At 73.3% G+C, this 57073-nt stretch carries 53 protein-coding genes and 1 tRNA gene (3 of these 54 cut by a window edge); 33 read left to right on the forward strand and 21 right to left on the reverse strand.

From position 1 onward, the window contains the following. Positions 1 to 3, forward strand: the end of a protein-coding gene (locus tag NMK34_RS05125; protein ID WP_013731632.1) for a ribbon-helix-helix domain-containing protein. It extends 201 nt beyond the left edge of the window; 3 of the gene's 204 nt are visible here — the last part of the coding sequence; its start codon lies off the left edge, out of view; its stop codon occupies positions 1 to 3. Then, positions 1 to 377, forward strand: the 3' portion of a protein-coding gene (locus NMK34_RS05130) for a type II toxin-antitoxin system death-on-curing family toxin (RefSeq protein WP_318332417.1). 1 nt of this gene lie to the left of the window's left edge; the window shows 377 of its 378 coding nt (coding positions 2-378); only part of the start codon is in view: it crosses the left edge, with 2 bases visible at positions 1 to 2; its stop codon occupies positions 375 to 377. The genes NMK34_RS05125 and NMK34_RS05130 overlap by 4 nt, the downstream gene beginning before the upstream one ends. A gap of 114 nt (positions 378 to 491) precedes the next feature. Here NMK34_RS05130 and NMK34_RS05135 read toward each other — a convergent pair whose 3' ends face one another. Continuing rightward, positions 492 to 680 (reverse strand): hypothetical protein, encoded by a 189-nt coding sequence (locus tag NMK34_RS05135; RefSeq protein ID WP_176921700.1) that lies wholly within the window; start codon positions 678 to 680, stop codon positions 492 to 494. A gap of 178 nt (positions 681 to 858) precedes the next feature. On the opposite strand from NMK34_RS05135, the gene NMK34_RS05140 reads away from it, so the two are divergent. The 3 genes from NMK34_RS05140 to NMK34_RS05150 are packed head-to-tail and all read left to right on the forward strand — an operon-like array spanning position 859 to position 2390. Beyond that, positions 859 to 1047 (forward strand): hypothetical protein, encoded by a 189-nt coding sequence (locus tag NMK34_RS05140; protein ID WP_318332418.1) that lies wholly within the window; start codon positions 859 to 861, stop codon positions 1045 to 1047. 48 nt (positions 1048 to 1095) lie between these two features. After that, complete coding sequence (locus NMK34_RS05145; protein WP_030271259.1) at positions 1096 to 1428, forward strand: PadR family transcriptional regulator; 333 nt, start codon at positions 1096 to 1098, stop codon at positions 1426 to 1428. Continuing rightward, the gene (locus tag NMK34_RS05150; protein WP_318332419.1) at positions 1425 to 2390 is read left to right on the forward strand and encodes an HAAS signaling domain-containing protein; all 966 of its coding nucleotides are present in this window, start codon (positions 1425 to 1427) and stop codon (positions 2388 to 2390) included. Before NMK34_RS05145 ends, NMK34_RS05150 begins: the two co-directional genes overlap by 4 nt. A gap of 78 nt (positions 2391 to 2468) precedes the next feature. Here the strand turns inward: NMK34_RS05150 and NMK34_RS05155 are convergent, their stop codons facing one another. Then, positions 2469 to 2786 (reverse strand): helix-turn-helix transcriptional regulator, encoded by a 318-nt coding sequence (locus NMK34_RS05155; RefSeq protein WP_318332420.1) that lies wholly within the window; start codon positions 2784 to 2786, stop codon positions 2469 to 2471. 309 nt (positions 2787 to 3095) lie between these two features. Between NMK34_RS05155 and NMK34_RS05160 the strand changes: the two genes are divergently transcribed. The 8 genes from NMK34_RS05160 (at position 3096) to NMK34_RS05195 (ending at position 10261) form a co-directional block, all read left to right on the forward strand. After that, positions 3096 to 3782 (forward strand): dienelactone hydrolase family protein, encoded by a 687-nt coding sequence (locus tag NMK34_RS05160; protein ID WP_318332421.1) that lies wholly within the window; start codon positions 3096 to 3098, stop codon positions 3780 to 3782. Positions 3783 to 3801: 19 nt separating this feature from the next. Beyond that, positions 3802 to 4515, forward strand: a complete 714-nt coding sequence (locus NMK34_RS05165) for a uracil-DNA glycosylase (protein WP_318336276.1) — start codon at positions 3802 to 3804, stop codon at positions 4513 to 4515. Positions 4516 to 4535: 20 nt separating this feature from the next. Further along, entirely contained in the window at positions 4536 to 5267 is a 732-nt protein-coding gene (locus tag NMK34_RS05170) for a DUF4129 domain-containing protein (protein ID WP_318332422.1), read from the forward strand. Beyond that, entirely contained in the window at positions 5264 to 5848 is a 585-nt protein-coding gene (locus tag NMK34_RS05175; RefSeq protein ID WP_318332423.1) for a hypothetical protein, read from the forward strand. Before NMK34_RS05170 ends, NMK34_RS05175 begins: the two co-directional genes overlap by 4 nt. Beyond that, positions 5848 to 6846 (forward strand): AAA family ATPase, encoded by a 999-nt coding sequence (locus NMK34_RS05180; protein WP_194798551.1) that lies wholly within the window; start codon positions 5848 to 5850, stop codon positions 6844 to 6846. Before NMK34_RS05175 ends, NMK34_RS05180 begins: the two co-directional genes overlap by 1 nt. Beyond that, on the forward strand, positions 6846 to 8207 hold the full coding sequence (locus NMK34_RS05185; protein WP_318332424.1) for a DUF58 domain-containing protein: 1362 nt from the start codon (positions 6846 to 6848) through the stop codon (positions 8205 to 8207). Before NMK34_RS05180 ends, NMK34_RS05185 begins: the two co-directional genes overlap by 1 nt. 55 nt (positions 8208 to 8262) lie before the next feature. Beyond that, positions 8263 to 8826 carry a hypothetical protein gene (locus tag NMK34_RS05190; protein WP_318332425.1) on the forward strand — a complete coding sequence of 188 codons (564 nt, stop codon included), beginning with the start codon at positions 8263 to 8265 and terminating at the stop codon, positions 8824 to 8826. A 103-nt stretch (positions 8827 to 8929) separates the two neighbouring features. Then, complete coding sequence (locus NMK34_RS05195; protein WP_013284111.1) at positions 8930 to 10261, forward strand: NAD(P)/FAD-dependent oxidoreductase; 1332 nt, start codon at positions 8930 to 8932, stop codon at positions 10259 to 10261. A gap of 56 nt (positions 10262 to 10317) precedes the next feature. Here the strand turns inward: NMK34_RS05195 and NMK34_RS05200 are convergent, their stop codons facing one another. Further along, positions 10318 to 12147 (reverse strand): hypothetical protein, encoded by a 1830-nt coding sequence (locus tag NMK34_RS05200; protein WP_318332426.1) that lies wholly within the window; start codon positions 12145 to 12147, stop codon positions 10318 to 10320. A gap of 90 nt (positions 12148 to 12237) precedes the next feature. Between NMK34_RS05200 and NMK34_RS05205 the strand changes: the two genes are divergently transcribed. The 4 genes from NMK34_RS05205 (at position 12238) to NMK34_RS05220 (ending at position 14494) form a co-directional block, all read left to right on the forward strand. Beyond that, positions 12238 to 12318 (forward strand) — tRNA-Leu (locus NMK34_RS05205). Between the two features lie 111 nt (positions 12319 to 12429). Beyond that, entirely contained in the window at positions 12430 to 13272 is an 843-nt protein-coding gene (locus tag NMK34_RS05210; protein ID WP_318332427.1) for a Bax inhibitor-1/YccA family protein, read from the forward strand. A 125-nt stretch (positions 13273 to 13397) separates the two neighbouring features. Beyond that, positions 13398 to 14156 (forward strand): Bax inhibitor-1/YccA family protein, encoded by a 759-nt coding sequence (locus tag NMK34_RS05215; RefSeq protein WP_318332428.1) that lies wholly within the window; start codon positions 13398 to 13400, stop codon positions 14154 to 14156. Positions 14157 to 14173: 17 nt separating this feature from the next. Next, positions 14174 to 14494, forward strand: coding sequence for a hypothetical protein (locus NMK34_RS05220; RefSeq protein WP_318332429.1), 321 nt, complete (start codon positions 14174 to 14176; stop codon positions 14492 to 14494). 107 nt (positions 14495 to 14601) lie between these two features. Here NMK34_RS05220 and NMK34_RS05225 read toward each other — a convergent pair whose 3' ends face one another. From NMK34_RS05225 to NMK34_RS05240, 4 genes are read right to left on the reverse strand one after another with little or no spacing between them, the layout of a single operon-like run. Further along, positions 14602 to 16077, reverse strand: a complete 1476-nt coding sequence (locus tag NMK34_RS05225; RefSeq protein ID WP_318332430.1) for a CYTH and CHAD domain-containing protein — start codon at positions 16075 to 16077, stop codon at positions 14602 to 14604. Positions 16078 to 16117: 40 nt separating this feature from the next. Beyond that, positions 16118 to 17380 (reverse strand): acetyl-CoA C-acetyltransferase, encoded by a 1263-nt coding sequence (locus NMK34_RS05230; protein ID WP_318332431.1) that lies wholly within the window; start codon positions 17378 to 17380, stop codon positions 16118 to 16120. A 58-nt stretch (positions 17381 to 17438) separates the two neighbouring features. Further along, the gene (locus NMK34_RS05235; protein WP_318332432.1) at positions 17439 to 18251 is read right to left on the reverse strand and encodes an SGNH/GDSL hydrolase family protein; all 813 of its coding nucleotides are present in this window, start codon (positions 18249 to 18251) and stop codon (positions 17439 to 17441) included. 37 nt (positions 18252 to 18288) lie between these two features. Beyond that, complete coding sequence (locus NMK34_RS05240) at positions 18289 to 19335, reverse strand: SGNH/GDSL hydrolase family protein (RefSeq protein WP_318332433.1); 1047 nt, start codon at positions 19333 to 19335, stop codon at positions 18289 to 18291. A 141-nt stretch (positions 19336 to 19476) separates the two neighbouring features. On the opposite strand from NMK34_RS05240, the gene NMK34_RS05245 reads away from it, so the two are divergent. Next, a complete protein-coding gene (locus NMK34_RS05245) occupies positions 19477 to 19833 on the forward strand; it encodes a YkvA family protein (RefSeq protein ID WP_318332434.1) in 357 nt (118 codons plus the stop codon). Between the two features lie 76 nt (positions 19834 to 19909). Further along, positions 19910 to 21280, forward strand: coding sequence for a cystathionine beta-synthase (locus tag NMK34_RS05250; protein ID WP_318332435.1), 1371 nt, complete (start codon positions 19910 to 19912; stop codon positions 21278 to 21280). A gap of 95 nt (positions 21281 to 21375) precedes the next feature. Here the strand turns inward: NMK34_RS05250 and NMK34_RS05255 are convergent, their stop codons facing one another. From NMK34_RS05255 to NMK34_RS05295, 9 genes are all read right to left on the reverse strand, one after another. Continuing rightward, positions 21376 to 21888: a GNAT family N-acetyltransferase gene (locus NMK34_RS05255; RefSeq protein ID WP_318332436.1), complete on the reverse strand. Its 513-nt coding sequence runs from the start codon at positions 21886 to 21888 to the stop codon at positions 21376 to 21378. Then, a complete protein-coding gene (locus tag NMK34_RS05260; protein WP_091330183.1) occupies positions 21885 to 22814 on the reverse strand; it encodes a ribonuclease Z in 930 nt (309 codons plus the stop codon). Before NMK34_RS05260 ends, NMK34_RS05255 begins: the two co-directional genes overlap by 4 nt. Before the next feature lie 306 nt (positions 22815 to 23120). Beyond that, a complete protein-coding gene (locus NMK34_RS05265; protein WP_318332437.1) occupies positions 23121 to 24305 on the reverse strand; it encodes an osmoprotectant NAGGN system M42 family peptidase in 1185 nt (394 codons plus the stop codon). Beyond that, positions 24302 to 26140 carry an N-acetylglutaminylglutamine synthetase gene (ngg, locus tag NMK34_RS05270; protein ID WP_318332438.1) on the reverse strand — a complete coding sequence of 613 codons (1839 nt, stop codon included), beginning with the start codon at positions 26138 to 26140 and terminating at the stop codon, positions 24302 to 24304. The genes NMK34_RS05265 and ngg overlap by 4 nt, the downstream gene beginning before the upstream one ends. Positions 26141 to 26142: 2 nt before the next feature. Then, complete coding sequence (locus NMK34_RS05275; RefSeq protein ID WP_318332439.1) at positions 26143 to 27933, reverse strand: N-acetylglutaminylglutamine amidotransferase; 1791 nt, start codon at positions 27931 to 27933, stop codon at positions 26143 to 26145. 313 nt (positions 27934 to 28246) lie between these two features. Then, positions 28247 to 28909, reverse strand: coding sequence for a peptide-methionine (S)-S-oxide reductase MsrA (msrA, locus tag NMK34_RS05280; RefSeq protein ID WP_318332440.1), 663 nt, complete (start codon positions 28907 to 28909; stop codon positions 28247 to 28249). Positions 28910 to 28985: 76 nt separating this feature from the next. Beyond that, the gene (locus NMK34_RS05285) at positions 28986 to 29399 is read right to left on the reverse strand and encodes an HIT family protein (RefSeq protein ID WP_318332441.1); all 414 of its coding nucleotides are present in this window, start codon (positions 29397 to 29399) and stop codon (positions 28986 to 28988) included. Positions 29400 to 29521: 122 nt separating this feature from the next. Then, positions 29522 to 30214, reverse strand: a complete 693-nt coding sequence (locus NMK34_RS05290) for a nucleotidyl transferase AbiEii/AbiGii toxin family protein (RefSeq protein ID WP_318332442.1) — start codon at positions 30212 to 30214, stop codon at positions 29522 to 29524. Between the two features lie 2 nt (positions 30215 to 30216). Continuing rightward, positions 30217 to 30543 (reverse strand): hypothetical protein, encoded by a 327-nt coding sequence (locus NMK34_RS05295; protein ID WP_318332443.1) that lies wholly within the window; start codon positions 30541 to 30543, stop codon positions 30217 to 30219. A gap of 95 nt (positions 30544 to 30638) precedes the next feature. Here NMK34_RS05295 and NMK34_RS05300 point away from each other — a divergent pair, with 95 nt between their 5' ends. From NMK34_RS05300 to ilvA, 4 genes are all read left to right on the forward strand, one after another. After that, on the forward strand, positions 30639 to 31781 hold the full coding sequence (locus NMK34_RS05300) for a cystathionine gamma-synthase (RefSeq protein ID WP_318332444.1): 1143 nt from the start codon (positions 30639 to 30641) through the stop codon (positions 31779 to 31781). 16 nt (positions 31782 to 31797) lie between these two features. Further along, on the forward strand, positions 31798 to 33210 hold the full coding sequence (locus NMK34_RS05305; protein ID WP_318332445.1) for an amidase: 1413 nt from the start codon (positions 31798 to 31800) through the stop codon (positions 33208 to 33210). A gap of 147 nt (positions 33211 to 33357) precedes the next feature. Continuing rightward, positions 33358 to 34164 (forward strand): DUF4328 domain-containing protein, encoded by an 807-nt coding sequence (locus NMK34_RS05310; RefSeq protein WP_318332446.1) that lies wholly within the window; start codon positions 33358 to 33360, stop codon positions 34162 to 34164. Next, positions 34161 to 35381 (forward strand): threonine ammonia-lyase, encoded by a 1221-nt coding sequence (gene ilvA, locus NMK34_RS05315; RefSeq protein WP_194798525.1) that lies wholly within the window; start codon positions 34161 to 34163, stop codon positions 35379 to 35381. The genes NMK34_RS05310 and ilvA overlap by 4 nt, the downstream gene beginning before the upstream one ends. Before the next feature lie 134 nt (positions 35382 to 35515). On the opposite strand, the gene greA is transcribed toward ilvA, so the two are convergent. Both greA and NMK34_RS05325 read right to left on the reverse strand, forming a co-directional pair. Continuing rightward, entirely contained in the window at positions 35516 to 36016 is a 501-nt protein-coding gene (greA, locus tag NMK34_RS05320; protein WP_013284133.1) for a transcription elongation factor GreA, read from the reverse strand. Positions 36017 to 36161: 145 nt separating this feature from the next. Further along, a complete protein-coding gene (locus NMK34_RS05325; RefSeq protein ID WP_318332447.1) occupies positions 36162 to 36596 on the reverse strand; it encodes a DUF4307 domain-containing protein in 435 nt (144 codons plus the stop codon). A 265-nt stretch (positions 36597 to 36861) separates the two neighbouring features. Here NMK34_RS05325 and mca point away from each other — a divergent pair, with 265 nt between their 5' ends. The 7 genes from mca to purE all read left to right on the forward strand — a co-directional run bounded on the left by mca (position 36862) and on the right by purE (position 45610). Next, positions 36862 to 37722 (forward strand): mycothiol conjugate amidase Mca, encoded by an 861-nt coding sequence (mca, locus tag NMK34_RS05330; protein WP_318336277.1) that lies wholly within the window; start codon positions 36862 to 36864, stop codon positions 37720 to 37722. 48 nt (positions 37723 to 37770) lie between these two features. Further along, positions 37771 to 38055, forward strand: coding sequence for a hypothetical protein (locus tag NMK34_RS05335; RefSeq protein WP_194798523.1), 285 nt, complete (start codon positions 37771 to 37773; stop codon positions 38053 to 38055). 216 nt (positions 38056 to 38271) lie between these two features. Next, positions 38272 to 40767, forward strand: a complete 2496-nt coding sequence (locus NMK34_RS05340) for a bifunctional diguanylate cyclase/phosphodiesterase (RefSeq protein WP_318336278.1) — start codon at positions 38272 to 38274, stop codon at positions 40765 to 40767. Positions 40768 to 40877: 110 nt separating this feature from the next. Continuing rightward, positions 40878 to 41774: a hypothetical protein gene (locus NMK34_RS05345; protein ID WP_318332448.1), complete on the forward strand. Its 897-nt coding sequence runs from the start codon at positions 40878 to 40880 to the stop codon at positions 41772 to 41774. 85 nt (positions 41775 to 41859) lie between these two features. After that, positions 41860 to 43896, forward strand: coding sequence for a thioredoxin domain-containing protein (locus NMK34_RS05350; RefSeq protein ID WP_318332449.1), 2037 nt, complete (start codon positions 41860 to 41862; stop codon positions 43894 to 43896). A gap of 65 nt (positions 43897 to 43961) precedes the next feature. Continuing rightward, the gene (locus NMK34_RS05355; protein ID WP_318332450.1) at positions 43962 to 45122 is read left to right on the forward strand and encodes a 5-(carboxyamino)imidazole ribonucleotide synthase; all 1161 of its coding nucleotides are present in this window, start codon (positions 43962 to 43964) and stop codon (positions 45120 to 45122) included. Next, positions 45119 to 45610 carry a 5-(carboxyamino)imidazole ribonucleotide mutase gene (gene purE, locus NMK34_RS05360; RefSeq protein ID WP_318332451.1) on the forward strand — a complete coding sequence of 164 codons (492 nt, stop codon included), beginning with the start codon at positions 45119 to 45121 and terminating at the stop codon, positions 45608 to 45610. Before NMK34_RS05355 ends, purE begins: the two co-directional genes overlap by 4 nt. Positions 45611 to 45752: 142 nt before the next feature. On the opposite strand, the gene NMK34_RS05365 is transcribed toward purE, so the two are convergent. Together NMK34_RS05365 and NMK34_RS05370 are read right to left on the reverse strand one after the other, a co-directional pair. Next, positions 45753 to 50651, reverse strand: a complete 4899-nt coding sequence (locus tag NMK34_RS05365) for an SCO7613 C-terminal domain-containing membrane protein (RefSeq protein WP_318332452.1) — start codon at positions 50649 to 50651, stop codon at positions 45753 to 45755. Positions 50652 to 50812: 161 nt separating this feature from the next. After that, positions 50813 to 52240, reverse strand: coding sequence for a UDP-glucose dehydrogenase family protein (locus NMK34_RS05370; protein WP_013284143.1), 1428 nt, complete (start codon positions 52238 to 52240; stop codon positions 50813 to 50815). 247 nt (positions 52241 to 52487) lie between these two features. Between NMK34_RS05370 and NMK34_RS05375 the strand changes: the two genes are divergently transcribed. After that, positions 52488 to 53651, forward strand: a complete 1164-nt coding sequence (locus NMK34_RS05375; protein ID WP_318332453.1) for an acyl-CoA dehydrogenase family protein — start codon at positions 52488 to 52490, stop codon at positions 53649 to 53651. A 53-nt stretch (positions 53652 to 53704) separates the two neighbouring features. Here NMK34_RS05375 and NMK34_RS05380 read toward each other — a convergent pair whose 3' ends face one another. Beyond that, positions 53705 to 54358, reverse strand: a complete 654-nt coding sequence (locus NMK34_RS05380; protein WP_318332454.1) for a hypothetical protein — start codon at positions 54356 to 54358, stop codon at positions 53705 to 53707. A 23-nt stretch (positions 54359 to 54381) separates the two neighbouring features. Here NMK34_RS05380 and NMK34_RS05385 point away from each other — a divergent pair, with 23 nt between their 5' ends. After that, a complete protein-coding gene (locus NMK34_RS05385; protein ID WP_262012480.1) occupies positions 54382 to 54897 on the forward strand; it encodes an acyl-CoA thioesterase in 516 nt (171 codons plus the stop codon). A gap of 317 nt (positions 54898 to 55214) precedes the next feature. Beyond that, on the forward strand, positions 55215 to 57073 hold the 5' portion of the coding sequence (locus tag NMK34_RS05390; protein WP_318332455.1) for an acetoacetate--CoA ligase. The gene runs 133 nt beyond the window's last position; 1859 of the gene's 1992 nt are visible here — the first part of the coding sequence; the start codon lies at positions 55215 to 55217; its stop codon lies beyond the right edge, outside the window.

The following is a 57073-nucleotide window of genomic DNA, read 5'->3' on the forward strand; positions in this document are numbered from 1 at the left end:
TGATCAACTACCTCGAGGTCGACGACCTCGTGGAGATCGCCTCGATCGTGTTGGGTGAGACGCCGCAGGTCCGTGATTTCGGTCTGCTCTCTTCGGCGGTGGTCCGCCCGGCCACCGTGGCGTTCGGCCAGGAGGCTTACCCCGATCTCTGGACCAAGGCCGCCGCGCTGCTGCACTCGGTCTGCATGAACCATGCGCTGATCGATGGGAACAAGCGTCTCGCCTGGGCGGCGGCGCGCGTGTTTCTGGCCCTCAACGAGGTGCCGATCCAGGACGTCGATGTCGATCAGGCCGAGGCTCTCGTGATGTCGGTGGCCAGCGGCACCCTGACCGAGGTCTCGGACATCGCCCGCGAACTCCGCAAGCTCTATCTCTGAGCCATCAAGTCTCGCCTAGCCCTCGTCCGCGTTTCCGTGGCGGTGATCAAGGAGCTGTGTCTGGTCGGGGCGCCGGTGAGAACACGAACTCCTTGGTCAACGGGACGGGCGGGGTTAGTCCGTCGCCAGGTCGGGGCGGTGTTCCCTGATCCACTTCTCGACGTCGGACTTCCGCCAGACCTTGCCCATCGCCAGCACGGCGATCGGCTCCGGGAAGTTGCGTTGGTTGGCGATCACGGATGCGCGCTGACGCGACACGTTGCCGAGCATCGCCCGGATCTCCGACACGCCCACCAGCTCCACACGTTGACGATGGCAGCGTCGGCGTCGCCGAACAGCGACAACTACGGAGGCTATTGACGTTGACAACAGGGCGCGACACGATCGGGGGATGACCGTGAGGAACTGTTCTCCCGTACCCGATCGCAGTCGCCGTGCGGTGCGGCCGCACGTACCGATGCGGCCCCTGTGGTTGTGCCGGGTGTGCGCGGCCCCCTGGCCGTGTCAGCCGGCCCGCCTGTTGCTGCTGCTGGACTACCGGCGCGACCGCGTCGCCCTGTCGATCCACATGGCGGGCTGCCTGTTCGACGCCACCGCCGACCTGATGGCCGCCAACCCGAACCCGGCCGACCTGTTCGACCGTTTCATCGGGTGGACCGCCCACCCGTAGGTGCTGTGTCGTTGACGGTAGTGCGCAATGCGCACTAGTGTGCGGAGCGTGGATACCACGCAGCTCCTCAAGGGCGTGCTCGACCTGGCGGTGCTCGCCGTGCTCAAGGACGAGGACGGATACGGCTACGACATCCTGCGGCGGCTGCGCGAAGCCGGTCTGACCGAGGTCGGCGACGCCTCGGTCTACGGCACGCTGCGCCGGCTGTTCGCGGCCGGTCTGCTCACCACGTACGTGGTGCCGAGCGAATCCGGGCCGCACCGCAAGTACTACTCGCTCAACGCCGCCGGGCGTGACCAGCTCACCCGCTCCGGCAAGACCTGGCGCTCGTTCGCCACCACCATGGACGCACTGCTCGACGATCGGGGGATGGCGGCATGACCGTCACTGGGCAGGAGATCACGGACTACGTCGACCGGGTACGCGCGGCGCTCGCCGACCTGCCGCCGGCGGTCCGCGACGAGCTGACCGAGGACCTTCCGGAACACCTCGCCGAGGTGGCCGCCGAGGGCGAGGGCGCGCTCGTGGACCGGCTGGGCACCCCCGAGGCGTACGCGGCCGAGCTGCGTGCCGCCGCCGGCGCCGGGGAGGGGCGGCGACCGGCGCGCTTCCACCGGCTGGCCGAGGCGCGGGAGCGGGCGGCCACGCAGACCCGTCTGCTCGACCGTCAGCTCGGCCCGGTGCTCGGGCACGAGACGGTGAGCGACTTCCTGCGTCCGCTGCGCCCGGCCTGGTGGCTGGTGCGTGGCTGGCTGGCCGCGTTGCTGATCAGCGTGATGGTGGACGGTGGCCGGCCCGGTCTGCTGCCCCGGCCGGACGACAACGCGTCGGCCGGCCTGCTGCTGCTCATCGGCGCGGTGGTCGCGTCACTGTGGCTCGGCCGCCGTTCCGCGGGCTTCACCGGCTGGCCGCGCCGCCTGCACCGGCTGGGTACGGCCGGGCTGCTGCTCTTCGGCTCCGCGGTGCTCGTCGATGTGGACCGGAACGCCAGTTCCGACGTCTACAGCGGCTACGAGCAGACGTCTGTCGACCGGCGGTACGACCGGATCGAGGACGTCTTCGTCTACGACCAGCAGGGGCGGCTGATCCGCGACGCGCAGCTGTTCGACCAGAACGGCGTGCCGATCCGGCTCGGCTGGCCGAACTGCCTGGACTCGTCCGGCGCCGTGCCCGCACCCCGCAACGCCTACCCGTACTGTCCGGAGCTGGCACCGTTCGGCGCACCGGCCTCGCCGTCGATCGCCCCGCCCGCACCCGCACCCACAGGCAGCGCCACTCCGACCGCGCCCACCCCGACCGCGCCCAGCACCAGCGCTTCCCCGGAACCCACGTCAACACGCTAGAGCGCGTGATCCCGCGAGATCTTGGTACGAAACGGCCCTCATAGGCCGGAATCCTCCAAGATCTCGCGGGATCCGCTGTCAGGCGATGGCGGCGATGTCACCGTCGTCGAAGTAGATCGCCTGGTGGAGCCGGCCACCCAGCGCTGCGGCGAATCGGGCCACCACCTCCTGGCCGGAGATCTTTCCCTGCTCGATCTGGGAGACCCGTCCCTTGGTGACGCCCATCCGGTCGGCGACCTGCTGCTGGGTCAAGCCGCGCGCTCGCCGTACCTCCGCGAGGCGATGGCCGACGACCTCGGCGAGGAGTTCCTGCTTACCCGTATCGACCGCCTCTTCCCCGCCGGCCCGGGCGACGTGGTCGGCGCGGATGTCCTGCCACCGGGAGTAGTCGCTCATGCCTTCCCCTCCTCTCGTGCCCGGTCCTTGAGGTAGAGCTCGTAGCGGTGCTCGGCGACGGGAACGGCCTCCTGATACACGTCTTCCACCGGCCGGACTTGTCGCCGGCGACCAGGTGGATGCTCGGGCGCCACGGGTGGTATAGCAATCGCTATACCCGGCGTGTGTACCTGTCCGGCGGTTCAACAGGAGGTGAATGCCACTGTTGTTCCGTCTTCCCCGCGCCGGTGACGGCGTGGCACGCTACCGGCACGTATCAGCCAACTGGGCGACCAGCCAATGATGACTGACCGCTAGGAGGACGGGCCCATGGGCGAGATGGTGAGCTTCACCGGCAACGGGGGGACGAGCGAGGGGTATCTCGCGATACCCTCCGGCGGTGCGGCCAGCCCGGCGGTCATCGTCATCCAGGACTGGTGGGGACTGGTGCCCCACGTCCGGGCCGTGGTGGACCGCTTCGCCGAGGCCGGCTTCGTCGCCCTCGCGCCCGACTTCCGGCACGGCGGACCGGCCGTGAAGCCGACCGAGCCGCGGCTGATGCTGAACAGCTCCCAGATGGACGAGGCGGCCAGCGACATCGCCGCCGCCGCCGAATACCTGGTGAGCCGCCCCGAGGTCGCCGGCAAGGTGGGCTGCGCCGGGTTCTGCGCGGGCGCCAGCCTGGCCCTGTGGTCCGGCACGTTCTCCGAGCGCATCGTCGCGACCGCCGGGTTCTACCCGCGCCTGCCGTGGGAGGGCATGGCCACCGACTGGGCCGACTACGCCGGGAAGGCAGCGCTCATCCACTGCTCCGAGGCGGACGGCCTGTCCGCCGCCGACGGGGTGCAGAGCGTACGCCGGTCCATCGAGTCCGCCGGCGGCACCTGCCAGACGTTCGACTACCCGGGCACCTCGCACGCGTTCTTCAACGAGGACCGGCCCGAGCACTACGACCAGCGGGCGGCCGCCACCGCCTGGGCCCGCACGCTGGAGCTGTTCCGGGCGAAGCTTGGCTGAGTCGCGTACCCCGCAGGACGTGGTCGCCCGCGCCGCGCGGGCGGCCGACCTGGCCGACCTCGACGGCGCGGTCAGCGACTGCTTCGCCTGCCCGCGCCTGGTGGCGTGGCGGGAGGAGGTCGCCCGGGTCAAGCGGGCGGCCTTCCGCGACCAGGACTACTGGGGACGGCCGGTGCCCGGCCTCGGGCCGTCGGACGCCCGGATCGCGATCCTCGGTCTGGCACCGGCCGCGCACGGCGGCAACCGCACCGGCCGGATCTTCACCGGGGACCGGTCCGGTGACGTGCTGTTCGCCGCGTTGCACCGCGCCGGGCTGGCCAACCAGCCGACGAGCGTGTCCGCGGACGACGGCCTGACGCTGCGCGACACCCGCATCTTCGCCGCCGTGCGATGCGCGCCGCCGGACAACAAGCCCACCCCGGACGAGCGGGACACCTGCGCGCCGTGGCTGCACCGCGAGGTCGAGTTGATCCGGCCCACGCTGCGCGTCGTGGTCGCGCTCGGCGCGTTCGCGTGGGCCGCGTGGTGGCCGGTGCTACGCCAGGTGTACGGGCAGCGACCGCCCACTCCGCGACCGGTGTTCGGTCATGGGGCACACTGGTCCGGCGAGTCGGTGCCGGCGTTGCTGGGCTGCTATCACGTCAGCCAGCAGAACACGTTCACCGGCCGGCTCACACCGGCGATGCTCGACGACGTGTTCACCCGGGCGAAGGACCTGGCCGGGGTGGACTGAGGAACACCTGAGGCGGTGGGATGGATTTCGGCGTACTGCGCAGGTGGTGGCCGGTCGCCGCGGTGACGGTGCTGCTCGCGCTCGCCGCGTTCGCCGCCGGGCACTCCGCCATCGGGGCCAGCCGGATCCCGCCCGTCGCCGACACCATCCCGTACGTGCCGGAGTACCCGTCGCCCGAGGCGGTGCCGTCGATCCCCGTCGAACCCCGCGACGTCGGTGAGTCCACAGCGGGCGGTGTGCCGGGCTGGCTGGCCACCGCCGCCGTGGTGTTGCTGTCCGCGGTGGTGCTGGGCGCCGTCGGGTACGTCCTGTGGACCGTATTCCGGGGCGCGCTGCGGCGCACTACTCGCGCGGTTCCGGTGCGGCGCACCAGGCGTACCGCTGAGGGGACCGCCCGCGAGGTGGTGGCCGCGCTCGACGCCGGACTCGTCGAACTGGACGACCGATCCACCGACCCGCGGACCGCCGTCATCGCCTGCTGGGTACGCCTGGAGGAGGCCGCCGAGGACGCGGGAGTGCCCCGGCACACCGGTGACACCCCGACCGACCTGGTCGGCCGGCTGCTGCGCGGCGACGCGTCGGCCGGTATCCCGGCGATCGCCAGCGCCGACGTGCTCGACGGGTTCGCGCACGTCTACCGGGAGGCCCGGTACGCCACGCACCCGGTCGACGAGCACACCCGGGACCAGGCCCGCGCCGCGCTGCGCCGGCTGCGCGGCGAGCTGACCAGCCTGGCGGGGGAGGCGTCGTGAGCACCAGCATCGACGACCTGCTCTCGTTCGGCGAGGAGCCCGCCGGGGAGGACGTCCGGCCCTCGGGCGGCGGGCGGGCGCGCCTGCTGGTGCGGAGTGCCGCGGTCACCGCAGCCGTCGTCGTCGTGGTCGTGGTCGGGCTGCGCGCGGTCGGCCTGAAGGTACCGATCTGGATCATCGTGGCCGGGGTGCTCGCCGTGCTCGCCGTACGCCGGGTCACCGCCGCGCTCTCGCCTCCGCCGCCGCCCCGCGCGGGCGCCCGGGCACCCGCCGGCGAGGAGCCCGGCACCTGGAACTGGTCCGCCCGGGACGCGCTGCGTGCCGCGATCAACGGCTGGGAGCGCCCGCTGGACTGGTGCGGTGGCGATCAGGGGCGGTTCAACGAGCGCATCCTGCCCCGCCTCGGCGAGCTGGCCGACGAACGGCTGCGCCAGCGCCACGGCGTCACCCGTGAGTCCGACCCGGCCCGCGCCCGGGCGGTGCTCGGCGAGCCACTGTGGACGTTCCTCGCCACCCCCGTCCGCCGCCCCCCGTCGCCGCACGACCTCGCGGCGATCGTCGCCGAACTGGAGAAGATCTGATGAACGACGTGGACCGGAGCATGGCCCCCGCCGAGGTGGGCCGGCTCGCCCGGGCCGTCCTGGAGGCGGTCGGCACCGTCGTGGTCGGCAAGCGGGACGCGCTGGAGCTGGTGCTGGCCGGCATCCTCGCCGGTGGTCACGTGCTGCTGGAGGATCTGCCCGGCCTGGGCAAGACGCTCACCGCGCGCTGCTTCGCGCAGGCGCTCGGGCTGGACTTCCGGCGGCTCCAGTTCACCCCGGACCTGCTGCCCGCCGACGTGACCGGCTCGTTCCTCTACGACCAGAGCAGCGGCGACTTCGCCTTCCGCGCCGGGCCGGTGTTCACCAACCTGCTGCTCGCCGACGAGATCAACCGGACGCCGCCGAAGACGCAGTCGGCGCTGCTGGAGGCGATGCAGGAGAAGCAGGTCTCGGTGGAGGGCGTGACCTACCGCCTGGACGAGCCGTTCCACGTGCTCGCCACCGCGAACCCCATCGAGTACGAGGGCACGTACCCGTTGCCGGAGGCGCAGCTCGACCGGTTCCTGCTGCGGGTCTCGTTCGGCTACCCCAGCCACGACGAGGAGTGGGACGTGCTGCGCCGCCGGATCGCCCGCCGCCGCGAGGAGGCGGAGATCAAGCCGGTGGTGGACGCCGCCACGCTGCGCGCCATGCAGGCCGCGCTGGAGGACGTGGTGGTCGAGGACTCGGTCGGCCGTTACATCGTGGCGCTCACCGCCGCCACCCGGGAGCATCCGTCGGTGCTCGTCGGCGCGTCCCCGCGCGGCTCGCTGGCGCTGCTGCTGCTGTCCCGGGTCCGGGCGGTGCTCGCCAACCGGGACTACGTGGTGCCGGAGGACGTCAAGGCGGTGGCGGCGCCCGCGCTGGCGCACCGGATCACGCTGCGGCCGGAGATGTGGCTGCGCCGCGTCGACCCGTCGTTCGTGGTCGGCGAGGTGCTGGAGTCGACGCCCGCCCCGGCCAGCGGCGCGCTGCCCAGCTACGCCGCCGGACGCTGATGGACCGGGCCGACGCGGCGAGCGGCTGGGCGCCCACCTGGGCGCTCGGCCGGGCCGTGCTGCTCACCGGCGTGCTGCTCGTCGCGGCCGTCCTGCTCGGCCGCATCGACCTGGTGGTGCTCGCCACGCCGTTCGCGCTCGGGACCGCGTACGCGCTGCGCCGCCGCCCCGCCGGGCTGCCCGAGCTGGAACTGGGCGTGGGGGACACCCACCTGGTCGAGGGCGCGCCGCTGGCCGCCAGCGTCGCCGTGGCCAATCCCGACCTGATCGGGTACGACCTGGCGGTGGTCCGGACCCGGATGTCGCGCTGGCTGCGGGTGGAGCAGGTCGGCTTCGGCGGCACCGGGCTGGACGTGAGCCGCTCCGGCGGGGCGGACCGCCCGTTCGTCACCTCCGTACCCCCGGGCAGCGCCGTCGACCTGGAACTGACCGGCACCGCCCTGCGGTGGGGACGGCACCCGATCGGCCCGGCCGGGGTGCGGGTAGCCGCCGCCGACGGGCTGCTGGTCTCCCGCGCGGTGATCACCGACCCGATCCGGGCCCGGGTCTATCCGCGTACCGAACCGTTCGATGCGGTCGAGGCGATGCCCCGGGCCGCCGGGCTGGTCGGTGCGCACCGGTCGCGGCGGCCGGGCGAGGGCGGTGAACTGGCCGGGGTACGCGTGTTCGCACCCGGCGACCGGCTGCGCCGGATCGACTGGCGGGTGTCGCTGCGGGCCCGCCAACTGCACGTCGCCGCCACGCTCTCGGACCGGGACGCCGAGGTGGTGGTGCTGCTGGACGTGCTGGCCGAGGCCGGGCGCTCCGGTGGCGTGAACGGCACCGCGTCGGTGCTGGACACCACCGTGCGGGCCGCCGCCGCGATCGCCGAGCACTACCTGCACCGCGGTGACCGGGTGTCGATGCTGGAGTACGGCCCGGCCGCCCGCCGGTTGCGTCCGGCCACCGGTCGGCGGCAGTACCTCACAGTGCTGGAGTGGCTGCTCGACGTGCAGGCCACGACGTCCCCGCACGAGCCGTACGACCAGGTGTTCGGCCCGCAGGTGCTCTCCTCGGACGCGCTCGTGGTGGTGCTCACCCCGCTGCTCGACGAGCGGTCCGCGCAGATGCTGGCCCGGCTGGCCCGGGGCGGGCGGTTCGTGGTGGCGGTGGACACGCTGCCGGCCGAGCTGCCGGTGCCGAAGGAGCGCGGCTGGGCCGAGGTGGCGTACCGGCTGTGGCGGCTCGACCGGGACACGATGATCGGCCAGCTCCGCGAGCACGGCGTGCCGGTGGTGCGCTGGGCGGGCGCGGGCAGCCTGGACGAGGTGCTGCGCGACGTGGCCCGCCTGGCGACCGCCCCGAAGGCAGGACTGCGGTGAGCGCGAGGAACGCAGCGAAGCGGAGTCCCGCAGTCGCGAACGAAAGGCCGGCTCAGTGACGGACGCCCTGGTCGAGCGGGTGCGGGCGCTGCGGTACGCGGCCGCCCGGGTCAGCCCGCTGCCGCTGCTCGTCCGCGGCGGCATCTTCCTCACCGTGCTGGCCGGCTTCCTGCTCGCGTACCCGGTGCAGGCCCTCACCCCGCGCTCGCTGCTGGCCATGACGGTGGCCGCGGTGCTCCCGGCGGCCGGGCCGCGCCGGATCTGGCCGACGTTCACCTCGCTGGTGACAGTCGGCGGCTGGCTGCTGGCCACGCTCGGCTTCGACCGGCCACCGGCGCTGTGGCGGCTGCTCGCCGTGGCGACGCTTCTCTACCTGGCGCACTCGCTGTGCGCGCTGGCCGCGCTGCTGCCCTACGACGGGCTGATCGATCCGGACGTGGTGCTGCGGTGGCTGGGCCGGGCGGGCGGCGTGGTGCTCGCCAGCGCCGTGCTCGGCGTGGTGCTGGCGTGGCTCGGGGGAGTGGGCGGCACCGACGGCTCCCAGGCCGCGACAGTGGCGGGACTGCTGGTGGCGGTGGGGCTGAGCGGCTTGCTGGGCTGGCTGCTCCGGCGCAGGTGACCCAGCGTTCCAGGGACGTTGCGCAGGTCACACCGGTTGTGCTCCGTCACAGAAGGGGGTCTCGCGCGGGATTACCCGAAGCACCCGGGGAAAGATAGATGACGTGAACCCGAAGCGGATCCTTGTCGTGGGTGCCGGTCACGTGGGCCTGTACGCCGCTCTGCGCCTGTCCAAGAAGCTGAGCAGGCGTGAGGCGGAGGTCATCGTCGTCGACCCGCAGCCGCACATGACGTACCAGCCGTTCCTCCCGGAGGCATCGGCGGGCAACATCTCCCCTCGGCACGCCGTGGTGCCGCTGCGGCGGGAGTTGCGCAAGTGCACCGTGGTGGCGGGCACCGTCACCCGGATCGACCACGACCGCATGACCGCCGTGGTGCAGCCGATCAGCGGCCCGGCCCGGGAGATCCAGTACGACCACGTGGTGGTCGCCCCCGGCTCGGTCTCCCGCACCCTGCCGATCCCCGGCCTGCACGAGAACGGCATCGGGTTCAAGACCATCGGCGAGGCCATCTTCCTGCGCAACCACGTGCTGGACCGGCTCGACGTGGCGGCCTCCACCACCGACCCGGCGGTCCGCAGCCGTGCGCTGACGTTCGTCTTCGTGGGCGGCGGCTACGCCGGCATCGAGGCGCTCGCCGAGATGGAGGACATGGCCCGGGACGCGCTGCGCTACTACCCGGAGCTGAAGCCGGAGGACATGCGCTGGGTGCTCGTCGAGGCCACCCAGCGGGTGCTGCCCGAGGTCGACCGGGACATGGGCGCCTACACGGTGCAGCAGCTGATGAAGCGGGACATGGACATCCGCCTGGACACCCGGCTGGAGTCCTGCGTCGACGGTGTGGTGAAGCTCTCCGACGGCGACAGCTTCCCGTCCGACACCATCGTCTGGACCGCCGGCGTGAAGCCGTCGCCGATGCTCGACGCGACGGACTTCCCGCGTGACGAGCGCCGCCGGGTCACCTGCCGGCCGACGCTGCAGATCGTGGACGGCGACCGGGTGGTCGAGGGCGCGTGGAGCGCCGGTGACTGCGCCGCCGTACCGGACCTGACCAAGGAGCCGGGTAACTTCTGCTCGCCGAGCGCCCAGCACGCGGTGCGGCAGGCGGCGCGGATGGCCGACAACATCGCGAACGTGATCCGCGGGCGCGAGCCGGTCGACTACAAGCACAAGCACGCCGGCAGCGTGGCGAGCCTCGGCCTGCACAAGGGCGTGGCGCAGGTCTACGGCATCAAGATGACCGGCTGGCCGGCGTGGTTCATGCACCGGACGTACCACATGTCGCGGATCCCCTCGTTCAACCGCAAGGTGCGCGTGGTGGTCGACTGGACGCTGGCGTTCTTCCTCAAGCGTGAGGTGGTCGCGCTGGGCCAGCTGCACGACCCGCGCGAGGAGTTCGCCGAGGCGTCCGCCCCGCCGGTCGCCGCGCGCGTCTGACGCGTTTCGCGTAAGGGCCCTTCCCGTACGGGAGGGGCCCTTCGCCGTGTCCGGACTCAGAAGCGCCAGGTCCAGGCGTCGGCGAGCCGCGTACCCGGCCGCCCGAACAGCTGCTCCACGGTGCGGCGCAGCATCTCCGCGTGCGGCGTGTCGTCTGTCACCGCGACGCACGAGGCGTGCCAGAACTCGACGTCCCGGGCGGCCTGGCGGCGTTGCCGGTCACCGATCGCGGGCGCCACGCCCCGGCGGGCCACGTCGGCGAGCAGCGCCGAGGTGGGACGCTGCCAGGTGCCCATGGTGGCCGTGCCGTGCGGGCCGTACGGGCCGATGAAGAAGCCCTCCGGCATGGCGAACGCGACGCCGGTGGCGGTGGCCCAGCGCATCGGCCAGGGATCCTGCGGGGTGGCGGTGGGCACCGGCACCAGCACCCCGCCGGGGCGTACGCACTTCTGCCAGTGGCCGCCGGTGACGAACTCGGGCAGTGACGGCCGGTCCATCGTGGGCAGCGGCGTGGGGAAGACGCTGAGCAGCGCCGCGCCGGCCGCGAACGGGACGAGCCGGCGGGCCCGGCCGGGTTCGGCGAGCGCCCGGTGCACGGCGAGGGTGAGCACGGTGCCGACGAGCGGCAGCACCGCCAGCGCGAAACGCATCGGCAGCGCGCCGTCCACCACCGGCAGCCCGGCCAGCAGCGCGTACGGGCCGGGGATTCCGGTCCGCTCACCGCCCGCCACCACCTGCGGGCCGAGAGCCAGCGCGGCCATCGTCAGCGCCCCGGCCACGAGCGCCACCACCGGGGCCCGCCGCCCCAGCCAGACCACGCAGGCGGCGGCGACCAGCAGCAGCGGCCAGCCCAGGAACGTGGTGAACTCGGCCGGACCGGTGGTGAGCCGTACCGCCTCCGGGCTGCCGAACACCGTCAGCGCGGACAGGCGGGTCCAGCCGATCAGGTCGGCGGAGAAGTAGGCGGGTGGGAACATGCCGTCCGCGACGCCCTGCGGGCCGGCGAACTGCACCCACAGCGGGTACGCCAGCACCGGCAGCGCCAGCCCGGCGGCGACGAGCAGGCCACCGGCGAACCCGGAACCGGCCCGGCGCAGCAGGTCCCGGTCGGCCAGCCCGTACGCGACGGCGGTCACCGCCAGGGTGAGCGCGGCGAAGAACAGCACCTCCTCGCCGACGAAGACCTGCACGGTGACGACAGCGGCGAGCCCGGCCGCGGAGGAGGCCGTCCGGCGGCGGTCCCGGCCGTCCGGGCGACCGGCCGGGTCGGCGGCGCGCAGCAGCCGGACCACGAGCCACACCAGCACCGGGACCAGCCACTGCGCGGTCATGTGCAGGTGGCCGTTGCTCTGCGAGACCATGCCCGGCCCGAAACCGCAGAGCGCCGCGCCGAGTACGGCAGCGAGCCGGCGGGCCCGCAGCACGCGGGTGAACAGCAGGTACCAGGCGAGCGCCGTACCGGCCATGTTCGCGGCGACGAGCAGCGCGAACGTGACGGGCGCCCCGAACGCCAGCGTGACCGGGGCGAGCAGCACGCCGAGCGCCACGACCGAGGTGTTCGCCATCAGGTTGACCCCGTCCGGCGCGTTCAACCGGCCGGTGACCAGGCTCAGCTCGCCGCGCAGGGCACGCGCGTCCAGCGCCAGGAACCACTCGTAAAGCGTCTGGTCCGCCGGGTTGAGGGCGAGTGCGCGCGTGCCCGGCGCCGGCCAGAGGCCGTGGGTGAGCCAGGCGGCGAGCGCGACGAACGCCAGCGCCACGAGCAGGTCCGCGCGGTGCCGCCGGACGGCGGCCGTCACCCGCCGCGTGACCCCCGCCGGACCGGCCGCCCGGCGGTGATCGGGCCGGAGGGCCGGGCGGGCGGCGCTGGTCACGGCCTCGACCATAACGGCCGCACCCGCCGGGGTACGCCGCGTCGCGACCGAGCCGCTACGGTGAGATCTGCACCGCCGCGTGTCGACGCGCCGGTGTCACCCGCCCGGGTGGTGGAACGGCAGACACGGCCGCCTTAAAAGCGGCTGCCGCAAGGCGTGCGGGTTCGACCCCCGCCCCGGGCACGTGAACTCTCAGGTTTCCCACAGCTAGCCGTGGCGCGCGCGATTGCGCCCACGTCTACCCTGGAGTAGCACGTCTTTCGTGCGATCGACCCCCTGAGGGAGGCCTGAGAAGTGAAGACCTCGAACCCGGTGCTCGCCCGGCTCGGCCAGGCGGCAGAGCGTGAGCGGGCGGCCGGGTACGCCCAGCCCGGGCCGTACGGTCAGCCCGGATACCCCCAGCAGTACCCCCAGCAGCCCTACGCCCAGCCCTACCCGGGCGGCTACGGCCAGCCGGTGGCCCCGCCCACCGTGACCCCGATGACGCTCGACGACGTGGTCGTCAAGACGGTCCTCATGCTCGCCATCCTCGGCGCCTCGGCCGCGGCGGCCTGGGTGCTCGTGCCGGACTCGCTCGTCGGCGTGGCCTGGATCGGCGCCGCGGTGGTCGGCCTGGTGCTCGGTCTGATCATCTCGTTCTCGCGGATGGCCAACCCGGCGCTCGTCGTGGCGTACTCGGTCATCGAGGGCGTCTTCGTCGGCATGGTCAGCAAGGCGTTCGAGTCGCTCTACGACGGCATCGTGCTCCAGGCGGTCGTGGCCACGTTCGGCGTCTTCTTCCTGATGGCGATGATCTACAAGGCGCGGATCATCCGGGCCACCCCGAAGTTCGCCCGGATCATGGTGGCGATCATGGCCGGCCTGTTCGGCGTGATGCTGGTCAACCTGGTGCTGGCGCTGTTCGGCGTGAACACGCACCTGCGTGACGGCAGCCCGCTCGCGATCGGCTTCAGCCTGGTCTGCATCGTGGTGGCGTCGCTGAGCTTCGTGCTCAACTTCGCCGACATCGAGGAGGGGGTCCGGATGGGCCTCCCGCAGCGCTACTCCTGGACCGCCGCCTTCGGCATCGTGGTCGGCCTGGTCTGGCTCTACATCGAGATCCTGCGGCTGCTCAGCTACTTCCAGGGCGACGACTGACATCACGCCCTCCCCGACGACGCCCGCCTGCCGCATCCGCGGCGGCGGGCGTCGCCGTTTCCCCGCCCCCGCCGGGCCGCCCGGGGCAGAGTGGAATCCGGGTACGTGGGCGGGAGGTGGTCACGGTGCGCAGTGCCAACCCGGTGCTGGACCGGCTGGACGACGTCGGCCGTACCGAGCGGCAGGTGCTCGGGGCCGGGACCGCCGACACGATGACTGTCGCCGACGTGGTCAGCCGGACCGTGGGCCTGCTGCTGGTCACCGGCGTCACGGCGGCGGTGTCCTGGGTGGTGGTGCCGCAGGCCGCGTGGATCTCCGCCGCGCTCGCCGGGAGCGCGCTGGCCAGCCTGGCCCTGGTGCTCGTCATCTCGCTGAGGCAGATCACCAGCCCGCCGGTCGTCGTCGGGTACGCGGTGCTCCAGGGCCTGCTGCTCGGGGTGGCCAGCCGCGCCTTCGAACTGGTCTATCCGGGCATCGTGGCGCAGGCGGTGGTCGGCACGTTCGGCGTCTTCCTCGGCATGGCGGTGCTCTACCGGGCCCGGCTGGTCCGCGCCACCCCGCGCCTGGCCCGGCTGGTCATCGGCACGCTCGTCGGGATCGTGGCGATCGGCCTGGTCAACCTGTTCGCCTACCTGTTCACCGGGCGGCAGGGGGTGGTCGTCTACAGCCTCAGTGACCGGGTGGGCTGGTTGCCGTACCTGTTCTCGGTGGTGGCGATCATCGCGGGCGCGCTCAGCTTCATCCTCGACTTCGACCTGGTCGAACGGTCGGCCGCGAACCGGCTGCCCCGCCGCTACGCCTGGTACTGCGCCTTCGGTCTGCTGGTCGGGCTGATCTTCCTGTACTGGCAGATCCTCCGCCTGCTCAGCTACGTACGCCGCTGACCGTAGACTCGGCGGCGATGAGCGCAGCGGAACTGGACCGGGCGGTGACCCTGCTGGTCCGACAGGTCGGGCACTGGCAGCAGCCGCGCTGGTCGGCCAAGGCGGACGGCGGCAACGTGTCCCGGGCCGACCTGGTGCACAAGCTGGTCCAGGAGATCGCCAACCTGGCCGCCGACGCGGCCGGTGAGCCGCGCCGCGACGTGCCCCGTCTCCCCAGCGACCTCGCCCTGCCCGACCAGCTCCGCGTGGTCACCGCCGACCTGACCCTCGCCGACCCCCCGGACCAGGTCCTGGCCGCCGCCACCGACGCGGTGACCCGAACCCGTACCGCCCTCTGACCAGCCCCCGCCCTCAGCCGGGTCGATCATGAAGTTGGCGGCGACAAAACGGGCGTCGATCCCCGCCAACCTCATGATCGACGGAGAAGGGGAGGGTGGTCAGGGCTTCAGCCAGCGGCGGACCTTGCGGTGTCTTGAGCGGTCGCGGGCCCGCAGGACCGCGGGCGGTCGTGGCCGGCGGCCTCCGCCTGCCTCGCGTGCAGCAGGCCGTACGTGAACGTGTTCTCGCCGTCGGCGTACGCCTGGAGCGCCTGCCGCCGCAGCACCTCCCGGGTGACCACCGAGTCCTGGTGGGTGCCGAGCAGATCCTGGAGCGCCTTGAACCGCTTCACCAGCCGGGCGGCCCGCTTGCCGGCGGCCGGCTCGCGCACCTCGACCGCGTAGCGGGCGGCCTTGAGCTTCTTGCGCGCCTCGTGCAGCGCGGCGTCGCCGTCCGGCCCGGTGGTGGCGAGCGCCCGGTCCAGCCGGGTGTCGGCACGGCGCACCGCCTTGCGGATCCGGCGGTCCACCCAGCGCCGGCCGACGTCGGCGGGCGGGGCGTCGGCCAGCCGATCCAGGCGGGTCAGCAGGGCGGGATAGCGGTCGGAGTCCAGCGCGGCCCGCAGCGCGGTGGTCGCCTCGGCCCGGTCGGCGGCGAACCGTTCGCCGATGCGCGCCGCGACCGGGCCGAGCACCAGCTCGTCCGGCAGCTCGTGCACCGCCTCGGTGAGCCGGGCGGCCATCACCTGGGTGTCGCGGACCCGGCCCAGCTCGGCGCCGAGCCGGCGCAGCTCGGCCCGGACCGCCTCGCTCTCCCGGCGGTCCCACAACCCCCGGAAGGTACGCAGGGTCGCCCGCAACCGCCGGGTCGCCACGCGCATGTCGTGGACCGCGTCCTCGTTCCCCTGGTACGCGGCCGCGTGGTTGCCGACGATCGCGTCCCGCTGTGCCCTGACGTACTCCAGGACCGGTCCCGCCGGGCCGTCCGCCTCCCGGTCGTCGAAGCGTTCGATCCGGCCGGCGACGGCCCGGTGCGACTTGCTGACCGCCACCTCACGGGCGCCTGCCGCGCGCAGCCGCTCCCCGAGGGCGTCGAGCAGCGCATCGTCGCCCTCGACCAGCTCGATCTCGATCTCGTGCCAGGTCCGCGCGGTGCCGTCCACCAGATCCTCGGACCGGACGTCGTCCTCGGCCACCTCGGCCAGCACCCGGCCGTCCGCGCCCAGCAGCCGGTGTTCCCGGCGGTGGTTGACGACCCGGGCCGCCGGAGCCACAGGGCGACCGCGCGACGCGCCTCGGATCAGCGCGACCAGCTCGGGCGGCGGGCCGTCGTCGGACGCCCCGGCCGGGAACTGGTGCTCGACCCGGGCGCCACCGACCGCGCCCACCTTGAGGTGCCAGCCCGCGTCGTGCCCGCCGGTACGCCGGCGCAGCGCGTGCCCGCTGCGCAGCAGGAGCAGGTCGTCGGTGTCCCAGTAGACGGCGTCCAGATCCGAGACGGTGGCGTCGGACATGGTCACGACGCCACCGCACCCGGTCAGGTCGGGCAGCCGGAAACCCTCGTCGCCGGAGTACTTGCGCTCACGTTCCACGACGGTCGCCATGCGGCCTCCCGTACCCGGCCCGCGCACCGGCGAACCGGTCTCAGCTCAGTCGTTCGAGCACCATCGCCATGCCCTGGCCGCCGCCGACGCACATGGTCTCCAGACCGATGGTCTTGTCGTGCCACTCCAGCGCGTTCAGCAGCGTGCCGGTGATCCGGGCGCCGGTCATGCCGAACGGGTGGCCGACGGCGATCGCGCCACCGGCGACGTTCAGCTTCTCCTCCGGAATGCCGAGCTGCCGGTACGAGGGGATCACCTGGGCGGCGAACGCCTCGTTGATCTCGACCAGGTCGACGTCGTCGATGGTCATGCCGACGCGCTTGAGCGCCTGCTTCGACGCCTCGACCGGACCCAGGCCCATGATCTCGGGAGAGAGTGCGGTGACACCGGTGGAGACGATCCGGGCCAGCGGGGTGAGCCCCAGCTCGGACGCGCGCTGCGCGCTCATGATCACCACGGCGGCGGCGCCGTCGTTGAGCGGGCAGCAGTTGCCGGCGGTGATCCGGCCGTCCGGGCGGAACACCGGCTTCAGACCGGCCACGGCCTCCAGGGTCACCCCGGCACGCGGGCCGTCGTCGGTGCTGACCACCGTGCCGTCCGGCGTGGTGACCGGGGTGATCTCACGGGCCCAGAAGCCGTCGGCGATCGCCTTCTCGGCGAGGTTCTGGCTGCGGACGCCGAACGCGTCCATGTCCTCGCGGGTCACGTCGTACGCCTGGGCCAGGTTCTCGGCGGTCTGCCCCATGGCGAGGTAGATGTCGGGGAGCTGCCCGGCCTCGCGCGGGTCGGTCCACACCTCGGCACCGCCCTGGGCGCGGGCCGTGGAGCGCTCCCGTGCCTCGGCGAAGCGGGGGTTCTCCCAGCCGCCGCCGACGAGCGCCTGCGCCTCCGGCGGCAGCGTGTCCGAGTTGCCCCGGGCGTACCGGGAGACCATCTCCACGCCGGCGGAGACGAACACGTCACCCTCACCGGCCCGGATCGCGTGCATCGCCATCCGGGTGGTCTGGAGCGAGGACGCGCAGTAGCGGGTCAGCGTGGCGCCGGGCAGGCCGTCGAGGCCCATCAGGGTGGCGACCACCCGGGCCATGTTGAAGCCCTGCTCACCGCCGGGCAGACCGCACCCGAGGTAGAGGTCGTCGATGGTGGTGGGATCGAGCGCCGGGACCTTGTCGAGGGCGGCCTGGACGATGGTGGCGGCGAGGTCGTCCGGGCGGACCTCGCGGAGGGAACCCTTGAACGCGCGGCCGATGGGGGACCGGGCGGTGGCGACGATGACGGCGTCGCGGGGCGACTCAATCGGCATGAACCAACGTTAACGCGCGAGTAACATGCCCGGGAAGCCGCGAGGCGGGCGGGAAATGTCACCCCGTGGGCGGCTGCCGGTGATGCCGGAACGCGACGGCAGCGGCCGCCTCGACCGCCGGGAGCAGGGCGTGCGCCCAGACCCGGTACCCGTCGGCCGACGGGTGGAAGCCGTCGTGGCAGAGCGTGCCCGCGTCCGCGCGGAACACCGGACCGGTCTCGGTGCCCAGATCGACGACGGTTCCGCCGGCGTCCAGCACGGCCGCCGTCTGGGCCCGCGCCATCCGCCGCCCGGACCAGCCCAGCACCTGACGCAGCGGTGTGGCGACAGCGCGTACCGCCCCGAGATCGGGGCACGTGCCCACCACCACCTCGACGTGCGCCTCCCGCAGACGGCGTACCGCCGAACCGAGATAGGCCGCCGCGTCGCCGGGCCGGGACATCGCGGTGGCGTCGTTCGCCCCGATCAGCACCACCGCCACGTCCGGCCGCTCGCCGAGTAACGCCCGGGCCACCTGGGTCGCCAGGTCGGTGGCGCGCGAGCCGGAGACCCCCACGCTGGACAACTGCACCCGGCGGCCGGTCGGCCCCTCCGCGAGCAGGTTGGCGAGCTGACCGCCGATGGTGTCCTCGAACCGGTCGACGCCCACACCGAGCGCCGACGAGTCACCCAGCAGCACCAGCCGCAGCGGCGGCGCGTCCGCGCGTCCGACCGTCGCGCGCAGCACCAGACCCAGCTCGGGCTGGGCGTACTCGCGGGTCCGGGCGGCGATGGCCTGGCCGGCCAGGACCGCCGCGCCGCCGACAGTGCCGGCGAGCAGCGACAGGGCCGCGGCCCGGCCCCACCGGGCCACCTCACCACGCTCGCTCATGCCGTCACCTCCCGGCCGATTCGCTCGCTGCGCTCGCTCATGCCGTTCCCTCCAGCGTTGCCGAGTCGGCGGCGCTGCCGGTCGGTGGCACCGCGCCGACGCCGAAGAAGGCCCGCCGGCGAAGCTGCGCCCACCGCCCGCCCGGCCCGCGGTCACGACCCCGGAGCTGGGCGCCGCTGACCTCCGTGCCGGCGTGCCGGGCCGCCTGGTGGGCGGCCTCCGGGAGCGACCGTACGCCTTCCACGCCGGGCAGGACAGGCCTGCGTTCCGGGACCGCGCCCAACGCGGACAGCACGGTGGGCAGCAACGCCGCCGCGGCTATCGCGTACCCCTCGGCGGAGGGGTGGAACCGGTCCCAGGCGAACATCCGCCCGGGGTCGGCGGCGAACCGCGGCCCGAGCATGTCGCCGAGCGAGACGGCACGGCCGCCGGCCTCGACCACGCCCACCGTCTGCGCGGCGGCGAGCTGGCGGCTCCAGCGCCGGGCCAGCCAGCGCAGCGGCGGCTGGATCGGCCGGATGGTGCCCAGGTCGGGGCAGGTGCCGACGACCACCTCACAGCCGGCCGCTCGGAGCGTGCGGACCGCGTCGACCAGGTATCGCACCGCTACCGAGAACGGTGAGCGGTTGGTGACGTCGTTGCCGCCGACCAGGATCACTGCGACATCCGGCGCGACCTCCAGGGCGGACTCGACCTGCGGCTTCAGCCCTGACGACAACGCGCCGACCACGGCGAACCGGTGCAGCCGGACCGGCCGGTGCAGGCGGCGGGACAGCCCGGTGGCCAGCAGCGAGCCCGGTGTCTCCCGGCGCCTGTGCACGCCGTACCCGGCCGCTGAGGAGTCGCCCAGGATGACCATGGTGATCGGCGGGCCGGGCAGTCTCGCGCCGTACACACCGTCACAGCGCGGCGGCGGGGCCTGCGCCATCGGGATGGTGCGGCGGGCCTGCCGGGCCTGGCCGAGCAGCACCCCACCGGTGGCGGCGGTGGCCGCCACCGTGGCGCCCGTGCCGATCGCCGCGAGGCGGGCGATCTGCCGGGCGCGCTGCCGGCGGACCGGCGCGACGGAACCAGCGTCCCCCATGAACCGACAGTATCGCGCCGGTACGACCACTGCTGTCCTTGATCGGATGGCTGGGCGGTGCCCGGACTGGGTACCGATGGGGGCAGCGGACATGGACTTGCCATCGGGCCGCACCATGGTCGAGCGGAGAGGGGCGACATCATGGGGAAGACGTTGAAGCGCAGCGCCGCGTTCGCGGCGCTGGCCCGGGCGCTGGCGGCTGGTACGCGGGGCGGGCCGTCGCTCGGGGCACGGCTGGCGGCGCTGCCGCGGATGGTCCGCGCGACCACCCGGGGCGAGTACGACGGCGGCCTGCGCCTGGCGCTGATGGCCGGGGCGACGGCGTACATCGTCTCCCCGATCGACCTGCTGCCGGAGATCCCGCTGGCGATCTTCGGGCTGGCCGACGACGCGGTCATGGTCACCTGGCTGGCCGGCAGCGTGCTCGCCGAGACCGAGCGGTTCCTGGAGTGGGAGGCACGTCGCAGCTCCGTCATCCCCGGGCATGCGGTGCCCTGACGGCACGTACGCTGGTCGGCGAACTGACGGCTGACCGACCGCCCCACGACGGCGGCGCGACGAAGGGCACAACGAGGTGCAGTACTACGACAACGTCGTCGAGCTGATCGGCAACACCCCGCTGGTACGCCTGCGCAACGTCACCGAGGGCATCCAGGCCACCGTGCTGGCGAAGGTGGAGTACGTGAACCCGGGCGGCTCGGTCAAGGACCGGATCGCGCTGCGCATGGTGGAGGACGCCGAGAAGGCGGGCATCCTGCGGCCGGGCGGCACGATCGTGGAGCCGACCAGCGGCAACACCGGCGTCGGGCTGGCCCTGGTGGCCCAGCTCAAGGGCTACCGATGCGTCTTCGTCTGCCCCGACAAGGTCAGCCAGGACAAGCAGGACGTGCTGCGCGCGTACGGCGCCGAGGTGGTGGTCTGCCCGACCGCCGTCGCGCCGGAGGACCCGCGCTCCTACTACAACGTCTCCGACCGGCTGGCCCGGGAGATCCCCGGCGCGTGGAAGCCCAACCAGTACAGCAACCCGGCCAACCCGCGCTCGCACTACGAGACCACCGGCCCGGAGCTGTGGCGGCAGACCGAGGGCAGGATCACCCACTTCGTCGCGGGCGTCGGCACCGGCGGCACCATCTCCGGCATCGGCCGCTACCTCAAGGAGGCGTCCGAGGGCCGGGTCAAGGTGATCGGCGCGGACCCGGAGGGCTCGGTCTACTCGGGCGGCACCGGCCGGCCGTACCTGGTCGAGGGCGTCGGTGAGGACTTCTGGCCGGAGACGTACGACCGGGGGATCGCCGACGAGATCGTCGAGGTGTCGGACAAGGAGTCCTTCGAGATGACCCGCCGGCTGGCCCGCGAGGAGGGTCTGCTGGTCGGCGGCTCCTGCGGCATGGCCGTGGTGGGCGCGCTGGAGGTGGCCCGCAAGGCCGGCCCGGACGACGTGATCGTGGTGCTGCTGCCGGACGGCGGCCGGGGCTACCTGTCGAAGATCTTCAACGACAAGTGGATGGCCCGGTACGGCTTCCTTGACGACTCGGGCACCGAGCCGACCGTCGCCGACGCGCTCACCGGCAAGCCCGGTGGCCTGCCCGAGCTGGTGCACGTGCACCCGACCGAGACGGTCCGCGACGCCATCGACTACATGCGCGAGTACGGGGTCTCCCAGCTCCCGGTGCTCAAGGCCGAGCCGCCGGTGGTGACCGGTGAGGTGGCCGGCTCGATCGCCGAGAAGGACCTGCTCGACGCGCTGTTCACCGGCCAGGCCCACCTGCACGACACGATCGAGCGGCACATGGGCGAGCCGCTGCCGATGATCGGCGGCGGGCAGCCGGTGAGCGAGGCGGTCGGGCTGCTGGAGAAGGCGGACGCGGCGCTGGTGCTGGTCGACGGCAAGCCCAAGGGCGTGCTGACCCGCCAGGACCTGCTGGCCCACCTCGGCGCCCGCTGACCCTCCGCGTTGTAAGGAAGGGCCCCTTTTTAACACCGCGGCGGTGTTAAAAAGGGGCCCTTCCTCTACCGGAGGCGTTAAGAAGGGGCCCTTCCTTACATCAAGTGGCGGGCGTAGCGGAGCTGGGGGACGAGCACCCGGCCGATGTGCTCGTCCCGCTGCTCACCGGTGGCGACCCAGCCGCCGCGCTCGTAGAACCCGCGCGCCGCGCCGTTGTCCCGCAGCACCCACAGCACCGCTCGCCTCCATCCCCGGGCCCGCATCGCGTCGAGCGCGTCCACCATCAGCGCCCGGCCGGTGCCCCGGCCCCGCTCGGACGGCTCCAGGTGGATCGCGTTGAGTAGCCCGGTCGCCGGGTCGCCCTCGTCGTCGGGCCCGAGGTAGCTGAAGCCCACCAGCCGCCCGTCCCGCTCGGCCACCGTCATCCGGTGGTCGGAGCCCTCCCAGGTCAGCCGCTCCACCCAGTAGCGGCCCATCGCCTCGGGCGTCGGGTCGGCCAGCGCCTCGGGCGGCAGGAACGACGAGTACGCCGCCGCCCGTGAACGCTGGTGCAGGGCGCCGACCGCCATCACGTCGGCCTCGGTCGCGGAACGTAGGGAGATCGTCACCCGGGCGACGGTACCCGCCGGGGCGGCACCTGTACCGTCTGAAGATCCTCGGCGATCACCAGATCACCGGAGAAGTGCTCCCGGGCCTCGTCGTGGAAGCGGCGCGGGTCGGCGTACCGCTGGGAGAAGTGGGTGAGCACGAGCGTCCGTACCCCCGACTCGGCCGCCACCCGCGCGGCCTGGCCGGCGGTGAGGTGCCCGACCTCGGCGGCGAGGGCCGCCTCCGACTCCAGGAACGTCGACTCGATGACCAGCAGGTCGGCGTGCTCGGCCAGCGCGTACACGCCGTCGCAGAGCCCGGTGTCCATCACGAACGCGAACCGCTGCCCCGGCCGGGTCACGCTCACCTCGTCGCGGGTCACGCGGCGTCCGTCGCGGTCCAGGTGCCCGTCGCGCAGCAACCGCCCCACGTCCGGACCGGCGATGCCGTACGCGGTCAGCCGCTCCGGAAGCATCCGGCAGCCGTCCGGCTCGACCAGGCGGTACCCGTACGTCTCGATCGGGTGCCGCAGCCGGCGGGCCTCCAGCGTGCCGATGCCCAGGGTGATCCGCTGCCCGTCGGCGTCGATCGGCTCGACGGCGAGTTCGGCGGTCTCGTGGAAGCTGGAGGCGTGCCGCAGCCGGGCGAAGTATTCGGCGCCGCCGGCCGGGAAGTGCACCGCCACCGGGCGCGGTACGCGGTCCAGCGAGAGCCGCTGGATCATGCCGGGCAGGCCGAGGCAGTGGTCGCCGTGGAAGTGGGTGACGCAGATCCGGGTCAGGTCGGTGGCGGTGACCCCGGTGTGCAGCATCTGCCGCTGGCTGCCCTCGCCCGGGTCGAAGAGGATCACCTCGTCGTCCCAGCGCAGCAGGTAACCGTTGTGGTTGCGTTGCCGGGTCGGGGCCTGGCTGGCCGTTCCGAGCACCACCAGCTCACGCATGGACACGGCATCCTCCGGAAGGCAAAAAGCGACCCCCGGGGCTTCCGCGCTCGCGCGCGGGCCGGCTGGACTGGGCCGGCACCCCGGGGGTCGGGTGGCTGTCGTGGTTTCGCCGCACCGCTGCCACACGGTCTCGACGATCCTGCAGGTGCCCGCCTCGCGGCGGGCGAGTTTTCACTGTCGAGGACAGCGGCTAGCGGACAGCCACCTCACGAGTCCGATTGCTATACAAGTCTGGACCACCTCCTTTCCCGTGTACCGCCACGCTATCCACTTCGCGGCGGCCGCGGCAACGGATTTCGATCACAGGCGTCAGTCCAGGCCGATCGGGCCCTCGCGCGGGCCGTCCTCGTTCGCCGGCTGCACGGCCAGCGACGGGAAGTCAGCCAGGTCGCCCTCCGGCTCGGCGTCCCACTCCGGGAAGACCAGTGGGCTCTGGAGGTAGAGGCAGAGCAGCTGAGTGAGCTGGTGCAGGCCGTCGAGGTGGGTGCGCTCGTGGCCGTGGGTGGCGTCCACGCCGAACCCGAGCAGCGCCACCCGGGCGTGCGCCCCGGCCTCGACCGCTGCCGCCACGTCCGAGCGGTAGTAGTCGAACACGTCCCGGACCAGGTCGACGCCGTGCTCCTTGGCGATCGAGGCGAGGTTGCGGGTCAGGTGGTAGTCGAACGGGCCGACCCCGTCGCCCATCGCCAGCGTCGCCGCAGTCTCCCGGGACTGCTGGCCCGGCGCGACCACCGCCGCGTCCACCGAGACGATCTCCGCGACGTCCGGGTCCAGCCCGTGGCTGGCGCCGTGGCCGATCTCCTCGGTGACGGTGACCAGCAGGTGCGCGGTGACCGCCGGGGTGATCCCGGCGTCGACCATCGCCTTGAACGCGGTCAGCACCGCCGCCACGCCCGCCTTGTCGTCCAGGTGCCGGGACTTGACGTACCCGTTCGGGGTGATGGTCGGGTCGGGCAGGAACGCGACGAAGTCCCCGGCGTCGATGCCGAGCGCCCGCAGCCCGGCCTCGTCGTGCACGGGCTCGTCCACCCGCACCTCGACCAGTTCCCAGCCGACGCCCTGGAGGTCGACCGCCTCGTTGTAGCGGTGGCCGCTCGCCTTCAGCGGCAGCACCTGGCCGGTGACGATCCGCTCCAGGTCGTCGGTGAAGATCCGCACGTGGGCGCCCTCGGCGAAGCGGGCGCTGTGCGTACCGATCGGGTTGACCTCCAGCCGGCCGTTCTCCTTGAGCCGCTTCACCATGCCACCGATGGTGTCGGTGTGCACCACCACGGCCCGGTCGGCGCCGGTCGACCGGGGGCCGGGCAGGCAGGCGCTCAGCGCCCCGCGACGGGTCAGCGTGGAGCTGATCCCGATCGCGGAGAGCCGCTCGCCCACGTACTGCTGGATGTGGTCGGTGCGCCCCGACGGGCTGGGGATCTCCAGCAGCTCCACCAGCACCTGGCGGAGGTAGTCGAGGTCGAGCTTGAGCGGTTGGGGTTCGCGTGCGGTCATGCCCCAGAGCCTGCCGCACCGGCCGGCGACCAGAGTCGCTGCGGTGCCCGGGTACCCGGGAAGAGCAGGTCGACGAAGCGCTCGGCGGTCGGCTGCGGCTCGTGGTTGGCCAGTCCGGGCCGCTCGTTCGCCTCGATGAACACGTGTTCCGGCCGGTCCGGGGCGGGGACCAGCAGGTCCAGCCCGGTGACCGGGATGTCCAGCGCCCGGCTCGCCGTGACGCACGCCTCGGCGATCGCCGGGTGCAACTCGGCTGTCACGTCGTGGATCGTGCCGCCGGTGTGCAGGTTGGCCGTCCGCCGGACCGCCAGCACCTCGCCCTCCGGGAGCACGTCGTGCATCCGGTACCCGGCCTCCGCCACCACCTCACGGGTCATGTCGTTGACCGGGATGCGGGACTCGCCGCCGGTGGCTGCCGCCCGGCGCCGGCTCTGCCGCTCGATCAGCTCGGTGATGTCGTGCACCCCGTCGCCGGTGATCTGCGCCGGCCGGCGCACCGCGGCGGCGACCACCTCGTGGTCGATCACCACGACCCGCAGGTCCTCGCCCGCGCGCAGCTCCTCGATCAGCACGTCCGGGCAGAACCGGCGGGCCAGCTCGACGGCGGCGGCCAGGGCCTCCGGCGTACGCACGCCGACGGTGATGCCGTTGCCCTGCTCGCCGCGCGCCGGCTTGACCACCACCGGACCCACGTCGTTCAGGAACGCCACGTCGTCGGGCTCACCGGTGGCGGTGCGCCCGCGCGGCACCGACAGCACCGCCTCGGTGAGGATGCGCCGGGTCACCCGCTTGTCGTCGCAGCGGCTCATCGCCACCGCCGAGGTCAGCTCCGACAGCGACTCGCGGGTGTGGATGGTCCGGCCGCCGGTGGTCAGCTTCAGCTCACCCCAGTGCGGGTCGGTCACCTCGACCCGGATGCCGCGGCGCATCGCCTCGTCCGCGACGATCTTCGCGTACGGGTTCAGCTCGTCGTACCCCTCGGGCATGGCGGGCAGGAACAGGCGCTCGTTGATCGGGTTCTTCCGCTTCACGCAGAGCGTGCCGGTGCGGTGGAAGCCGAGGCGCTCGTACAGCCGGATCGCGCCTGAGTTCTCGGCCAGCACGGACAGGTCGACGAACGCCCGGCCGCGCTCGTCGAGCCGGTCGGCGAGCGCGGTCAGCAGCGCCTGCCCGGTGCCGGGCGGGGCGGTGTTGAAGTCGACGGTGAGGCACCACAGGCTGGCGCCGTCCTCCGGGTCGCCGAAGACCGCGACGTGGTCCACGCCGGTGATGGTGCCGACCACCTCACCGGTGGTGTCCTCGGCCACCAGGTGCAGGAACCGGTCCGTGCCGGCGTTGTCCACCAGCACCTCGACCGGGGCGGTGACCATGCCGTTGCGCGCGTAGATCCGGTTCACCGCCTCGGCGTCGGCGGCGTCCCGCAGCGGCCGGACGGTCAGCCCGGGCACCTCGCCGCCCTCGGTGGCGGCGGGCCGCTTCTCGCCCAGCGGCAGCCGGTACGTCAGCGACGGGTCGATGAACAGTTCGTCCGGCAGCCGGGACACCAGCACGTGCGGGTCGCGCAGGTAGATGCAGATGTCCCGGGCGCCGACCGCCTCGGAGCGCAGCACGTCGGCCACGTGCACCTGGTCGTCGAACGTCTGCCCGAACACCAGCCGGCCCCAGCCGCAGTCCAGTACCACGCCCGAGGCGTCGGTGGACGCGGTCTCCGGCTGCCGCGGCTCCGGCGTACCGGGTGCGATCGGGTCACCGCCGGGGCCGGTGCGTTCCCGGCGCCGGCCCAGCACCCGTTCCCGGTCGGTACGTGCCGTTCCGGTGGCGAGGGTGTCGGTCATGGTCAGTCGATTCCGTGGCTCTGGAGCCACATTTCCAGGAGTCCCAGTTGCCACAGCTTGTTTCCGTTCAACGGGGTCAGTTCGGCATTCGGGTCGGCGAGCAGCGCGTCGACGTAGTCGGCGCGGAACAGGTCGCGACGGCGCGCCTCCGGCGCGGTGAGCGCGTCGCGTACCCGGTCGAGGAGCTTGCCCTCCAGGTGGGTGAGTCCGGGCACCGGGAAGTAGCCCTTGGGTCGGTCGATGACCTCGTGCGGCAGCACCCGGCGGCCGATCTCCTTGAGCACGCCCTTGCCGCCCTGGGCGAGCTTCAGCTCCGGCGGGCAGCTCGCGGCCAGCTCGACGAACTCGTGGTCGAGGAACGGCACCCGGGCCTCCAGCCCGTGCGCCATGGTCATGTTGTCGACCCGCTTCACCGGGTCGTCGGTCAGCATGACCTGAGTGTCGATCCGCAGGCCCGCGTCGACGGCGGTCTGCGCCCCCGCGCGGCCCAGGTGCGCGGCGACGAACTCCCGCGCCGGGTCGCCGTCGGCCAGCCACGCCGGGTTGAGCACCCGGGCCAGTCCGGCCGCGTCGCGGTCGAAGAAAGCCTTCGCGTACGTCTCGAGCGCCTGCTCGCGGTCCACCCCGGCCAGCGGCGGGTACCAGTGGTAGCCACCGAGGATCTCGTCCGCGCCCTGGCCCGACTGCACCACCTTGACGTGCTTCGCGACCTCCTGGCTGAGCAGCCAGAACGCCACGCAGTCGTGGCTGACCATGGGCTCGCTCATGGCCGCGACGGCGGCCTCCAGCGGCGGCAGCAGGTCACCGGTGGGCACCCGGATCTGGTGGTGGTCGGTGCCGAACGTCTTCGCCACCAGGTCGGAGTAGACGAACTCGTCGCCCTCCCGGCCGCCGACCGCGTCGAAGCCGATGGAGAACGTGGCCAGGCCGGAGCGGGCCTGCCCCTCCCCGGCCAGCAGCGCGACGACCAGGCTGGAGTCGAGGCCGCCGGAGAGCAGCACGCCCACCGGCACGTCGGCCACCATGCGGCGGCGTACGGCGGTGGTCAGCGAGTCGAGCAGCGCATCCTGCCAGTCCCGCTCGGACCAGCCGGCCCGCTCGGCGGCGCGGCCGAAGGACGGATCCCAGTAGACCCGCTCCTGGCTGGAGCCGTCCGCCTCGTACACACGGACCGTGGCCGGCGGCAGCTTGGTGACGCCGGCCAGGATGGTGCGCGGCGGCGGCACGATGCTGTGGAAGCTCAGGTAGTGGGCGAGCGCCACCCGGTCGATGGTGGTGTCGATGCCGCCGCCGGCGAGCAGCGCCGGCAGCGTCGAGGCGAACCGGACCACGCCGGGGCTCTCGGCCAGGTAGAGCGGCTTGATGCCGAGGCGGTCCCGGGCCAGCACCAGGCGGCCGGTGTCGCGCTCGCTGATCGCCACCGCGAACATGCCGATCAGGTGGTCGACGAAGTCGAGCCCCCACTCGGCGTACGCCTTGACCACGACCTCGCTGTCGCCGGAGGAGAAGAACCGGTGGCCCTTGGCCTGCAGCTCGGCGCGCAGCTCCCGATAGTTGTAGATGCAGCCGTTGAAGACACCGGTGAGCCCGGCGGCGGCGTCCACGATGGGTTGGCCGCTCGCCGCGGACAGGTCGATGATCTTCAGGCGCCGGTGTCCCAGCGCGGTCGGGCCCTGCGACCAGATGCCGCTGTCGTCGGGCCCTCGGTCACTCATCGTGGCCGCCATCCGCTCCACGGCCGAGACGTCGGCGCGTGAACCGTCACGGCGGAACTCTCCCGCAAGTCCGCACATACGAGCCAATGCTGCCAGAGCTTGTTGCAGTTCGCCTGTTGAGACGATGACGAACGTGTGACAGCTTGCTACGATGCGCCGTCACGCAGGGTGGTTGCCTGTCACGCCTTCGGTTCCTGCCTCACTCCACCCGATGTCGGAGATCGGCTCCGGCGAGGCTGTGAGGAACGCCGCAGAGACGGGCGCCGGCGGCTGGCCCACGGTTCGTCGCCGATCTTGCAGTTCGGGCCCCTGGGTTGCCCCTTATGCGAGCCTCTGGGGGCACCGAACTGCAAGATCGCGCGAGCGTGGGTGCCGCCGGCGCGCGGTGGGGCTAGCCCGAGGTGCGGGCCACTCCGACCGGGCAGCTCAGCCCGTTCGGTCCGTGGTTGCAGTAGCCGTTCGGGTTCTTCGTCGGCGCCAGGTACTGCTGGTGGTAGTCCTCGGCGAAGTAGTAGTCGCCGAGCGGGGCGATCTCGGTGGTGATCTCACCCTTGCCGGCCCGGGCCACGATCGGCGCGAACGCGTCCCGCGACGCCTTGGCCGCGGCCAGCTGCTCGTCGGTGGTGGTGTAGATCGCCGAGCGGTACTGGGTGCCCACGTCGTTGCCCTGGCGCATGCCCTGGGTCGGGTCGTGGTTCTCCCAGAAGACCTTCAGCAGGTCCTCGTAGGCGATCTTCGACGGGTCGTAGACCACCTGGACCACCTCGGCGTGCCCGGTCATGCCCGAGCAGACCTCCTCGTACGTCGGGTTGGTGGTGTATCCACCCGCGTAACCGGCGGACGTGGTGATCACGCCGGGGAGGGTCCAGAACAGCCGCTCGGCGCCCCAGAAGCAGCCCATGCCGAAGACGGCGACCTGCGCGCCCTCGGGGAACGGGCCCTTCAGCGAGGACGGAAGCACCTCGTGCCGGTCGGCGATCGGCATCGCGATCGGGCGGCCCGGCAGGGCCTGGTCAGGAGAGATCATCTCGGCCTTCATGCGGCGGAGGAACACGGTGGGACTCCTCTCTTGGCTTTCCCAGCGTGTGCAACAGCGTCGGCCCCCGGTTCCTTACCCGCCCACGCCGGCGTCAGGCCAGCGCCGCCGAGACCCGCCCGGCGAACTCCGTCGCCTCGGCGTCGTCGGCGTACCGGGTACGCGGCCAGAAGAAGCCGCGCAGCCCGTCGCCCTTGGTGCGGGGCACCACGTGGGTGTGCAGGTGCGGTACGGACTGGGACACCCGGTTGTTCATCGCCACGAACGTCCCACCGGAGCCCAGACCGGTCTCCACGGCCACGGCGATCCGCTGCACCAGCCGGAAGTAGCCGGGCAGCGCGTCGGCCGGCAGGTCGGACAGGGTGACCAGGTGGGTGCGGGGCACCACGAGCACGTGGCCCTTGAACACCGGCCGGGTGTCGAGGAACGCGACCCCGTCCGGCTCGTCGGTCACCCGGAACGCCGGCACCTCGCCCGCCACGATCCCGCAGAACACGCACCCGCTCACGAGCCCACCCTAGGCCCCGCCCGCCCACCCCACCTCCAGGCGAGCGTCGATCATGAGGTTGGCGGCGACAAAACGGACCGCGACCGCCGTCAACCTCATGATCGACGAGAAACCGGGTGCGGTCAGAGGCGGTCGAGGTACGCGTCCCAGTCGTCGTCGGGGATGCCGGCCGGGCCGGTCTCGCCGTTGGCGAGGCGTGTCCGGATGTCCGCCTCCCACTGACGGGCCCAGCGCCTGAGCCCGCCGATGTCGTCCTCGCCGAGACCGTAGGCGGCGAATGTCTCCACCTCGAGCTCGTCGACCCCGCCGAGTCGGTCGGCCAGCTCGTGAAGCGAGAACGCGACGGTGTGCCGGGCTCCCAAGGACTCGAGTCCCCTGCACTCCACGATCCGGCTGGCCGCACGTACGTCGATGTAGTCGCGATGCGCGGCGCGGTCGTGAAGTGCCCTGACCTTGAGGCCGATGGCGTCCTCCAGCGCGAGCACCGGCCCGATCTGCAGCCTCGCGGGTGGCCCGATCGCCTCTTTCAAGAGGTCGACCTCGCAGGCGAAGCCGGGCCCTTCGACCAGCAACCGGGCCATCCGCGGCGTCGCCTCGACGACCCGGCAGCCGAACCCTTCGGCTCGGTACGCCTCAGCCAGCCGCGCCGCCACCAGAGGCAGCGGCAGCGCGGTTGCGGTGGCGAAGTCGATGTCGCGGGACGGCCGGCTCACGAGATCGTGCGCGGCGAGTGCATACCCACCGGCGAGCACCAGACCGAGGTCGTCACCGGCGCGGAATCCGACGTGCAGCAGGCGCGTGTGCAACTCGTCCACGGCTAGGCTGCCAGGCCCGGCATCCTGCTCTCCCAGAGGCGGATCACCCGGCGCGCGGTCAGCTTGCGGATGCGGGACCAGTCCTGCCGGAGAAGCGCCGGATTGACGTACCGGACGATGTCCTCGCGCTGCCCGCAGTCCATCAGCGTGCGGTAGAGCGTGAGCCGCTGCCCGCTGTCGTCGACGTCGAACTCGGTGAGCCCGGACCACGCGAGGCGGATCGGCAGCGTGACCCGGCCGTGCTCGGGCCCCTTGAGGTCGTCCAGGCACGTGGGGATCCGGTCGGCGACGCCGTGCAGGCGAGAGGGGAGCGCCTCGGTCGAACTCACCGGACCAGTATGGCTGACCGCCCCGACGCCTTCGCGCTTGTGACTCGCACCGGGTTGCCGGGAGCGGGACCGGGCGGGGGACTAACGTCTGCGGCATGAGCCACGGCTTCGAGACACTCGCCATCCACGCCGGTCAGGACCCGGAGGCCCGCACCGGTGCGGTGATCCCGCCGATCTACCAGACCAGCACGTACGCCCAGGACGCCGTCGGCGCGCCCCGTGAGGGCTACGAGTACAGCCGCTCCGGCAACCCCACGCGGGACGCGCTCCAGGAGTGCCTGGCCGCGCTGGAGGGCGGCCCGGTGGCGCTCGCCTTCGCCAGCGGCCTGGCCGCCGAGGACACGCTGCTGCGGACCGTCTGCAAGCCGGGCGACCACGTGGTGATCCCGGACGACGCGTACGGCGGCACGTACCGGCTGTTCGCCAAGGTGGCCGAGCGCTGGGGCCTGGCGTACACCCCGGCGAAGGTCTCCGACCCGGACGCCGTGCGGGCCGCGATCCGCCCCGGCGCGACAAAGATCGTCTGGGTGGAGACGCCGACCAACCCGCTGCTCGGCATCGCCGACATCGCCGCGCTCGCCGCGGTGGCGCACGACGCCGGCGCGCTGCTGGTGGTCGACAACACGTTCGCCTCGCCGTACCTGCAGCAGCCGATCGCGTTCGGCGCGGACGTGGTGGTGCACTCCACCACGAAGTACGTCGGCGGACACTCCGACGTGGTCGGCGGCGCGCTCGTCGCGGCGGACCGCACGCTCGGCGAGGAACTGCGCTACCACCAGAACGCGATGGGCGCGGTCAACGGGCCGTTCGACGCCTGGCTCACGCTGCGCGGCATCAAGACCCTCGGGGTACGGATGGACCGGCACTGCGACAACGCCGAGCGGATCGCGGCCTACCTGGACGGACACGCCAAGGTCGCCCAGGTCGTCTACCCGGGTCTGCCGTCGCACCCCGGCCACGAGGTGGCCGCCAAGCAGATGCGCCGGTTCGGCGGCATGATCTCGTTCCGCGCGGCGGGCGGCGAGGAGCACGCCGTCCAGATCTGCAACCGGGCCCGGCTGTTCGTGCTCGCCGAGTCGCTGGGCGGCGTCGAGTCCCTGATCGAGCACCCGGGCCGGATGACACACGCGAGCGCTGCGGGCTCGCCGCTTGAAGTTCCCGGCGATCTCGTGCGACTGTCTGTCGGCATCGAGACGGTCGACGACCTGCTCGCCGATCTGGAGCAGGCCCTGGGCTGACCGCTGGTTGGGGAGGGTGGCAGTGCCGGACATCTTGCCGACGACCTGGGTCGGGACGACCGCGAAACAGATCGCCCGGGCGGTACGCCGTGGCGACGTCTCCGCCACCCAGGTCGTCGCCGACCACCTGGACCACGTCGCCCGGGTGGATCCCGAGCTGGGCGCGTTCCGCGCGGTACGCGGCGGTGAGGCGATCACCGAGGCGGAGAAGGTCGACGAGCAGGAGGAACTGGCGAACCTGCCGCTCGCCGGGGTGCCGGTGGCGGTCAAGGAGAACACGCCGGTGGCCGGCCTGCCCACCTGGAACGGGTCGGCCGCGATGCGTACGCCCGTGGCGGAGGCCGACCACGAGGTGGTCCGGCGGCTGCGCGGCGCGGGCGCGGTGATCCTCGGTGTCACGCGGATGCCGGAGCTGGGCCTGTGGGCCCTCACCGACGACGACACCGCTGTCACCCGCAACCCGTGGGATCCGGCGCGTACCCCCGGTGGCTCGTCCGGCGGCGCGGCCGCCGCGGTGGCCGCCGGGCTGGTGCCGATGGCCCACGGCAACGACGGCCTCGGGTCGATCCGCATCCCGGCGGCCTGCTGCGGCCTGGTCGGGCTCAAGCCCGGCCGGGGCGTGGTGCCCTGCCAGCTCGGCGCGGACGACTGGTTCGGCCTCACCGAGCACGGCATGCTCACCAGCACCGTCGCCGACGCGGTGGTCGGCTTCTCGGTGCTGGCCGGCCGCCGGCCGGACAAGCTGGTCCCGCCGGAGCGGCTGCGGGTGGGCGTCTCGCTGCGCTCGCCGGTACGTGGCGTCTCGCCGGACGCGCCGAACCGGGACGCGGTCGCCGCCGCCGGCCGGCTGCTCGCCGCGGCCGGTCACGACACCGTGCCCGCCGACCCGGTCTACCCGACCCGGCTCGGCCTCCAGGGCATCGCCACCTGGTTCGCGGCGGCCGCCGCCGACGTGCGCGCCGCCGGGGTGGCGCCGCGCCGGCTCCAGCGCCGCAGCCGCCGGCACGTCACGCTCGGCGACTGGGCACAGCGCCGGGGGTACGTGCGGGAGGCCGACCGGGCGGCCTGGCGCGAACGGTCCGTGCACTTCTTCGCGGACAACTCGATCGACCTGCTGCTCACCCCGGCGCTGGCCGGGCCGCCGCCGGAGGCCGCCGGCTGGTCCGGCCGCTCCTGGCTGGCGAACATGTCGACCAACATCAAGTACGCCCCGTACGCGGCGCCGTGGAACATCGCCGGGCTGCCGTCGATCGTGGTGCCGGTCGGCCGCCGCCCGGACGGCCTGCCGGTCGGTGTGCAGTTCGTCGGCCCGCCCAATTCCGAACTGCTGCTGCTCGGGGTGGCCGGCCAGTTCGAGATGCAGGCGCCGTGGGCGCGGCACGCTCCCGGCTATCCCCGCGTCGGAACGGGGTCGCCGGCCACCGCGTGATCGTCTAGCGTGTGCGCACCCTGTCGCGCACACCATCTCGGACGGTCCCCGATGAACTGCCAGACCTGCGGGGACCCCACGTCCCCGGCCTATGAGGAGTGCCGGCGCTGCGGCACCCGAGTCGGTCAGCCTGCCGTGAGCCCCGGCGTGCCCACGTACGGCGTGCGCGGCCTTGCCGTGGCCGGCGCGTTCGCGGTCGGCGCCGCCACCCTGTGCTACCTGCTCACCGCCCTGTTCCCGCTCGTGGGTGTGCGGATGGCCCGCTCGGCCGCCGAGCAGCTCGACCGGGACGTGCTGCTCGGCGCGGTACTGGCCGAGGTGCTGTTCTCGCTGCCGTACCTGCTCGCCCTGCTGACCGCCGGGACGCTCGTGGTGATCTGGACGTGGCGGGCGCGCAAGAACCTGGACGCGTTCCCGGGCGCGGTGCCGAACCTGAGCCCGGCGTGGGCCATCGCCGGGTGGCTGGTGCCGCTGGTCAACTTCGTCGTACCGGCCCGGGTGCTCGCCGACCTGCTCCGCAACAGCGTGTGGCAGCGCCGCCAGTCGTGGCTGGTCGGGGTGTGGTGGGTGAGCTGGCTGGTGTTCCTGATCGGTGACCGGTTCGTCGCGCGGGCCGAGCAGCAGCGCTACGACCGGCTGACCGAGCTGCCCCGCAACGACGCGGAGTTCGCCACGTACGTGCGCTTCTACGAGGACGCGCTCGCGCCCCGGCTGGTGCCGGCGGTGGCCTGCCTGGTCGCCGGGATCGCGTTCGTCGTGCTGATCCGCCGGATCTCCGCCGCCCAGCAGGACCGGCTCGCGCGGGCCGTGCCCGTGTGGCCGGGGCAGCCGGTCTGGCCCGGTCAGTCCGCCTGGCCCGGCCGACCGGGCCGGCCCGCGCCCGCCGCGCCGATGCCGGTTGCGCCGACGTCGCCGCAGGTTCCGCCCACCCCGGGTGGCACGATCGGGGCATGACGGAACTGGTCGGCCTCGCCGACGTACAGGCCGCGCGGGAACTGCTCGCCGGTGTCACCCGTACCACCCCGCTGGAGCCGTCCCGGCCGCTCAGCGCCGCGCTCGGCGGACCGGTCTGGCTCAAGTGCGAGAACCTCCAGCGCGCCGGGTCGTACAAGGTGCGCGGCGCGTACGTGCGGATCTCCCGGCTCTCGGCCGAGGAGCGGGCCCGCGGCGTGGTCGCGGCGAGCGCCGGCAACCACGCCCAGGGCGTGGCGCTCGCCGCCGGGCTGGTCGGCGCGCACGCCACCGTCTTCATGCCGGTGAACGCGCCGCTGCCGAAGGTCGCCGCGACGAAGGGGTACGGCGCGCAGATCGAGCTGGTCGGCAACACGGTGGACGAGTCGCTCGTCGCGGCGCAGACGTTCGCCGAGCGGACCGGAGCGGTGTTCATCCACCCGTTCGACCACGCGGACGTGATCGCCGGTCAGGGTACCGTGGCGCTGGAGATCCTGGAACAGTGCCCGGAGGTGCGCACCATCGTGACCGGGGTGGGCGGCGGCGGGCTCGTCTCGGGCATGGCGGTGGCGGCCAAGGCGCTGCGTCCCGACGTACGGGTCATCGGGGTCCAGGCGGCGAGCGCCGCCGCCTTCCCGCCCTCGCTGCGCGCCGGCGAGCCGCTGCGGCTGCCCTCGTTCGCGACGATCGCCGACGGCATCGCCGTGGGCCGTCCGGGCGAGCTGACCTTCACCCATGTCCGCAAGCTGGTCGACGACGTGGTGACGGTCTCCGAGGAGGACATCTCCCGGGCGCTGCTGATGCTGCTGGAACGCGGCAAGCAGGTCGTCGAGCCGGCCGGCGCGGTCGGCGTGGCGGCGCTGCTGGCCGGCGCGGTGGAGGTGACCGCGCCGGTCGTCGCGGTGCTCTCCGGCGGCAACATCGACCCGCTGCTCATGCTCCGGGTGATCGAGCACGGCCTGGCGGCGGCGGGGCGGTTCCTGCGGATCACCGTGCGCTGCACCGACCGGCCCGGCCAGCTCGCCTCCCTGCTCGGCGAGATCGCCGAGCACCGTGCCAACGTGGTGGACGTGGTGCACCAGCGCGCCAACCCGCACCTGCGCCTCGGCGAGGTGGAGGTGGCCCTGTCCGTGGAGACCCGCGGGGTGGAGCACTCGGACACGCTGATCAGCGCGCTGCGGGCCAGCGGCTACCAGGTGGTCTTCACCGGCGAGGGCTGAGCCCTCGGCGGAACGCGAACGCCCCGGCCGGATGATCCGGTCGGGGCGTTCGGGTGTGCGGCTCGGGTCCGAGGAGGGCCTGTCAGCCTCGGTCGGGTTCGGGACCCGAGCCATCCGGCGCGGGTCCGGAGGGGTCAGCCGCTGTACGGCTCGAAGGAGACGATGGTCACCTTGATATCGGCGCCGCTGGGCGCCGTGTAGGTGCAGGTCTGCCCCGCCTTGCCGCCGAGGATGGCCTTGCCGAGCGCGGACTCGGGGCTGTAGACGGTGAGGTCGGTGGTGGAGGCGATCTCCCGGGAGCCGAGCAGGAAGGTCTCGCTGTCGTCGGCGTCGTCGTCGAAGTAGATCTTCACGACCATGCCCGGCGACACCGCGTCGGTGTCCGGCGCCTCACCGACCTTGGCGGTGCGCAGCAGCTCCTTGAGGTAGAGAATGCGGCCCTCGGCCTTGCCCTGCTCCTCACGGGCGGCGTGGTAGCCACCGTTCTCCCGCAGGTCGCCCTCCTCGCGCCGGGCGTTGATCTCGGCGGCGATGACCGGCCGGTTGGCGATCAACTCGTCGAGCTCGGCCTGCAGACGGTCGTAGGCGTCCTGGGACAGCCAGGTGGCGGGCGCCTCGTTTCCATTTGTGGACACAGGCGGTCTCCTCGATTGGTGCGGACTGGCTGACAGGTGAACTTGCAAGGCTACCAGTGCGGGTCGCGTCGAGGTGTGATCAATCACCCCGGGTGCCTGCGGCGGGACCGGGGTGCGGTGGCCGGCGACTCGCCGGCAGGCCGGCTCAGCCGGCGGGCCGGCAGCGCAGGACCTCGCCGATGAACGGCCGGGCGCTCGTGGGCACCTCCTGCCGGGTCCGGATGTGGCGCTGGCCGGGCTCCGCGGTCACGGTGGCCTCGGCGCTGCCCACCTGGGCCCCGTCGTGGGAGCGGGCCTGCAGCAGACAGGTGGCGGAGCCACCCGGGGGCACGGTGACCCGGAAGTCGACGATCACCCGGGAGTCGGTGATGTCGGAGTAGCTGATCATCTCGCCCTGGTACTCCGGGTCGCCGTACTGGTAGTAGAGCTTCGCCGCGCCCAGCCCGAGGACGGCGAGCATGACCGTCACCGTCAGGGCGAGCAGGACCGGCCGGCGGCGCCCCGGCTCCCGGCGGCGGCCGTAGCGGCCCGGCGGGAAGACCGGCGCCTTCGCGGCGACTGTGGCGTGCGTCTCGCTCACCGGCGGGTATCTCCTGGCGTTGTTGTCGGCGGCATCGGCAAGAATGGCTAGGTCCATCTTCCCAGCCCGGCGCTGAGTCAAGGATGGCAGGTCGGCCTGGACCGGCGGGCGTGGCCCTGGCCACTCCGGTGGCGGCCCCCGACCGGCCGTCACGGGGGCTTTCGCGGGCGCGGGGGGAGATTCCGGCAGGTCAGCCGGTCGGCCCCGGGGGCCGGTCGGCGGGCACAGACGAGGAGCGCCGAAGGTGGCAGAACAGCTGCGTCTCATGGCGGTGCACGCCCATCCCGACGACGAGTCGAGCAAGGGCGCCGCCACCATGGCGAAATACGTCGCCGAGGGGGTGGACGTCCTGGTCGTCACCGCCACCGGTGGCGAGCGGGGCAGTGTCCTCAACCCCAAGATGGACCGCCCCGACGTCTGGGCGAACATCGGTGACATCCGGCGGGCCGAGATGGACGCCGCCCGGGCCATCCTCGGCGTCGAGCAGGCGTGGCTCGGCTTCGTCGACTCCGGGCTGCCCGAGGGCGATCCGCTGCCGCCGCTGCCGGAGGGCTGCTTCGCCCTCCAGGACGTGGACGTCGCCGCCGCGCCGCTGGTGCGCCTGATGCGGCAGTTCCGCCCGCACGTCGTCACCACGTACGACGAGGAGGGCGGCTACCCGCACCCCGACCACATCATGACCCACAAGGTCACCGTGGCGGCGTTCGACGCGGCCGGTGACCCGGACCGCCACCCCGACCTGGGCGAGCCGTGGCAGCCGCTGAAGCTCTACTACGACGTGGGCTTCTCCCGCGCCAAGATCATGAGCCTGCACGAGGCGGTGCTCGCCGCGGGGCTCGAGTCGCCGTACGGCGAGTGGATGAAGCGCTGGGACGAGCGCCCCGACAAGGGCGCCCGGATCACCACCCGGGTCGAGTGCGCCGACTACTTCCCGGTCCGCGACGACGCGCTGCGCGCGCACGCCACCCAGATCGACCCGGACGGCTTCTGGTTCCAGGTGCCGATGGAACTGCAGAAGCGCGCCTGGCCGACGGAGGACTTCCAACTCGCCCGCTCGCTGGTCGACAGCCCGCTGCCGGAGTCCGACCTGTTCGCCGGCGTACGAGAGGCGTGCCGTGCCCACTGACCCGGCCGGGGTCTACCCTGGTGCTCAGTCGCACATCGGAGGAACACCATGCTGACCACCGTCGAGGTGCTCGCGCAGAACAACTTCGGTGACACCCGTACGGGTGGTCTGGCCGGTCCGATGGGCCTCTTCCTCATCGTCGCGCTGGCCACCGTCACCGTCCTGCTGATCCGCAACATGAACGCCCGGCTGCGCCGGCTGCCCGACCGCTTCCCGCAGCAGGGCACCCCCGGCCGGGCCGATTCCGCAGTCGCCGATCCGACAGACGGGCTCGTCGAGCAGGATTCACCGACGAACGCCCCCAACGGCTCCCAGCAGGGTCGGAACAGCTGAACACCGCGTGAATCACGTCGAAGCCGGTCGTCGCCCCCTGTTGCGACCACCGGCTTTGGCTTAGCCTTCCGCCGGGGGGACCGTCAGGCCCCGGACCCTGCGCGGAAGGGGGACGCCGATGTCGATGGCAGCACCGGCCCCCGACCATGCCCCGGCCCGACGCGTCGACGGGGCGGCCCCGTGACCACCGAGCCGGCCGACCGTTCCCCCGACCGGATCGGCCTGCGCGGGACACCGCTGGGCGTCGTCCTGCTCACCGTCGCGGTCGCGCTGACCGGTCTGCTCGCCGCCGTGCTTGGCCTTACCGTCCCGTCGCACCTGCCGGCCGACGACTCGCTTCCCGGTGCGGCGCGGTTCGGCATCGCCGTTGTCGCGTTCGCGGTGGCCCAGCTCGCCCGGCTGCGCTTCCGCAGCGCTTCGGGCATGGTGAGCATCACCTGGGGCGAGGCCGCGCTCGTGGTCTGCCTCTGGCTGGTGCCTGCCGGCTGGCTCCCGGCCGCCGCCCTGCTGGGCGTGGGCACCGCCTGGACCGTGATGTCCCTGGTCTCCGACCGTCGTCCCGCGCTGGAACTGGTGGGGATCGCCGGTTCGCTCACCGCCGCCACCGCGCTCGCCGCCGCGGTGGCCACCGCGCTCGGCCCGCCGCTGCTCGCCGCGCCCACGCCGGAGCTGGCGCTCACGCTCACCGCCGCCGCGGTGACGTACCTGCTCACCACCGCCTTCCTGGGCGCGGTCACGCTCGCCCTGCGGCACGGCATCGCGATCGGGCCGCCGCTGCTCGCCGCACTGCGCGGCAAGCTGCTCATGTTCGTCGGCAACGTGGCGGTCGGCCTGGTGGTCGTCGCGCTGCTCGAACTCGACGCGCGCTGGCTGCTGCTCCTGCCGCCGCCGCTCTGGCTGCTCCAGCAGACGTACCGCCACCGGCTCCGCGCCGACCAGGAGCGGCGTACGTGGCGGGCGTTCGCCGAGGCCACCGCCGCACTCAACCAGCTCGACGAGCGCGGCGTGGCGACCGCTGCGGTGACCGGCGCGCTCACCCTGTTCGGCGCGGAACTGGTCGAGGTCGACGTGGCCCGGGGCGAGGGCCGCTGGCGCCGCTACCGGGCCGACCGCGGCGGGCAGGTACGCGACCGGGAGGTGGAGCCGTCGGCCGGCGCGGACGCGGGGGAGCACGAACTGGTGCGCCGCCTCGCGGTGGGATCCGCTGACGTCGGCCGCCTGCGGGTGCGGTTCGCCCGGTCCGCCCCGCCGAGCGCCCGGGAACGCGACGGCGTGGCGGCCTTCGGGGACGCGCTGGCCGCCGCCCTGCACGACGCCGCCACGCACCGGGAGCTGCGGCTGGTCACCGCCCGCTCGTCGTACGACGCGGTGCACGACCAGCTCACCGGGCTGCTCAACCGGGCGGCGCTGCTCGCCAAGGGGGACCAGGCGCTGCGGCAGCGCGCCCACGACCACCCGGTGGCCCTGCTGCTGCTCGACGTGAACCAGTTCAAGGAGGTCAACGACACGCTCGGGCACTCGGCGGGCGACCAGCTGCTGCGGCTGACCTCCAACCGGCTCGCCGCGCTGACCCGGCCGGGTGACCTGCTCGGGCGCCTCGGCGGCGACGAGTTCGCCCTGCTGCTGACCTCGGTGCCGCTGGTCGAGGAGCGGACCGCCCCGCTGGCGTACGCGCTGCGCCAGGCCCGGGAGGTCGCCGAGCGCCTCGCCGCGCCGACCGAGGTGGCCGGGGTACGGATGTCCGTCGAGGTGGCGGTGGGCGTCGTGGTGGCCGACGCGGGCGCGGCCGACCTGACCGAGCTGCTGCGGCGCGCCGACATCGCCATGTACCAGGCGAAGGAGGGCGGCGGCAGCGTCGCCGCGTACGACAGCTCCCGCGACGCGGCGAGCACCGACCACCTGGCGCTGCTCGCGGAGATGCGGGAGGCGCTGGCCGCCGACGACCAGCTGGTGCTGGCGTTGCAGCCGGCGGTGGACCTGGCGACCGGCGCGCCGACCGGGGTGGAGGCGCTGATCCGGTGGCGGCATCCGCGCCGGGGCTGGCTCGGCCCGGCCGACTTCATCCGCCCGGTGGAGAACAGCGAGCAGCTCGGCAGCTTCACCCGGTACGTGCTGGACAAGGCGCTGGCGGTCGCCGCCGGGTGGGCGCGGGACGGGCTGGACATCCCGATCTCGGTGAACCTGTCCGCGCGCAGCCTGCTCGACCCGCGGCTGCCCGCCGAGATCGACGAGGCGCTGCGCCGTCACCAGGTGCCGCCGCACCGGCTGGTCCTGGAGATCACCGAGACGGTGGTGATGAGCGAGCTGGAGGTCATCGACGAGGTGCTTGCCACGCTGCGGGGCATGGGCGTGCAGCTCGCCGTGGACGACTTCGGCACCGGGTTCTCGTCGCTGACGTTCCTCACCCGGATCGCGGTGGACGAGTTGAAGGTGGACCGCTCGTTCGTGCTCCGGATGGCCGACTCGCCGGAGGCGGCGGCGATCGTCCGGACCACCGTGGGGCTGGCCCACGAGCTGGGGCTGCGGGTGGTGGCCGAGGGCGTGGAGACCGCCGAGCAGCGCACCGCGCTGGCCGAACTGGGCTGTACCGCCGCCCAGGGCTACCACTTCTTCAAGCCGATGCCGGCCGACAAGATCTCCGCGGTGCTCGGATCGCTGCGCGACGGTGCCCGCGGCAACGTGGTCCCGCTGCGCGCGGACGGCGCCTCCTGACCCGTCCGTCTACCGTGGACGGGGCAGCGGAGACGCCCGGCCGGTCCTAGGCTGCTGACACGGCGGGCGCGGCAGGCGTCCCCGCTGACGTCCACACGGGGAGGACGACGATGAGACGTTCCTGGCGACGGATCCTGCTCGCCTCGACCATGGCGCTGACCACCGGCGCTGCCGGCCTGGTCATGTCCGCTCCGGCGCAGGCCCGGCCGGCGGAGTCCTGGTCGTTCGCCGTCACCGGCGAGCCGGGTGATCCGATCACCGCCGGCAACTCCTACTCCTACAGCTCCGCGGCACCGACGCCCGGCGACGAGATGAACGCGTGGGGCCACGGCCAGCAGCACTTCGGGATGGAGTTCTGGAGCGACACCGACAACACCTGGCGTCTGGGCATCTCCGCCCCGGCCGGTCAGACGCTGAAGGCGGGTGACACCTACCAGAACGTCAGCCAGCCGGTCTACGGGAGCGACGCGGCCAGCCTGCAGCTCTACAACGGCGGTTGGGGGCGCTCCTGCGCGCAGAGCACCGGTTCGTTCACGGTCCTGCACGCCGACTGGGGCCCGTTCGACTACGTCGAGCGCTTCGACGCCACCTTCGAGATCCGGTGCGAGGGCGCGGCCGGCAGCCTGCGCGGCGAGATCCACATCGGGAACCCGCCGCCGCTGCCGGCGCTCGACGTCACACTGACCGTCGATCCGGTGGCGACGGTGGACAAGAAGGGCATCGCCACCGTCCGCGGGTCGATCACCTGCACCCGGGCGGATTCCTTCTCCATCGCGGGCGAGCTGGTCCAGGAGCAGAAGAAGGCGGGCATGGTGCGCGGCTACTTCTCACCCCACATCCCGTGCGTTCCGGGTCAGGTGGTGCCGTGGTCGGCCACCACCTACCCGGCCGACGTCAAGTTCCAGCGCGGCACCGCCCAGGCGGTCAGCGAGATCCTGGTCCGCGACTTCGAGTACTGGAACGAGTTCACCGTGCGGGACACCTCGACGCTCACCCTGACCCGGTGAGACGGCGGCCGGGCCGGGACCACGGTCCCGGCCCGGCCGCCGCACTCGCGCCGCACCGGCTCCGCGCGCTCGCTAAGGTCGGGTGGTGAACCGACTCGCCGAGGCCACGTCGCCCTACCTGCTCCAGCACGCCGACAACCCGGTCGACTGGTGGCCCTGGTGCGACGAGGCGTTCGCCGAGGCGAAACGGCGCGACGTGCCGGTGCTGATCTCGGTCGGCTACGCGGCCTGCCACTGGTGCCACGTGATGGCCCACGAGTCGTTCGAGAACGAGGCAGTGGCGCGGCTGATGAACGACGACTTCGTCTGCGTCAAGGTCGACCGCGAGGAGCGTCCCGACGTCGACGCGGTCTACATGACCGCCACCCAGGCGATGACCGGGCAGGGCGGCTGGCCGATGACCGTCTTCGCCACGCCGGACGGCACCCCGTTCTTCTGCGGCACGTACTTCCCCCGCGCCAACTTCATCCGCCTGCTCGGCTCGGTCGCCACCGCCTGGCGCGACCAGCGCGAGGCGGTGCTGCGGCAGGGCGCCGCCGTGGTCGAGGCGATCGGCGGCGCGCAGGCGGTCGGCGGCCTCACCGCCCCGCTCACCGCCGACCTGCTCGACGCCGCCGCGAGCCAGCTCGCCCGGGAGTACGACGAGACGAACGGCGGTTTCGGCGGCGCGCCGAAGTTCCCGCCGCACATGAACCTGCTCTTCCTGCTCCGACACCACCAGCGCACCGGCTCGGCGCGCAGCCTGGAGATCGTCCGGCACACCTGCGAGGCGATGGCCCGCGGCGGCCTCAACGACCAGCTCGCCGGCGGTTTCGCCCGCTACTCGGTGGACGGCCACTGGACGGTGCCGCACTTCGAGAAGATGCTCTACGACAACGCGCTGCTGCTGCGGGTCTACACCCAGCTCTGGCGGCTCACCGGCGACCGGCTGGCCCGCCGGGTGGCCCGGGACACCGCGCGGTTCCTCGCCGACGAGCTGCACCGGGCCGGTGAGGGCTTCGCCTCGGCGCTCGACGCGGACACCGAGGGCGTCGAAGGGCTCACGTACGTCTGGACGCCCGGCCAGCTCGTCGAGGTGCTGGGCGCCGACGACGGCCGGTTCGCCGCGGATCTGTTCGAGGTCACCGCCGACGGCACGTTCGAGCACGGCACCAGCGTGCTGCGGCTGGCCCGAGACGTCGACGACGCCGACCCCGAGGTGCGGGCCCGCTGGCAGGACGCGGTGGGCCGGCTGCTGGCCGCCCGCGACACCCGCCCCCAGCCGGCCCGCGACGACAAGGTGGTGGCCGCCTGGAACGGGCTCGCGATCACCGCCATCGCGGAGTTCCAGCAGGTCGCCGCGCTGCTCGTGTCGTCCGACGACGAGGACGCGAACCTGATGGACGGCGTGCTGATCGTCTCCGACGGTGCGATGCGGGACGCCGCCGAGCACCTGGCCACCGTGCATCTCGTGGACGGCCGGCTCCGGCGGGTCTCCCGGGACAAGGCCGTGGGTCAGCCGGCCGGGGTGCTGGAGGACTACGGCTGCGTCGCCGAGGCGTTCTGCGCGATGCACCAGCTCACCGGCGAGGGGCGGTGGCTGACGCTGGCCGGTGAGCTGCTCGATGTGGCGCTGGCCCGGTTCGCCGGCCCGGACGGTGCCTTCTACGACACCGCCGACGACGCCGAGCGCCTGGTCACCCGGCCCGCCGACCCGACCGACAACGCGACCCCGTCGGGCCGGTCGGCGATCGTCGCGGCGCTCGTGGCGTACGCGGCGCTGACCGGGGAGACCCGCTACCGCGAGGCGGCCGAGAAGACGCTCACGACTGTCGCGCCGATCGTCGACCGGCACGCCCGGTTCACCGGATACGCGGCAACCGTCGGCGAGGCGCTGCTGTCCGGGCCGTACGAGATCGCGGTGGCGACCGGCGACCCGGAGGGCGACCCGCTGGTGGCCGCGGCGCGGCGCCACGCCCCGCCCGGAGCGGTGGTGGTGGCCGGCGCCCCGGACCAGCCCGGCGTGCCGCTGCTGGCCGGGCGGCCGTTCGTCGACGGGAAGCCCGCCGCGTACGTCTGCCGGGGCTTCGTCTGCCAGCGGCCGGTGACCGGCGTCGAGGAGCTGATCGCGCAGCTCGGCTGAGCGGAACAGGGCCGGGCCGCCCTCACGGTCCGGCCCGGCACCGGCCCTTATAGGCTGGCGGCGCTATGGACTCCCGTACCGGTCTCCCCGTCGTGGGCATGGTGGGTGGCGGCCAGCTCGCCCGGATGACCCACCAGGCCGCCATCGCTCTCGGCCAGTCGCTGCGCGTGCTGGCGCTCGCCCCGGACGACGGTGCCGCGCTGGTCGCCGCCGACGTCCAGTACGGCGACCACACCGACCTGGCCGCGCTGCGGACGTTCGCCAAGGGCTGCGACGTGGTCACCTTCGACCACGAGCACGTCCCCAACGAGCACATCCGCACCCTGACCGACGAGGGCGTGAAGCTGTTCCCGCCGGCCGAGGCGCTGGTGCACGCGCAGGACAAGCGGGTGATGCGGGAACGGCTCGGTGAGCTGGGCGCGCCGAACCCGGCGTGGCGTCCGGTGGAGTCCCCGGCCGACCTGATCGCCTTCGGCGAGGAGACCGGCTGGCCGGTGGTGCTCAAGGCCGCCCGGGGCGGCTACGACGGGCGCGGCGTCTGGATGGTCGACGACGCCGGTCAGGCCGGTGAGCTGGCCGCCACGCTGCTCGCCGGTGGCACCCCGCTGCTGGTCGAGGAGCGGGTGGCGCTGCGCCGGGAACTGGCCGTGCAGGTGGCCCGGTCGCCGTTCGGGCAGGTCGCCGCGTACCCGGTGGTGGAGACGGTGCAGCGCGACGGCATCTGCGTCGAGGTGCTGGCGCCCGCGCCCGACCTGCCGGAGGAGCAGGCCGTGGCCGCGCAGCAGCTCGCCATCGACCTGGCGACCGCGCTCGGAGTGGTCGGCCTGCTCGCGGTGGAGCTGTTCGACACGCCGTCCGGGCTGGTCGTGAACGAGCTGGCGATGCGGCCGCACAACTCCGGGCACTGGACCATCGAGGGCGCCCGGACCTCGCAGTTCGAGCAGCACCTGCGGGCGGTGCTCGACTACCCGATGGGGGACACCTCGCTGACCGCGCCGGTCGTGGTGATGGCGAACGTGCTCGGCGGCGAGCCGGGCGGCATCTCCATCGACGAGCGGCTGCACCACCTGTTCGCCGCCGAGCCCGGGGCCAAGGTCCACCTGTACGGCAAGCAGGTCCGCCCGGGCCGCAAGATCGGGCACGTCACGGTGCTCGGCGACGACCTTGACGACGTACGGGCCCGGGCCGCGCGTGTCGCCCGCTGGCTCCAGGAGGGGCAGGCATGAGCACCGTCGGGCTGATCATGGGCAGCGACTCGGACTGGCCGGTGATGAAGGCCGCCGCCGAGGCGCTCGACGAGTTCGGCGTGCCGTACGAGGTGGGCGTCGTCTCGGCGCACCGCACCCCGGTCAAGATGATCGAGTACGGCCGGGCCGCCGCGGGCCGCGGCATCCAGGTGATCATCGCGGGCGCGGGCGGGGCGGCTCACCTGCCCGGCATGGTCGCCTCGGTCACCCCGCTGCCGGTGATCGGTGTCCCGGTGCCGCTGAAGTACCTGGACGGCATGGACTCGTTGCTGTCCATCGTGCAGATGCCGGCCGGCGTGCCGGTCGCCACCGTGTCGATCGGCAACGCCCGCAACGCCGGCCTGCTCGCGGTACGCATCCTGGGCGCCTCCGACCCGGTGCTGCGCGACCGGATGGCCGCCTACCAGTCGAGCCTGGAGGACCTGGTCGCGGAGAAGGATGCCGCGCTGCGCGCCTCCCTGATCTGACCGTATCGTCACTCTCTGTTCCCGAGACGTCCGGTCGCTCAGCGTGACCGGCCGGGCCGACGCGTGTCTGTCATCCCCGCCGCAGCCCGCCGAAACGGAGCGTGATCTGCTCAGTCCCACCTCGGACCCGGCCGGGACCGGCTCACCGCATGCCGCGCAGGGCGGTCTGGAGGCGTTCCTGGGCACGGCGGCGGCGCTCGTTGCTCGCGCCCAGCACCAGCAGCACGATGCCGACCGGGATCAGCACCAGCCACGGGCCGAGGCTGAACAGCGCGTGCACGGCCGCGACAGCGGTCACCGTCGCCCCGACGATCACCGGCGCCTGCTGCCGGCTGGTCGAGCCGAAGATCAGCACCGCGACGGCGCCGAGCAGCAGCAGCACCTGGCGCAGCATGCTCGATTCGGTAGCGATCACGATCGCCAGTGTGGGCAGGAACGCGGTGACCAGCGCCGGGCCGTACGCCACCCAGCTCGACAGGTCGGGCCGGTGCCGCAGTTGCAGGACGCCGACCAGCAGGGCGAGCGCGGCGAACGGCAACGTGTACGCCTCCGGCAGCGCCACGTCGGCCACCCGCATCAGGATCCACCAGGCGCTGATCTCGCAGGCCACCACCGCCCAGAACAGCAGGTTGCGTTCCATCGGGCGGCGTCCCGGACGGCTCGCCGCCACCCCGAGGACCGCGCCCCAGGCGGCCAGCAGCGCGGCGATGTGCCGGGGCGAGTCGTACGCCAGCGCCAGCGCGATGAGCGCCGCCCCGTAGCCGCTCCACTCGACGGTGGCCGCCTCCCGGTACGCCTCGGGACGGCGCAGCCGGGGCAGCGTGGCGGCGAACACCTGCAACGCCGCGCCGACGGCGAGCACCCCGAACGCGGACCAGACAGCAGCCAGCCCGGACTTGAGGCCGATCGTGAGCACGAACAGCTGAGCCATCACCGAGCCGAACAACCAGCCCAGGATGCGCGCCCGCTGGGTGGTGCCGAACAACGCGGCGACGGCGCCCACGCCGACCGCCCCGCCGAGCGTGAACACGGTCAGGTCGCTCGTGGCGAGACTGCCGGCCAGCCCGGCGCCACCGGCGGCCAGCCCGAGCGCGAAGACCAGCACCCGGGCCACCCGGATCGACCGGCCCGGCTCGGCGATCGCCGGCGGCGGGGTCAGCGCCAGCCCGAGCATCGAGATGGTGAACACCGCCAGCGCGGCCAGCGCGGTCACCGGCCAGCCCTTGCCGAGCGCCACCGGCGTGATCAGCAGTGTGATCGCCGCCCCGGGCAGGATCACCGGCACCGCCCGGGACCGCCGGCCGCCGCTGAAGCCGGTGGCGGCGAGCGCCGCGGTCACCGTCAGCAGCAGCGCGGTGAGCACGTGCGTGGGGTCGACCGCCTCCGGCGGCGGAGTCAGCAGCTCCGGTGGCGGCCCCTGCCACACCCGGCGCAGCACCGCGAACGGCGAGAACAGCGCCACCACGAGCGAGGGTGCCAGGGTGGCCAGGGCCAGCGCGGTGGGCAGCGCCGCGGCGGCGAGCGCACCGGCGGCCGGGCTGACCCGCCAGCGCAGCTCGGGATCGTCCGGGGCGCGCCGTAGCGCCCCGTTGAGCAGCACGGTCCAGCGGCGTACCGGCCGGCCCGAACCGGCGGGCGGGACGGTGGCCGCCCGGATCAGCTCGGCGAGCACGCCGAGCAGCGCGGCGGCGGCGGCGAACACGCCCGCCGGCAGGCCGACCGCGAGCGCCGCGGCGGCCGTCACGGTGGCCGCGCCGACCACCGCGACGCTGGCGTACGGGAGATATTGCGGCACCTGCCGACGTACCGCCGCGATCGCGGCCAGACCGATGCTGGCGGCGGCGAGCGCGGCGGTGAGCACCACCTGCGGCGGACGGCCGTACTCGACTGCCAGCGCGGCCACCGCGCCGGGCAGCGCGAGCAGTGCGGCTCCGGCGCCCGCGCCGCCCACCTGCACCAGGTGCGGCGGCATGCCCTCGGTGCGGACGTCGTCGACGAGCGACGGCGCGACCACCCGGGCCACGGCGGCCACCGTGGCGCCGATCAGCGCGATGCTGCCCAGCGCCAGCGCGGTGGTCCACGGCCGTACCAGCCCGGCACCGGCGGCGTGCAGCGCCACCACCCCGGCCACCGTGGCCCGGGACAGCGCGGCCCGGGGATCGGCCGACGCGGCGGCCGACATGCCGTAGACGGTGGCCACCATGCAGCCGACCAGCACCGGGGACCACCAGGGCAGGTCGAACGCGGCCGGGGCGCCCACAGTGGCGAGCACGGCGGCCAGACCGGAGACGTCGTACTTCCACGGCGGCGGCAGCAGGATGGCCGCGGTCACCCCCAGCAGCGCCAGCGCCACCGGGGCCTGCCAGGTCGATCCGCCGGTCGGCGCGGCCGGCCAGCCGGTCAGGTCACCGGCCCAGATCGGGCCGGGGGTGGCCAGCACGCCGAGTCCGCCGCGCAACGCGCTCCAGGCGGCGATCAGGCCGATCAGCGTGCCACCGGCGGCGATGCCGAGGATCGGGCCACGCCGCCACTCCTCGGGCAGCGCGCGGGCGGCCACCGCCACCAGCAGCACCAGCGCGGAGGCCACCACGAGCTGACCGCCGGGGGCGAGCACCGCGGCGATCCGGGCCAGCGTGGCGACGAGCGCCACTGTGGTGGCGGCGAGCGCCAGGTCGGACCCGTCGAGGGACATGTCCGCGCGGCGTCCGGCGTCGATGCGCGGGGCGAGCGCCAGCAGCGCGGCGGCGACCAGGAGCAGGCTGCCCACCCAGGCGTCGGCCGAGGTCGCGCCAGGCGCACCGAACGCGGCGGCGGCGACCGCCACCGCGCCGAGCACCGTACCGAGCGCGTGCGGCATGCTCAGGTGCCGCTGCGCCACCTGTACCAGGGCGGCATAGCCGAGCGTGACGCAGACGGCGAGGAAGCTCGCCGCGAGGATCGGCACGGTGATCTCGCGCAGGTTCGCCGGCGTGGCGACCGGCGGCGTCGGCACCGTGGCCGCCACGAACGCGGCGACGGCACCGGGCAGGGCGAACGCCGCCCCACCAGCGGCCCAGGAGCAGACCGTCTCCGTCGCAGCGGCGGCGAGCCGGACCCGCGGGGCGAGGGACACCAGCGCCCCGGCCAGGAACAGCACCGTCAGCGCGGCGGCGGTGAGCGCCGGGCGGGCGAGCGAAGCGCCGGCGCCGATCAGGCCCAGCCCGGCCGCTGTCACCGCGTGCGCAACAGCGGACCGCTCGGTACGCGCGGTCAGCCCGAGCACGCCGACCGCTACCGCTGTGAGCAGCATCGGCCAGCAGGCCGCCGCCCAGCCCAGACCGAGCGACGCGGGTACGGCGAGCGCGGTGAGAGCCGCGCCGACCACCGCGAACTCGCGCCGGATCTCGGCCGGCAGCGCGATCACGGCGGCGATCGTGAGCAGCAACGCGCTGGCCGCGAGCTGCCAGCCGGTCGGGCCGACCGCCCGAGCCAGCTCGGCGTGCCATCCGCTCAGATCCGCCGACCACGCCGGCAGGGCGGCCCGGACCGGGGCCAGCCCGGCGCGCAGCGCGCCACCGGCGACCACCAGGCCGCTGACCGTGAGCGCCACCGCGGAGGCGATCTGCGGCCCACGCCGGGCCGTCTCCGGTACGGCCCGGACGGCGAGCCCGGTCAGCGCGATGACGGCGGAGATGAGCAGCAGGGACCGGCCGGGCAGGGCCACCGAGGCGACCCGGCCGAGCGCGCCGATGACCGCCAGCGTGAGGATGCCGGCGCCCACGTCCGGCAGCGGTGGCCGGCGCAGCACGAGCGTCCCGGCCAGCGCGACCAGGGCGGCGAGCAGCAACGTCGCGCCCGCGGCGGCGGCCGGCGGCACCGTGGCGGCGCGCAGCAGGCCGGTGACCGCGTACGCCAGCGCGACAGCGACCGCCACGCCGTGCAGCAGCCAGGTCAGCTCGGGCAGCCAGGGCACCGGCCGGGCGGCGGCCGGACCCGGCGGCGTCTCGCCGCCCAGCACCTCGGCCGACTCCTCCGGCGCCGACTCGGGCCGGTCCTCGTCGGCGCGCTGCCGGGGCGGGACGGGCGGGGGCGGCTCGGGCAGATCACGCCGGACCGGCCGCTCGCGGACCACCGCCGAGCGGGCCAGCGCCAGGTCGACCACCGCCACCACTGTGAGCACCAGCGCCCAGCCGACCGGTCCGGTGATCCGCTCGTACGCCAGCAGCGGCAGCACCGGCTGGGCAGCCAGCACCGTGGCGAAGCGTGGCGCGCGCAGACCCGTCCCGTACGCGTACCCGAGCGCGACGAGCGTGGTGACCAGGAAGATCGTCCCGGCGAACGCGGCACCTGATCCGTCGTCGCCGATCCGGTCGACGGCCCACAACGCGTACCCGGCCAGCGGCACCAGCAGCAACCCGACCGCGGCGATGGTCTCGGCGGTGGAGGTGAGCCCGCGCCGGGCCAGCACCGGCGGGGCCAGCAGCATCAGCGCCGTCGCCACCAGCAGCACGCCGAGGCGGGCCAGCGCGTCCATCGAGCTGGTGGCGACCGCGGCGAAGACCACCGCGGCGACGCCGAGCAGGAGCGCGCCCAGCCCGAGCGGGATGTTCTGCACCTCCCGCGAGGACGCCTCGGGCGGGTGCTCCGGGTCGTCCGCGTCGAGCCAGCGAGGGCGACCGCGCGGCGGCGGCGGGGGCAGATCCTCCGGCGGCCCGGGCGGCGGGGTGCCCTGGCGGGGCACCCGGGGCGGCGCGCCGGTGGCCGCGGTGGGCGGGCGGCGGCCGGGCCGGCGGCGCAGCACCCGGCGCGGCCGGGTGGCCTGCCGGATCCGTTCCTCACCGGCGTGCGCCAGGATGTCCCGCTGGAAGAGGGCGGCCTGCATCTTGGCGGCGATCTGCCGCTGTTCCCGGGCGATCTCGGCGTCGCGGGCCTTCATCTCGGCGATCGAGCGCTCGATGTCGGCCAGGTGCTCGGCCCACTGCGGCTGGTGCGCGCCGCAGTGCGGGCAGACGACGGCGGGCTTGATGTCCTGCCCGCACGAGGCGCACCTGAAGCTCTCCACGACAGTCTCCCGTCCGCCCGTGCCCCCGCACTGTGGACCTCCCAGAGGCAGCATGCCTTGAGTGGGCCGGGATTTCGACAGTTGCCGCCGCGTTCCGGACAACAAAAACGGACCGGCCGCCGGGAGACGTTCCCCGGCGGCCGGTCCGCGAGCTCAGCGGATCAGGGACGGCCCATACCGCGGTACTCCCAACCGGCCTGCGTCCACAGTGTGGAGTCGAGGCAGTTGCGCCCGTCGACCACCTTGCGGCCGTTCGCCAGCTCGCCCAGGGCCACCGGGTCGGCGTTGCGGAACTCGGCCCACTCGGTGAGCACGCAGACCAGGTCGGCGCCGCGCACGGCGTCGTTCATCGTCTCCTCGTACGTCAGCTCGGGCACCGCCCGGCGCGCGTTCTCGACCCCCTGCGGGTCGAACACGTGCACGTCGGCGCCGGCCTTGCCGAGCAGCGAGGCGACCGCGAGCGCCGGCGCGTCGCGTACGTCATCGGTGTTGGGTTTGAACGTGGCGCCGAGCACCGCGACCCGCGTGCCGGACAGGTCCGGGCCGGCCGGCCCGGAGCGGCGGCCGAGCAGCTCGGCGGCGAGCTGCACGACGCGGCTGCGGCGGCGCTGGTTGATCAGGTCGACCTCGTGCAGGAAGCGCAACGCCTCACCGGCGCCCAGCTCCTGCGCGCGGGCCTGGAAGGCGCGGATGTCCTTGGGCAGGCAGGCGCCGCCGAAGCCGAGCCCGGCCTGGAGGAACCGGTTGCCGATGCGCGGGTCGTAGCCGATCGAGCGGGCGAGCTGGGTGACGTCGCCGCCGGCCGCCTCGCAGACCTCGGCCATCGCGTTGATGAAGGAGATCTTGGTGGCGAGGAACGCGTTCGCGGCGACCTTGACCAGCTCGGCGGTCGCGAAGTCGGTGACCACCAGCGGCACCTCGCGGTCCTCGGTGGCGGCCAGGTCGAAGACGCCCTTGTGGGCGGCGAACAGCATGCCGTTGGCCCACTCGCTCTTGACGCCGACCACGATCCGGTTCGGACGCAGCACGTCGTCGACGGCGAAGCCCTCCTGGAGGAACTCGGGGCTCCACGCCACCTCGACGCCGAGGTCGGCCGGCGTGTGCTTGCCGACGAGCTGCTCCACCCACTCGGCGGTGCCCACCGGCACGGTGGACTTGCCGACGATCAGCGCCTTGCGGGTCAGGTGCTGGGCGAGGCTGGTCACCGACGCCTCGACGTACGACAGGTCGGCGCCCATCCCGTCGGCCCGCTGCGGGGTGCCGACACAGATGAAGTGGACGTCGCCGAAGTCGGCGGTCTCCTGGATGTCGGTGCTGAACCGCAGCCGGCCGGCGGCGAGGTTGCGCCGCAGCAGCTCGTCGAGGCCCGGCTCGTGGATCGGCACCTCGCCGGCGTTCAGCTTGGCGATCTTGTCGGCGTCCACGTCGAAGCCGAGCACCTCGTAGCCCAGCTCCGCATAGCAGATGGCGTAGGTCGCACCGAGGTAGCCGGTGCCGAGGAACGTCACCCGCGGGCGGGCGGCGCCGGACGGTGGGGTCACCGCGGCGATGGCGGGCATCGGCTGGGTGTTCGGGTACGGAATCGTCACGCCTGTCTTCTCCGCTCGCACTGGCGGCGCTTCCACGCGTCGCATTCTGCTGGGGCGCCGAGGCCGGGCACCGAGGGAACTGGATGTCTGCTGTGAGGGTAATGGGGTCGGGCGGGCGAGGCTCGGGCGCGAGCCTACCCGCCGGTAAGGTTCGGCCGGGGCCGGTGGCTATCCTTCAGTTTGCGGCAGTCGTCGGCCCCCGGGCGGCGCAGACTGCGCATGATAGCGGTGAAAGGGGAGGGCCGACATGGCCGCAGAGCAGTCGTTCGACGTCTACCGGTTGCCGGAGGAGCACGAGGCGATCCGGGAGGCGGTCCGTGAGGTCTGTGCGGCCAAGGTGGCTCCGCACGCCGCCGAGGCGGATGAGACAGGTGAGTTCCCCAAGGCGTCGTACGAGGCCCTGCGCGCCGCCGACTTCCACGCCCCGCACATCCCGGTCGAGTACGGCGGCGCCGGCGCTGATGCCCTGGCCACGGCCATCGTGATCGAGGAGGTGGCCCGGGCCTGCGCGTCGTCCTCGCTGATCCCGGCGGTGAACAAGCTGGGCACCATGCCGCTGCTGCTGGCGGGCTCCGAGGAGCTGAAGCGCAAGTACCTCACCCCGGTCGCGGCCGGGGAGGGCATGTTCTCCTACTGCCTCTCCGAGCCCGAGGCGGGCAGCGACGCCGCCTCGATGACGACCAAGGCGGTACGTGACGGAGACCACTGGGTACTCAACGGCGTGAAGCGGTGGATCACCAACGCGGGCGTGTCCGAGTACTACACCGTGTTCGCCGTGACCGATCCCACAGCCCGGTCCCGGGGCATCTCCGCGTTCGTGGTGGAGAAGTCCGACCCGGGCGTCAGCTTCGGCGCCCCGGAGAAGAAGCTCGGCATCAAGGGCTCGCCCACCCGCGAGGTCTACTTCGACAACGTCCGGATCCCCGCCGACCGCATGATCGGCGCCGAGGGCACCGGCTTCGCCACCGCCATGAAGACGCTGGACCACACCCGGGTCACCATCGCCGCCCAGGCGATCGGCATCGCCCAGGGCGCGCTGGACTACGCCAAGGGCTACGTCAAGGAGCGCAAGCAGTTCGGCAAGGCGGTCGCCGACTTCCAGGGCATCCAGTTCATGCTCGCCGACATGGGCATGAAGCTGGAGGCGGCGCGGCAGCTCACGTACGCCGCCGCCGGCAAGTCCGAGCGCGGTGACGCGGACCTGACCTACTTCGGCGCGGCCGCCAAGTGCTTCGCGTCCGACGCCGCCATGGAGATCACCACCGACGCGGTCCAGCTGCTCGGCGGCTACGGCTACACCCGCGACTACCCGGTCGAGCGGATGATGCGGGACGCCAAGATCACCCAGATCTACGAGGGCACCAACCAGGTGCAGCGCATCGTCATGGCGCGTCAGCTGCTCAAGGGCTGACGAGCGACGTTCGGGCGGGCGGGCCGGTCACGTACCGGCCCGCCCGCGCTCGTTCAACGGCTCTCGGTGCCCTCCGGCCGGCCCGCCCCGCGCGGGGGCGCGGACCACGGCGACTCGCCGCCGGTGCGGCGGGGCAGCGGTTCGGTGGGGGTCTCCGGGTACGCCAGCGTGAGCGGCGGCGTGTCCGGGTCCTTCGCCGGCGCCGGCGGCCAGTCGGTGAGCGCCGGCTTGTGCTCCACCGGTGTGACGGCCGGGGTCAGCTCCGCCTCGGCCGTCGCGGGAGTGGCGGGACGCCGCCAGCGGCTCGTGCTGAACACGGCCATCAGCAGCAGCACGCCGATGAGGAACAGCGTGCCGTTGTCCAACGGATCGCGCAGCGGAAGCGGGTCACCGAGCAGCTTCAGGTCGTCCGGCACCCGGTCCCGCACGCTGAACGGCGCGACGAACAGCCCGAGGTACGGGACCGCGAGCAGCAGGCCGGCCGCCAGCGGGCCGAACGGCGAGAAGCGCAACGTGCCGAGCAGGCCGAGGAGGATGCCGGCGACGCCCAGATAGACGGCCGGCTCGATCAGATTCGGCGTGCTGTACGTCCCGATCTCCACCCAGCGGTCGACGGTCCGCTCAGATCCGTCCTGACCGAGCGTGACGAGCACCCAGGTGACGGGCGCCACCGCCAACCCGGCGAGGAAGCTCCAGAGATGTCGCATCCGCGCACCGTACCGTTTTCGGCATGACAGATCATCCCGCGGTCCCGCCGGGTAAGCCCACGTCGTACTCCCGCGTCACGCTCAGTCGCATCATGACCGCGGTCGATGTCAATCTGTACGGGACCGTGCACGGTGGGGTACTGATGAAATTCGTGGACGACGTCGCCGGCGCGGCGGCGGCGCGGCACAGCGGCGGCACCGCGGTGACCGCATCCATCGACGAGATCGTCTTCTCCGAGCCGGTCCGGGTGGGCGATCTCGTGCACGCCCACGCGCAGATCAACTGGACCGGCCAGACCTCGATGGAGGTCGGGGTGAAGGTGGTCGCCGAGCGCTGGGACTCGGCCGAGGAGGAGCCGGTCCGGGTCGCCACCGCGTACCTGGTGTTCGTGGGCGTCGACGTGGGTGGCACGCCCCGGCCGGTCCGCCCGGTGCTGCCCGAGACGCCGGACGACGAGCGGCGCTTCCGGGAGGCCGAGATCCGGCGCGCGCACCGGCTGGCCCGCCGTCGCGCGATCCAGGCCCACCGCGCCGGCTGAGGTGTAAGGAAGGGCCCCTTGTTAACGCCTGCGGTAGAGCAGGGGACCCCTGTTAACACCCCCGCCGATGCGCGCCGCCCTCCACCGGCGCCGGACACCCGCGGAGGGCGAGGTGTTAACAAGGGGCCCTTCCCATACACGAGGCGTTAATAGGGGGCCCTTCCTTACGCGCGGGCCACATGGGGTGGGGGTGCGGGGTGTGGGCGGGGCACGCCCCGTACGGCGTACCCGGCGCGGACAATGGCGGCACGAGGTAGGGCAAGATGGCGCCACGGCTCCGGCACACCGTCGTGGCGGGCCCAGGGGAGGGTGGAACAGTGGCTGACGTGCTGTGGACGCCGCCGGCGGACGTGCGGGAGCGGTCCCGGATCGGTGACTACCTGCGCTGGCTGGGCGAGCACCGCGGGCTGGAGTTCGCCGGCTACGACGCGCTGTGGCAGTGGTCGGTGACCGACCTGGACGCGTTCTGGCGCTCGATCTGGGACTACTTCGACGTGGTCGCGCACACCCCGCCGACCGCCACCCTCACCGACCGGGCCATGCCGGGCACCCGCTGGTTCCCCGGCGCGACGCTCAACTACGCCGAGAACGTGCTGCGCATGCCAGGGCTTGGTGACGACGACCCGGCGGTGATCGCGCACGGTCAGACCCGCGCGCCGGAGACGCTCACCGCCGCCGAGCTGCGCGAGCGGGTCCGCCGGGTGGCGGCCGGGCTGCGCCGCCTCGGCGTGGGACCGGGGGACCGGGTGGCCGCGTACGCGCCGAACATCCCGGAGACGTACGTCCTGCTGCTCGCCACCGCCAGCCTCGGCGCGATCTTCTCCTCCTGCGCGCCCGAGTTCGGCACCCGCAGCGTCACCGACCGCTGGCAGCAGATCGAGCCCACGGTGCTGGTCGCCGTCGACGGCTACCGGTACGGCGACAAGCCGGTCGACAGGCGCGCCGAGGTGGCCGCGATCCGGGCCGCGCTGCCGTCGTTGCGGCACACGGTCGCCGTCGCGTACCTCGATCCGGACGGCCCGGTCCCCGACGGCGCGCTGCCGTGGGCGGAGCTGGCGGCGCCGACGGACGAGCCGTTGACGTTCACGCCGGTGGCGTTCGACCACCCGCTCTACGTGCTCTACTCCTCCGGCACCACCGGCCTGCCCAAGCCGATCGTGCACGGCCACGGCGGCATCCTGCTGGAACACCTCAAGATGCTGGCGCTGCACCACGATCTGGGCCCGTCCGACCGGTTCCTGTGGTTCACCACGACCGGCTGGATGATGTGGAACTTCCTGGTCTCCGGCCCGGCGGTGGGCGCGGCGATCGTGCTGTTCGACGGCAACCCGGGCCACCCCGACCTGGGCGCGCTGTGGCGGCTGGCCGCCGACACCGGCACCACCTACTTCGGCACGTCCGCGCCGTTCCTGCTGGCCTGCCGCAAGGCCGGGCTGGTGCCGCGCGAGGTCGCCGACATGTCCGCGGTGCGCGGCCTCGGTTCGACCGGCGCGCCGCTGCCGGCCGAGGGCTTCACCTGGGTGTACGAGAACGTGAGCGACCGCCTCCAGCTCCAGTCGCTGTCCGGCGGCACGGACGTGTGCACCGGGTTCGTCGGCGGCGTGCCGCTGCTGCCGGTGTACGCGGGGGAGATCGCCTGCCGGGCGTTGGGCGCGAAGGTGGAGGCCCGCTCGGCCGACGGCAGCGCGGTGATCGGGCAGCTCGGCGAGCTGGTGATCACCGAGCCGATGCCGAGCATGCCGGTCGGGTTCTGGAACGACCCGGACGGCGCGCGCTACCGGGAGGCGTACTTCGAGGTCTATCCCGGGGTGTGGCGGCACGGCGACTGGATCACGGTGAACGAGCGCGGCGGGTGCGTGATCACCGGCCGGTCCGACGCCACGCTCAACCGGGGCGGCGTACGCCTCGGGACGGCCGAGTTCTACTCGGTGGTCGAGGGGCTGGACGAGGTGGTCGACTCGGTGGTCGTGCACCTGGAGGACGACGAGGGCGGCGCGGGTGAGCTGCTGCTGTTCGTGGTGCTCGCCGAGGGCCTGGAACTCGACGACGACATGCGGAAGAAGATCTGCCGGGAGCTGCGTACCGCGCTGTCGCCGCGGCACGTGCCGGACGAGATCCACCAGGTCCGGGCCGTGCCCCGCACGCTGAGCGCGAAGAAGCTGGAGGTGCCGGTCAA

This window comes from Micromonospora sp. BRA006-A (genome assembly GCF_033433935.1).
Classification (GTDB): domain Bacteria; phylum Actinomycetota; class Actinomycetes; order Mycobacteriales; family Micromonosporaceae; genus Micromonospora; species Micromonospora aurantiaca.

Bases quoted from the DNA above. Each gene is read 5' to 3' on its own strand.
- NMK34_RS05185 (WP_318332424.1), top strand. From the start codon at position 6,846: ATGGACCGGGCCGACGCGGCGAGCGGCTGGGCGCCCACCTGGGCGCTC.
- NMK34_RS05180 (WP_194798551.1), top strand. From the start codon at position 5,848: ATGAACGACGTGGACCGGAGCATGGCCCCCGCCGAGGTGGGCCGGCTC.
- NMK34_RS05170 (WP_318332422.1), top strand. From the start codon at position 4,536: ATGGATTTCGGCGTACTGCGCAGGTGGTGGCCGGTCGCCGCGGTGACG.
- NMK34_RS05380 (WP_318332454.1), bottom strand. From the start codon at position 54,358: ATGCGACATCTCTGGAGCTTCCTCGCCGGGTTGGCGGTGGCGCCCGTC.
- NMK34_RS05200 (WP_318332426.1), bottom strand. From the start codon at position 12,147: ATGGTCGAGGCCGTGACCAGCGCCGCCCGCCCGGCCCTCCGGCCCGAT.
- NMK34_RS05240 (WP_318332433.1), bottom strand. From the start codon at position 19,335: ATGGGGGACGCTGGTTCCGTCGCGCCGGTCCGCCGGCAGCGCGCCCGG.
- NMK34_RS05160 (WP_318332421.1), top strand. From the start codon at position 3,096: ATGGGCGAGATGGTGAGCTTCACCGGCAACGGGGGGACGAGCGAGGGG.
- NMK34_RS05335 (WP_194798523.1), top strand. From the start codon at position 37,771: ATGCTGACCACCGTCGAGGTGCTCGCGCAGAACAACTTCGGTGACACC.
- NMK34_RS05300 (WP_318332444.1), top strand. From the start codon at position 30,639: ATGAGCCACGGCTTCGAGACACTCGCCATCCACGCCGGTCAGGACCCG.
- NMK34_RS05150 (WP_318332419.1), top strand. From the start codon at position 1,425: ATGACCGTCACTGGGCAGGAGATCACGGACTACGTCGACCGGGTACGC.
- NMK34_RS05245 (WP_318332434.1), top strand. From the start codon at position 19,477: ATGGGGAAGACGTTGAAGCGCAGCGCCGCGTTCGCGGCGCTGGCCCGG.
- NMK34_RS05230 (WP_318332431.1), bottom strand. From the start codon at position 17,380: ATGCCGATTGAGTCGCCCCGCGACGCCGTCATCGTCGCCACCGCCCGG.
- mca (WP_318336277.1), top strand. From the start codon at position 36,862: ATGGCGGTGCACGCCCATCCCGACGACGAGTCGAGCAAGGGCGCCGCC.
- NMK34_RS05375 (WP_318332453.1), top strand. From the start codon at position 52,488: ATGGCCGCAGAGCAGTCGTTCGACGTCTACCGGTTGCCGGAGGAGCAC.
- NMK34_RS05235 (WP_318332432.1), bottom strand. From the start codon at position 18,251: ATGAGCGAGCGTGGTGAGGTGGCCCGGTGGGGCCGGGCCGCGGCCCTG.
- NMK34_RS05220 (WP_318332429.1), top strand. From the start codon at position 14,174: ATGAGCGCAGCGGAACTGGACCGGGCGGTGACCCTGCTGGTCCGACAG.
- NMK34_RS05275 (WP_318332439.1), bottom strand. From the start codon at position 27,933: ATGTGCGGACTTGCGGGAGAGTTCCGCCGTGACGGTTCACGCGCCGAC.
- purE (WP_318332451.1), top strand. From the start codon at position 45,119: ATGAGCACCGTCGGGCTGATCATGGGCAGCGACTCGGACTGGCCGGTG.
- NMK34_RS05355 (WP_318332450.1), top strand. From the start codon at position 43,962: ATGGACTCCCGTACCGGTCTCCCCGTCGTGGGCATGGTGGGTGGCGGC.
- NMK34_RS05385 (WP_262012480.1), top strand. From the start codon at position 54,382: ATGACAGATCATCCCGCGGTCCCGCCGGGTAAGCCCACGTCGTACTCC.
- NMK34_RS05155 (WP_318332420.1), bottom strand. From the start codon at position 2,786: ATGAGCGACTACTCCCGGTGGCAGGACATCCGCGCCGACCACGTCGCC.
- NMK34_RS05225 (WP_318332430.1), bottom strand. From the start codon at position 16,077: ATGGCGACCGTCGTGGAACGTGAGCGCAAGTACTCCGGCGACGAGGGT.
- NMK34_RS05345 (WP_318332448.1), top strand. From the start codon at position 40,878: ATGAGACGTTCCTGGCGACGGATCCTGCTCGCCTCGACCATGGCGCTG.
- NMK34_RS05265 (WP_318332437.1), bottom strand. From the start codon at position 24,305: ATGACCGCACGCGAACCCCAACCGCTCAAGCTCGACCTCGACTACCTC.
- ilvA (WP_194798525.1), top strand. From the start codon at position 34,161: ATGACGGAACTGGTCGGCCTCGCCGACGTACAGGCCGCGCGGGAACTG.
- ngg (WP_318332438.1), bottom strand. From the start codon at position 26,140: ATGACCGACACCCTCGCCACCGGAACGGCACGTACCGACCGGGAACGG.